This window comes from Aquimarina celericrescens, assembly GCF_042682765.1.
GTDB lineage: Bacteria > Bacteroidota > Bacteroidia > Flavobacteriales > Flavobacteriaceae > Aquimarina > Aquimarina celericrescens.
This window is the reverse complement of the sequence record NZ_JBHUHY010000013.1, coordinates 1-57,671: the sequence shown is the minus strand read 5'-3', so window position 1 is coordinate 57,671 and position 57,671 is coordinate 1. Positions and strand designations below refer to the sequence as shown.

The 57,671-nt window shown below is 34.2% G+C and carries 61 protein-coding genes, 1 tRNA gene and 1 pseudogene (1 of these 63 running past the window's edge); 21 read left to right on the top strand and 42 right to left on the bottom strand.

Features of this window, described 5'->3' with window-relative positions; translation table 11 throughout:
- Together ACFSJT_RS11860 and ACFSJT_RS11855 are read right to left on the bottom strand one after the other, a co-directional pair.
- Positions 1-618, bottom strand: the beginning of a protein-coding gene (locus tag ACFSJT_RS11860; RefSeq protein WP_378320484.1) for a heavy metal translocating P-type ATPase. 1,782 nt of this gene lie to the left of the window's left edge; the window shows 618 of its 2,400 coding nt (coding positions 1-618); its start codon is at positions 616-618; its stop codon lies beyond the left edge, outside the window.
- A 100-nt stretch (positions 619-718) separates the two neighbouring features.
- Complete coding sequence (locus ACFSJT_RS11855; protein ID WP_378320483.1) at positions 719-946, bottom strand: hypothetical protein; 228 nt, start codon at positions 944-946, stop codon at positions 719-721.
- 139 nt (positions 947-1,085) lie between these two features.
- Here ACFSJT_RS11855 and ACFSJT_RS11850 point away from each other — a divergent pair, with 139 nt between their 5' ends.
- The 15 genes from ACFSJT_RS11850 to ACFSJT_RS11780 all read left to right on the top strand — a co-directional run bounded on the left by ACFSJT_RS11850 (position 1,086) and on the right by ACFSJT_RS11780 (position 12,520).
- The gene (locus tag ACFSJT_RS11850; protein WP_378320482.1) at positions 1,086-1,934 is read left to right on the top strand and encodes a universal stress protein; all 849 of its coding nucleotides are present in this window, start codon (positions 1,086-1,088) and stop codon (positions 1,932-1,934) included.
- Positions 1,935-1,947: 13 nt separating this feature from the next.
- Entirely contained in the window at positions 1,948-2,799 is an 852-nt protein-coding gene (locus tag ACFSJT_RS11845; protein ID WP_378320481.1) for a universal stress protein, read from the top strand.
- Positions 2,800-2,815: 16 nt separating this feature from the next.
- Positions 2,816-3,664 (top strand): universal stress protein, encoded by an 849-nt coding sequence (locus ACFSJT_RS11840; protein ID WP_378320480.1) that lies wholly within the window; start codon positions 2,816-2,818, stop codon positions 3,662-3,664.
- A gap of 66 nt (positions 3,665-3,730) precedes the next feature.
- Complete coding sequence (locus tag ACFSJT_RS11835) at positions 3,731-4,222, top strand: universal stress protein (protein WP_378320479.1); 492 nt, start codon at positions 3,731-3,733, stop codon at positions 4,220-4,222.
- A gap of 19 nt (positions 4,223-4,241) precedes the next feature.
- Complete coding sequence (locus ACFSJT_RS11830) at positions 4,242-5,090, top strand: universal stress protein (RefSeq protein WP_378320478.1); 849 nt, start codon at positions 4,242-4,244, stop codon at positions 5,088-5,090.
- Positions 5,091-5,156: 66 nt separating this feature from the next.
- Complete coding sequence (locus tag ACFSJT_RS11825; protein WP_378320477.1) at positions 5,157-6,008, top strand: universal stress protein; 852 nt, start codon at positions 5,157-5,159, stop codon at positions 6,006-6,008.
- An 11-nt stretch (positions 6,009-6,019) separates the two neighbouring features.
- Entirely contained in the window at positions 6,020-6,442 is a 423-nt protein-coding gene (locus tag ACFSJT_RS11820) for a hypothetical protein (RefSeq protein WP_378320475.1), read from the top strand.
- Between the two features lie 98 nt (positions 6,443-6,540).
- Complete coding sequence (locus ACFSJT_RS11815; protein WP_378320474.1) at positions 6,541-7,383, top strand: ATP cone domain-containing protein; 843 nt, start codon at positions 6,541-6,543, stop codon at positions 7,381-7,383.
- Between the two features lie 11 nt (positions 7,384-7,394).
- Complete coding sequence (locus ACFSJT_RS11810; protein ID WP_378320473.1) at positions 7,395-8,765, top strand: MBL fold metallo-hydrolase RNA specificity domain-containing protein; 1,371 nt, start codon at positions 7,395-7,397, stop codon at positions 8,763-8,765.
- 111 nt (positions 8,766-8,876) lie between these two features.
- Positions 8,877-9,299: a hypothetical protein gene (locus ACFSJT_RS11805; RefSeq protein ID WP_378320472.1), complete on the top strand. Its 423-nt coding sequence runs from the start codon at positions 8,877-8,879 to the stop codon at positions 9,297-9,299.
- 96 nt (positions 9,300-9,395) lie between these two features.
- Entirely contained in the window at positions 9,396-9,839 is a 444-nt protein-coding gene (locus ACFSJT_RS11800; RefSeq protein ID WP_378320471.1) for an Hsp20/alpha crystallin family protein, read from the top strand.
- Positions 9,840-9,904: 65 nt separating this feature from the next.
- The gene (locus ACFSJT_RS11795) at positions 9,905-10,348 is read left to right on the top strand and encodes a hypothetical protein (RefSeq protein ID WP_378320470.1); all 444 of its coding nucleotides are present in this window, start codon (positions 9,905-9,907) and stop codon (positions 10,346-10,348) included.
- Positions 10,349-10,354: 6 nt separating this feature from the next.
- Positions 10,355-10,858 (top strand): hypothetical protein, encoded by a 504-nt coding sequence (locus ACFSJT_RS11790; protein WP_378320469.1) that lies wholly within the window; start codon positions 10,355-10,357, stop codon positions 10,856-10,858.
- Positions 10,859-10,869: 11 nt separating this feature from the next.
- A complete protein-coding gene (locus ACFSJT_RS11785; protein WP_378320468.1) occupies positions 10,870-11,535 on the top strand; it encodes a hypothetical protein in 666 nt (221 codons plus the stop codon).
- Positions 11,516-12,520: a 2-hydroxyacid dehydrogenase gene (locus ACFSJT_RS11780; protein ID WP_378320467.1), complete on the top strand. Its 1,005-nt coding sequence runs from the start codon at positions 11,516-11,518 to the stop codon at positions 12,518-12,520. Before ACFSJT_RS11785 ends, ACFSJT_RS11780 begins: the two co-directional genes overlap by 20 nt.
- Here the strand turns inward: ACFSJT_RS11780 and ACFSJT_RS11775 are convergent.
- From ACFSJT_RS11775 to ACFSJT_RS11690, 18 genes and pseudogenes are all read right to left on the bottom strand, one after another.
- Complete coding sequence (locus ACFSJT_RS11775; protein ID WP_378320466.1) at positions 12,509-12,922, bottom strand: DUF6691 family protein; 414 nt, start codon at positions 12,920-12,922, stop codon at positions 12,509-12,511. The genes ACFSJT_RS11780 and ACFSJT_RS11775 overlap by 12 nt on opposite strands.
- A 4-nt stretch (positions 12,923-12,926) precedes the next feature.
- Entirely contained in the window at positions 12,927-13,484 is a 558-nt protein-coding gene (locus tag ACFSJT_RS11770; RefSeq protein ID WP_378320465.1) for a YeeE/YedE family protein, read from the bottom strand.
- Between the two features lie 72 nt (positions 13,485-13,556).
- The gene (locus ACFSJT_RS11765) at positions 13,557-14,174 is read right to left on the bottom strand and encodes a class I SAM-dependent methyltransferase (RefSeq protein WP_378320464.1); all 618 of its coding nucleotides are present in this window, start codon (positions 14,172-14,174) and stop codon (positions 13,557-13,559) included.
- 13 nt (positions 14,175-14,187) lie between these two features.
- Positions 14,188-15,600 carry an MBL fold metallo-hydrolase gene (locus tag ACFSJT_RS11760; protein WP_378320463.1) on the bottom strand — a complete coding sequence of 471 codons (1,413 nt, stop codon included), beginning with the start codon at positions 15,598-15,600 and terminating at the stop codon, positions 14,188-14,190.
- 118 nt (positions 15,601-15,718) lie between these two features.
- Positions 15,719-16,517, bottom strand: a pseudogene (locus ACFSJT_RS11755) (sulfite exporter TauE/SafE family protein).
- Between the two features lie 64 nt (positions 16,518-16,581).
- Positions 16,582-17,214, bottom strand: a complete 633-nt coding sequence (locus tag ACFSJT_RS11750) for a Crp/Fnr family transcriptional regulator (protein WP_378320462.1) — start codon at positions 17,212-17,214, stop codon at positions 16,582-16,584.
- Positions 17,214-17,990 carry a patatin-like phospholipase family protein gene (locus ACFSJT_RS11745; protein ID WP_378320461.1) on the bottom strand — a complete coding sequence of 259 codons (777 nt, stop codon included), beginning with the start codon at positions 17,988-17,990 and terminating at the stop codon, positions 17,214-17,216. The genes ACFSJT_RS11750 and ACFSJT_RS11745 overlap by 1 nt, the downstream gene beginning before the upstream one ends.
- Before the next feature lie 9 nt (positions 17,991-17,999).
- Positions 18,000-19,421, bottom strand: a complete 1,422-nt coding sequence (gene cls, locus ACFSJT_RS11740) for a cardiolipin synthase (RefSeq protein WP_378320460.1) — start codon at positions 19,419-19,421, stop codon at positions 18,000-18,002.
- Positions 19,422-19,445: 24 nt separating this feature from the next.
- The gene (locus ACFSJT_RS11735) at positions 19,446-20,282 is read right to left on the bottom strand and encodes a universal stress protein (protein WP_378320459.1); all 837 of its coding nucleotides are present in this window, start codon (positions 20,280-20,282) and stop codon (positions 19,446-19,448) included.
- Between the two features lie 86 nt (positions 20,283-20,368).
- A complete protein-coding gene (moaA, locus tag ACFSJT_RS11730; protein ID WP_378320458.1) occupies positions 20,369-21,373 on the bottom strand; it encodes a GTP 3',8-cyclase MoaA in 1,005 nt (334 codons plus the stop codon).
- Positions 21,374-21,384: 11 nt separating this feature from the next.
- Positions 21,385-22,296, bottom strand: coding sequence for a bifunctional molybdenum cofactor biosynthesis protein MoaC/MoaB (gene moaCB / locus ACFSJT_RS11725; RefSeq protein WP_378320457.1), 912 nt, complete (start codon positions 22,294-22,296; stop codon positions 21,385-21,387).
- Positions 22,297-22,357: 61 nt separating this feature from the next.
- The gene (locus ACFSJT_RS11720) at positions 22,358-22,801 is read right to left on the bottom strand and encodes a molybdenum cofactor biosynthesis protein MoaE (RefSeq protein ID WP_378320456.1); all 444 of its coding nucleotides are present in this window, start codon (positions 22,799-22,801) and stop codon (positions 22,358-22,360) included.
- 9 nt (positions 22,802-22,810) lie between these two features.
- Positions 22,811-23,905, bottom strand: coding sequence for a molybdopterin-synthase adenylyltransferase MoeB (moeB, locus tag ACFSJT_RS11715; RefSeq protein WP_378320455.1), 1,095 nt, complete (start codon positions 23,903-23,905; stop codon positions 22,811-22,813).
- An 11-nt stretch (positions 23,906-23,916) separates the two neighbouring features.
- Complete coding sequence (locus ACFSJT_RS11710; protein WP_378320454.1) at positions 23,917-24,153, bottom strand: MoaD/ThiS family protein; 237 nt, start codon at positions 24,151-24,153, stop codon at positions 23,917-23,919.
- The gene (locus ACFSJT_RS11705) at positions 24,137-24,721 is read right to left on the bottom strand and encodes a molybdenum cofactor guanylyltransferase (protein ID WP_378320453.1); all 585 of its coding nucleotides are present in this window, start codon (positions 24,719-24,721) and stop codon (positions 24,137-24,139) included. The genes ACFSJT_RS11710 and ACFSJT_RS11705 overlap by 17 nt, the downstream gene beginning before the upstream one ends.
- Positions 24,718-25,053, bottom strand: coding sequence for a winged helix-turn-helix domain-containing protein (locus ACFSJT_RS11700; protein ID WP_378320452.1), 336 nt, complete (start codon positions 25,051-25,053; stop codon positions 24,718-24,720). The genes ACFSJT_RS11705 and ACFSJT_RS11700 overlap by 4 nt, the downstream gene beginning before the upstream one ends.
- A gap of 131 nt (positions 25,054-25,184) precedes the next feature.
- The gene (locus ACFSJT_RS11695; protein ID WP_378320451.1) at positions 25,185-26,360 is read right to left on the bottom strand and encodes a molybdopterin molybdotransferase MoeA; all 1,176 of its coding nucleotides are present in this window, start codon (positions 26,358-26,360) and stop codon (positions 25,185-25,187) included.
- Positions 26,361-26,477: 117 nt separating this feature from the next.
- A tRNA-Leu gene (locus tag ACFSJT_RS11690) sits at positions 26,478-26,559 on the bottom strand.
- A gap of 153 nt (positions 26,560-26,712) precedes the next feature.
- Here ACFSJT_RS11690 and ACFSJT_RS11685 point away from each other — a divergent pair.
- The 5 genes from ACFSJT_RS11685 to ACFSJT_RS11665 all read left to right on the top strand — a co-directional run bounded on the left by ACFSJT_RS11685 (position 26,713) and on the right by ACFSJT_RS11665 (position 33,531).
- A complete protein-coding gene (locus ACFSJT_RS11685; protein ID WP_378320450.1) occupies positions 26,713-28,101 on the top strand; it encodes a dipeptidase in 1,389 nt (462 codons plus the stop codon).
- A 395-nt stretch (positions 28,102-28,496) separates the two neighbouring features.
- Positions 28,497-29,909: a hypothetical protein gene (locus ACFSJT_RS11680; RefSeq protein ID WP_378320449.1), complete on the top strand. Its 1,413-nt coding sequence runs from the start codon at positions 28,497-28,499 to the stop codon at positions 29,907-29,909.
- 128 nt (positions 29,910-30,037) lie between these two features.
- Complete coding sequence (locus ACFSJT_RS11675; protein ID WP_378320448.1) at positions 30,038-30,409, top strand: BlaI/MecI/CopY family transcriptional regulator; 372 nt, start codon at positions 30,038-30,040, stop codon at positions 30,407-30,409.
- A gap of 29 nt (positions 30,410-30,438) precedes the next feature.
- Positions 30,439-32,319 carry a M56 family metallopeptidase gene (locus ACFSJT_RS11670; protein WP_378320447.1) on the top strand — a complete coding sequence of 627 codons (1,881 nt, stop codon included), beginning with the start codon at positions 30,439-30,441 and terminating at the stop codon, positions 32,317-32,319.
- Between the two features lie 111 nt (positions 32,320-32,430).
- The gene (locus tag ACFSJT_RS11665; protein ID WP_378320705.1) at positions 32,431-33,531 is read left to right on the top strand and encodes a DUF4407 domain-containing protein; all 1,101 of its coding nucleotides are present in this window, start codon (positions 32,431-32,433) and stop codon (positions 33,529-33,531) included.
- Between the two features lie 46 nt (positions 33,532-33,577).
- Here ACFSJT_RS11665 and ACFSJT_RS11660 read toward each other — a convergent pair whose 3' ends face one another.
- The 16 genes from ACFSJT_RS11660 to ACFSJT_RS11585 all read right to left on the bottom strand — a co-directional run bounded on the left by ACFSJT_RS11660 (position 33,578) and on the right by ACFSJT_RS11585 (position 49,499).
- Entirely contained in the window at positions 33,578-34,822 is a 1,245-nt protein-coding gene (locus ACFSJT_RS11660) for an NAD(P)/FAD-dependent oxidoreductase (protein WP_378320446.1), read from the bottom strand.
- A gap of 423 nt (positions 34,823-35,245) precedes the next feature.
- A complete protein-coding gene (locus tag ACFSJT_RS11655) occupies positions 35,246-36,256 on the bottom strand; it encodes a 4-hydroxyproline epimerase (protein ID WP_378320445.1) in 1,011 nt (336 codons plus the stop codon).
- A 169-nt stretch (positions 36,257-36,425) separates the two neighbouring features.
- A complete protein-coding gene (locus ACFSJT_RS11650; RefSeq protein WP_378320444.1) occupies positions 36,426-36,914 on the bottom strand; it encodes a DinB family protein in 489 nt (162 codons plus the stop codon).
- Between the two features lie 299 nt (positions 36,915-37,213).
- Entirely contained in the window at positions 37,214-37,666 is a 453-nt protein-coding gene (locus tag ACFSJT_RS11645; protein WP_378320443.1) for a DoxX family membrane protein, read from the bottom strand.
- On the bottom strand, positions 37,657-38,559 hold the full coding sequence (locus ACFSJT_RS11640; RefSeq protein ID WP_378320442.1) for a phosphatase PAP2 family protein: 903 nt from the start codon (positions 38,557-38,559) through the stop codon (positions 37,657-37,659). The genes ACFSJT_RS11645 and ACFSJT_RS11640 overlap by 10 nt, the downstream gene beginning before the upstream one ends.
- Before the next feature lie 58 nt (positions 38,560-38,617).
- Positions 38,618-39,196: a sigma-70 family RNA polymerase sigma factor gene (locus ACFSJT_RS11635; RefSeq protein ID WP_378320441.1), complete on the bottom strand. Its 579-nt coding sequence runs from the start codon at positions 39,194-39,196 to the stop codon at positions 38,618-38,620.
- Between the two features lie 155 nt (positions 39,197-39,351).
- The gene (locus ACFSJT_RS11630) at positions 39,352-39,819 is read right to left on the bottom strand and encodes a hypothetical protein (RefSeq protein WP_378320440.1); all 468 of its coding nucleotides are present in this window, start codon (positions 39,817-39,819) and stop codon (positions 39,352-39,354) included.
- Between the two features lie 155 nt (positions 39,820-39,974).
- Positions 39,975-41,363 carry a serine hydrolase gene (locus ACFSJT_RS11625; RefSeq protein ID WP_378320439.1) on the bottom strand — a complete coding sequence of 463 codons (1,389 nt, stop codon included), beginning with the start codon at positions 41,361-41,363 and terminating at the stop codon, positions 39,975-39,977.
- 655 nt (positions 41,364-42,018) lie between these two features.
- Entirely contained in the window at positions 42,019-42,414 is a 396-nt protein-coding gene (locus ACFSJT_RS11620) for a VOC family protein (RefSeq protein WP_378320438.1), read from the bottom strand.
- Positions 42,415-42,425: 11 nt separating this feature from the next.
- Positions 42,426-42,848, bottom strand: coding sequence for a helix-turn-helix domain-containing protein (locus ACFSJT_RS11615; protein ID WP_378320437.1), 423 nt, complete (start codon positions 42,846-42,848; stop codon positions 42,426-42,428).
- Positions 42,849-43,183: 335 nt separating this feature from the next.
- On the bottom strand, positions 43,184-46,378 hold the full coding sequence (locus ACFSJT_RS11610) for an AsmA family protein (protein ID WP_378320436.1): 3,195 nt from the start codon (positions 46,376-46,378) through the stop codon (positions 43,184-43,186).
- 334 nt (positions 46,379-46,712) lie between these two features.
- A complete protein-coding gene (locus tag ACFSJT_RS11605; RefSeq protein WP_378320435.1) occupies positions 46,713-47,540 on the bottom strand; it encodes a tetratricopeptide repeat protein in 828 nt (275 codons plus the stop codon).
- A gap of 161 nt (positions 47,541-47,701) precedes the next feature.
- Positions 47,702-48,160, bottom strand: coding sequence for a hypothetical protein (locus ACFSJT_RS11600; protein ID WP_378320434.1), 459 nt, complete (start codon positions 48,158-48,160; stop codon positions 47,702-47,704).
- Positions 48,161-48,376: 216 nt separating this feature from the next.
- Positions 48,377-48,853, bottom strand: a complete 477-nt coding sequence (locus ACFSJT_RS11595; protein ID WP_378320433.1) for a GNAT family N-acetyltransferase — start codon at positions 48,851-48,853, stop codon at positions 48,377-48,379.
- A 102-nt stretch (positions 48,854-48,955) separates the two neighbouring features.
- Positions 48,956-49,255, bottom strand: a complete 300-nt coding sequence (locus tag ACFSJT_RS11590; RefSeq protein ID WP_378320432.1) for a type II toxin-antitoxin system RelE/ParE family toxin — start codon at positions 49,253-49,255, stop codon at positions 48,956-48,958.
- Positions 49,248-49,499: a type II toxin-antitoxin system ParD family antitoxin gene (locus ACFSJT_RS11585; protein WP_378320431.1), complete on the bottom strand. Its 252-nt coding sequence runs from the start codon at positions 49,497-49,499 to the stop codon at positions 49,248-49,250. Before ACFSJT_RS11585 ends, ACFSJT_RS11590 begins: the two co-directional genes overlap by 8 nt.
- A gap of 228 nt (positions 49,500-49,727) precedes the next feature.
- Between ACFSJT_RS11585 and ACFSJT_RS11580 the strand changes: the two genes are divergently transcribed.
- Positions 49,728-51,308: an IS1182 family transposase gene (locus ACFSJT_RS11580; protein WP_378320430.1), complete on the top strand. Its 1,581-nt coding sequence runs from the start codon at positions 49,728-49,730 to the stop codon at positions 51,306-51,308.
- Between the two features lie 43 nt (positions 51,309-51,351).
- Here ACFSJT_RS11580 and ACFSJT_RS11575 read toward each other — a convergent pair whose 3' ends face one another.
- The 6 genes from ACFSJT_RS11575 to ACFSJT_RS11550 form a co-directional block, all read right to left on the bottom strand.
- Complete coding sequence (locus tag ACFSJT_RS11575; RefSeq protein ID WP_378320429.1) at positions 51,352-51,987, bottom strand: hypothetical protein; 636 nt, start codon at positions 51,985-51,987, stop codon at positions 51,352-51,354.
- A gap of 304 nt (positions 51,988-52,291) precedes the next feature.
- Positions 52,292-52,912 carry a hypothetical protein gene (locus ACFSJT_RS11570; RefSeq protein WP_378320428.1) on the bottom strand — a complete coding sequence of 207 codons (621 nt, stop codon included), beginning with the start codon at positions 52,910-52,912 and terminating at the stop codon, positions 52,292-52,294.
- A gap of 874 nt (positions 52,913-53,786) precedes the next feature.
- Positions 53,787-54,338 (bottom strand): DinB family protein, encoded by a 552-nt coding sequence (locus ACFSJT_RS11565; protein WP_378320427.1) that lies wholly within the window; start codon positions 54,336-54,338, stop codon positions 53,787-53,789.
- A gap of 1,040 nt (positions 54,339-55,378) precedes the next feature.
- The gene (locus tag ACFSJT_RS11560) at positions 55,379-55,900 is read right to left on the bottom strand and encodes a hypothetical protein (protein ID WP_378320426.1); all 522 of its coding nucleotides are present in this window, start codon (positions 55,898-55,900) and stop codon (positions 55,379-55,381) included.
- Positions 55,901-55,982: 82 nt separating this feature from the next.
- The gene (locus ACFSJT_RS11555) at positions 55,983-56,906 is read right to left on the bottom strand and encodes a hypothetical protein (protein WP_378320425.1); all 924 of its coding nucleotides are present in this window, start codon (positions 56,904-56,906) and stop codon (positions 55,983-55,985) included.
- 122 nt (positions 56,907-57,028) lie between these two features.
- On the bottom strand, positions 57,029-57,671 hold a 643-nt coding region (locus ACFSJT_RS11550), incomplete at its 5' end, for an integrase core domain-containing protein (protein WP_378320424.1).

Here is a 57,671-nt window from a genome sequence, read left to right as displayed (position 1 = left end):
CCATCTAAAAACATGCTTATATTGTTCTAACCAATATTCTTTTACCTCAAAATATTCGGGAAAGGATAAAAACATGACGTTACCAAAAGCAAAACCTGCAATACCCAGTTTGTAGATCAGACTTCGATTAATTTGTGTCGCCTTTGCACTGTAATCATCAAGACTGATATATGGCTCATATCCAATTGCACTTAAAAGTGTAACAGCTTCTTTAAGAGAAAGCAGTTCTTTATTAAAAGTTATCCTCACAGTTTTCTTAGGGAAATTTACTTGTGAGGCCGAAATCGCAGACTGAAGCTTATGAAGATTCTCTAAAATCCAAATGCATGAACTGCAATGTATATGAGGAATATAAAGAGTAATAATTTGAGTGTTCCCGTCATCGAATTCTACTAATCTTTCAATAATATTAGGAGTATCGAGATAATCGTATTTTCCTTCAATCGTTTCAGGAATGGCTCCAGGAGCAGATTGTAAGTCATAATAACAGGATAAATCATTACTCGAAAAAATATCATATACCGTTTTACAACCATTGCAACAAAATGCTTTTTGATCAAAGTTTATAATTGTTTTGCCGCAGTCATTTCCGCAGTGAAAACAAGTTGACTCTATCATAGACTCATTGTTTTGCTACAAAATTGAAAAAGTAAACCCTAATGGGATATGATAATTATCATATAATTGATTTGATTAAAGAAAAGATATTGATGAGGAGCTATTCATCATCATTTTTAACAGAATGGTCCTGATAAAAGTCTTTAAATGTTTTATGGGTTATATACTTATCCCGAAGTACTTTATACACCATGATAATGACCATAATTTGACCAAAACAGGTGAGATAAAAGACCCAGCCAAAATTAACATTCATTACAACCATGATTGTAATTAACAGTAATATTACCGAGGTTAAAAAAACCATAGGCATAGCAGAAATTTTCATTTTTTTTATTTTAAGGTAGTGATTTTTTGTTTTAAATACTCTTAACAATTCGCCAAAATCAAATAGTAGGTGACAAAAATCATAGTTTCTGCTATGGTCATTATATAGTTTTGATTAGAACCTTTTCAAGCACTTTTTAATGAGAAAGATATTGATACCGACAGATTTTTCAGAAAACGCAATGAATGCGATTCGCTATGCTGTAGAGCTTTTTAAGTATGAGCGCAGCGACTTTTTTATTATACATGCCTATGCAGATGAAATATACGATCATAATACATTGGTATCTAGAGAGATTTTTGATGAATTAAAAAATACTGTACAAAAGAACTCTAATAAGGAATTAGGCAAAATACTTAATGAAATTAATACTATATCTCCTAATCCAAGACATACATATCAAACGTTATCTCTATTTGGAACTCTTATAGACGAAGCCAACGATTTAGTGGATAAAGAAAATATTGATATTTTGATTATGGGTACGAGGGGTAAAACAGATGACAGAAATCTTACTTTCGGAAGCAATACCTTACAGGTGCTTAAGTATGTAAAATGCCCTGTTTTGGCTATCCCAAATGGTTATTCTTATCATCAACCAAAAAATATTCTTTTTCCAACAGATTATCTGTTACCTTTTAAACGTAGAGAATTAAAGTTATTAAGCACACTTACCAAAAGTTTTAGGTCGACTATTAATTTTTTACACATCACAAAATTCAAAACACTTTCAATTAGACAAGAAGATAATAAAGCATTTTTAGAAGAATCATTATCCGATGCTGAACTCAAATTTCATAGAATAGAAGCAAAGGACCTTACCAAGGCGATCAACGAATTTATAGAGATCAACAAAATAGATTTTTTGGTAATGGTGAACTCAAGGCACTCTTATCTTGAGAGTATATTATATCAATCCACTATCGATAAAATTGGGTTGCATATTAAGATTCCATTTTTAACGATGCAGAATTTACAACGATACTAAAAAAAATAATACAATGAAACGAATTTTATTACCCACAGATTTTTCAGACAATGCATACAACGCAATTAGATATGCTATGCATTTTTTTAAGAATGATAAAGTCACTTTTTATTTGCTGAACACTTTTACCCCGGTTTCCTATCATGCAGGGTATCTTATAGAGAATCCAACAATGTATGGAATGGAAGATGTGGCAATGATAAATTCAAAAAGAGATATAGAACGAACAGAAGAAAAGATCAAAAAAGAATTCAATAATCCAAAACACGAATTTGTAAGATTATCCTCTTTTAATACCCTGGTTGGTGAAATCAAAGATGTTATTGAAAGATATGATATCGACTTAATCGTTATGGGGACAAAAGGAGCTACCGGGGCCAAAGAAGTTTTTATAGGCACGCATACAATGTATACTATAAAAAAAGTGAAGTGCCCTGTTATTGCAATTCCTTCTGGTTTTGAGTATGAAGAGCCAAAAGATATTTTATTTCCTACCGATTATAACTTTAGTAAAAGCAATCAATACCTGCCGCTTGTAAAAGAAATATGTGATGTCCATGTGTGTAGGTTAAATATTTTAAATGCCTATTATGGAGTACCCTTAAATGAAGATCAAAAGGAAATAAAAGGTTTTTTGGATGAATATTTTAAAGGAAATGCCCATGTTTTTCATATCGAAGAAGGCGTTGATGTATTAGAGGCCGTAGAAGAATTTCAGAAAAAATATAAAATCAATTTATTGATAATGATCCATAATAAGCATTCGTTTTTTGAAAATCTTTTGTTCAAACCTGTCATCAATCAAATTGCATATCATACTAATATTCCTTTTTTAGTGATTCCTTCAGAAAAACGAATCCAGTAATTAAAAACATAGAAAAATGAAGCGAATATTGATCCCAACCGATTTTTCAGCCAATGCATGGAACACCATATTGTATGCTATGGAATTATTTAAAAATATACCTTGTGAGTTTCATGTTTTAAATACTTATGAAGTAAAACCTGTGCAACTTATTAGCACGGTAAGCTCAAAACGAGTAGGACACTATTATGATGCGGTTAGGATAAAATCAGAAGAAGGTTTAGAAATGATATTAGATGATATTCGTAATTCTAAACCAAGTGCTGAGCATATATTCAAGACTATTTCACAATCGGGTTCATTGGTCAAAATAGTACAGGAAATCACTGCAGATAGTCATTTTGATATGCTTATAATCGGAACTAAAGGGGCTACGGGAGCAAAAGAAATTTTCTTAGGGAGCAATACTCATAGAATAATCAAGAGTGTTCATAATTGTCCAATTCTTGTAGTGCCAGATGAAGCCTTTTTTGAAGATATTTCTAAAATCGCTTTTGCAACTAATTTTGAAAGAATATACTATAGATCAGAGGTAGTACCGATATTGAATCTTGCCAAACATCAAGATGCTACAATTAGAATGATACATGTCTACGACAAGCCAGAGTTAGAAAAAGTACAGCGCTATAATTCTAGTTCTCTTGAGCATTATTTTAAAGGTGTAACCTACGATTTTCATGTTATTCGCGATTTTTCTAATATAGAAAAAGCGATCCAGGCATTTATAGAAGAACTTGAGATTGACATACTGGCAATGATTAATTACGAACATAGTTTTATAGAACGATTAACTCGAGAAGCAGTCATAAAAAAACTGACATTTCACACAACCATTCCCTTTTTGGTGATTCCTTCTGATAACTGAGAATTGTCATAGAATTTCTCGTGTTTTGGGAATAGTTTTATGTTTTTAATTTATAAAACATATATCATGAAACGTATACTTGTTCCTACTGACTTTTCAGACAATGCATACAACGCACTTTATTATGCAACCCGCTTGTTTAAAAATGAGTCTTGCCTGTTTTATATTCTTCATACTTCTGAAGTAGAAGCGCCTATTTTAACCAGTATTATTGATAACTCTTACTCAGATCAACAAATAAGTCGAGAGCCCCATGAAAAATTAATGGAAACATTCCATTCTATTGTTAGGGATACAGAAGACTTTGATCATACTTTTGAGACAATTTCAGGAACTAATAAACTACTGGAAACTATTGAAGAAACAGTAAAAGATAAAGGTGTCGATTTAATAGTTATGGGAACGAAAGGGGCTACCGGAGCCAAAGGTTTTTTTATAGGAAGCAATACTTCTAATATTATTCAAAGGATAAAGTGTTGCCCTGTGTTGGCCGTTCCCGATGAGTTTAATTTTGAAGACTGTGCTGCGGTCTCGTTTTCTGACCAAAATTCAAGATAAAAAAATAAAATTCTAAGAGATGAAACGTATACTTGTTCCTACAGATTTTTCTAGTAATGCTTATAGTGCGCTCTTTTATGCAACTCGGTTGTTTCAAAATGAGTCTTGTGAATTTTTTATCCTAAACACGTTTGATGTTGACACTCCCGTTTTGACCAGCAGGATTGATACGAGTAAAGGAGATCTTTTGTACCAGCAATTAAGCAATGAGTCTCAGGAGAGACTTACAGAAACCTTACATTCCATAGTAAGAGATACAGAAGACTTTAACCATACTTTTGAGACCATATCGGTTTCCAAAAAACTAACAGAAACCATTAATAAAACGATAAAGAGCAAAGACATAGATCTTGTGATTATGGGCACCAAAGGGGTTAGTGGTATTAAGGATGTGTTTATGGGAAGTAACACTGTTAAAGTTATTAAAAAGATCAAAAATTGTGCAGTACTTGCTGTTCCTGATGAATTTGATTTTGAGGAACCTATCGAAATTGCTTTTGCTACAGATTTTAGACGGTTTTATAGCCAGGATGAATTAGAACCATTAATGAAAATGGCATCATTATTTAATTCTAATATTAGAATTATGCATATCCATGAGGAAGAGAAGTTAGATGAAGTACAGGAGCATAATTTTAAGAAACTTAAAGAACATCTAAAAGATTATAACTACAGTATGCACTGGGTATCAAGATTTGATCAAAAAGCTGAAGTGATCAAAGCATTTATAGATAAGATGAATATCAACATGCTGGTTATGCTACGTTATAGGCATAGTCTTATAGAAAGTGTTACGCGCGAACCTGTAGTTAAAAAAATAGGATTTGAAGCGGCCATACCCTTTTTAGTAATTCCAACAGCCAGCTGATAATTATCATAGTTTTCAGAAGGCCATACCCATAAATTTATAGCGTAAACCTTAAACACCTAAGTGATGAAAAAGAAAATCTTGCTACCTACAGATTTTTCAAAAAATGCATGGAACGCCATTGAATATGCCATAGAATTATATAAAAATGAAACTTGTGATTTTTACATACTTAATGCTTTTAATGCTACGGGGTATGCTCTAGAAAGTATGATGGTGCCAGAGCCTGGAGAGAAACTGTTTGAAGAAGCCAAAGAAAAATCAGAACAAGGATTATCCAAGATTCTTGAACGATTATCTTTTAAGGACGAATATCCTAATCATAAATTTTATATGGTTTCTCAATTTAATAGCCTCTTGGAAGCCATTAAGGATGTCGTAGACAAACAGGACATACAGTTGATCATAATGGGAACAAAAGGTTCAACAGATGCGATAGATGTAGTTTTTGGTAGCAACACAGTTCTGGTTATGGAAAAATCGAGAAGCTGCCCTGTGATGGCGATACCAGAAGATGCAGTTTATAAAGATTTGCAAGAAATTGTATTCCCTACAGATTACAAATTGAACTTTAAGCAACGAGAACTTCAAGATATTATAGAAGTGGCAAAAATAAGCGATGCATCAATTCGTATTTTACATGCATCAGATGGTGATGCCCTTGATGAAGATCAAGAAAATAACAAAAAGTTGCTTCAGGAGTATTTTGAAGGACTAAAATATTCATTTCATACGCTGTACAATCTGGATGCCTCTTCTGCAGTACGTTGTTTTGTAGAGAGTAGAGAAAGTGATATGATTGCTTTTTTTAATAGAAAGCATAGCTTTTTTGGTAGTATATTTTCAAGACCAATGATAAAAAGTTTAGGAAGGTATGCCAAAGTTCCCGTGTTAGCATTGCATGATTTAAGAAACTAAAATATTAGAATATGAAGAATATAGGAGTCTGGATGGACAAAGAAAAAGCTCATATTATTACAGTAAAAGACGATGGTGAGGATATAGTAACGATTCAATCAGGTATTGAAAATTTTCGTATACATGGCGGATCAGGAACACGATTTAAAGGGGGACCACAAGATGTGGTTCAGGATAGTAAATATTTGGAACGCGAAAAAAATCAGTTTAAAGCTTATTTTACAGAAATAATCCCCTTAATAAAAGACGCCGATAAAGTAGTCATTTTTGGACCTGCCGAAGCAGGTGAAAAATTTAATAGGGAGTTAAAAGAAAACCATAAAAGTATCTCTAATAAGATTGAGGGTGTTTTTAAGGCAGATAGTATGACCGATAATCAAACAAAAGCTTTTGTGAGAGATTATTTCAAAAAGCATAAACAGAATATAACATAATTTTGATTATTATATTCTATAATTTTTTCTAGTTAAGTTTTGAACAGACGACTCAGCCTGGTATGGGTTGAGTCGTCTTGTTGTTGAAACATACGTATATGAAAAACCAAGATTTTGATATTATTAAGTCTTCTGGTGAAAGAGTAAAATTTTCCCTTCATAAACTTCGTAATTCTTTAAAACGAAGTGGCGCAGATGATCCCGCAATCGAACATATTCTCGATACAGTTCGGGATGAATTATACCAAGGAATTTCTACAAAAGAGATCTACAATCGGGCTTTTGCGTTACTTAAAAAGAGAAAATCAGTTTTTGCCTCAAAATATAAACTTAAAAAAGCTATTTATGAGCTTGGACCAACAGGCTTTCCTTTTGAACGTTTTGTGGGAGCAGTATTGCAATATTCTGGTTACAATACAGTAGTAGGTCAAATTGTAAAAGGTAAATGTGTACCTCATGAGGTCGATGTCGTTGCCAGAAAGAATAGTGAATATTTGGTTGTCGAATGTAAATTTCATGGAGAAGAAGGACGCAAGTGCAATGTAAAAGTTCCACTTTACATCCATTCGAGATATCAGGACATTATAACTCTTAATCGAGATCAAAACAACGGTAGAATGATTCCTGATGAGGGTTGGGTAGTAACCAATACCCGTTTCACCAAAGATGCAATTCAATTTGGTGAATGTGCAGGATTGTATTTACTTAGTTGGGACCACCCAAAAGAAAATGGACTGAAAGATAGGATTGATCGCTTAGGGTTATATCCAATAACAGTTTCAACGCTATTAATAAATCGTGAAAAACAATTTCTATTAAGTCGGGATATTGTGTTGTGCAAACAGTTACTGGATGATGTTTTTTATTTGGATCACCTTGGGGTTTCAGAACAACGTAAACAGAAAATCCTAAATGAAATCAAAATGTTATGTAATATATAAAAATAGCGGTCATGCCTACAATTAAAATCTATTTTCTTGGTGCTGCAGGCACTGTAACCGGGTCAAAATTTTACATAGAGACACCTCAAAAAAACGTATTAATTGATTGTGGGATGTTTCAAGGATTAAAAGAGTTACGTGAGTTAAATTGGAAAAACCTTCCTATTAATGCAGAAGACATTGATGTCGTTTTACTTACCCATGGGCATCTGGATCATACAGGTTATCTCCCCAGACTGGTAAAACAAGGATTTACAGGAGAGATAATAGGGACCACACCTACTCTTGCTATTACAGAAATTATTTTAAGAGATAGTGCAAAAATACATGAAGAAGAAGCCGAAAGAGCAAATAAAGAAGGGTATTCAAGACATGATCCGGCATTACCGTTTTATACCGAAAAAGATGCTGAAAGAACTATTCAGCATTTTAAAAGCAAACAGAAAGATGTTTGGATTTCTCTTTCGCGAGACATTCAATATAGGTTTCAGTATAATGGTCATATTATTGGTGCTACTTATATAGAAGTAAATCTATATGGTAAAGTATTTGTATTCTCGGGTGATATAGGAAGAAACGATGATTTATTACTTCGAGCTCCTAATAGGCCAAGGTGGGCAGATTATCTTTTTGTAGAGAGTACCTATGGTAATAAACTACACCCAGAAGAAGATATAGAAGAGAAACTAATCGAACTTATTACTACAACGCTCTATGAAAAAGGTACATTGATTATTCCTTCGTTTGCTGTAGAAAGACTTCAAACCTTAATGTTTTTATTATGGAAACTGTATCAAAAAAACAGGATACCTAATATCCCGATATTTGTAGACAGTCCAATGGGTAACAACGTGCTATCAGTTTTTGAGCTTTTTCCCGATTGGCATAAATTACCCTTAAATGAATATCATGCAATATGTAATCATATCAATATTGTAACTTCATACCGAGAAACCTGGGAGGTAATTGATAACCCCAGACCAAAAATTGTGATTGCAGGAAGCGGCATGGTAACAGGAGGAAGGGTGCTCACCTATCTAAAACAGTTGGTGGATAATCCTGTAACTTCTGTAGTTTTAGTTGGTTATCAGGCAGAAGGAACCAGGGGCAGATTACTTCAGGAGGGCGCTCATGAGATTAAACTATTTGGTAAATATTATCCGGTAAGTGCCAAAATACATCAAATAGAAAGCTTGTCTGCTCATGCAGATCAAAAAGAATTATTAGATTGGATGAGCGAGATCAAAAATATTCCGGAAAAAGTATTTCTGATACATGGTGAAGCTACCGCGGCCGATACATTACGAGTTAAAATACAAGATACCTATCAATGGAGGGTTTATATTCCCAAATTGTATGAATCGATTGAGATCCTACTTTGATAAAAAGCAACAGTTTCTTAATTATTTCATAAAGATTTAATAACCTGATAATTATCATTTCCATTTCTATTGCATTTCAGTACATTATTCTCAAGCTTTAAAACCTAAAAAATGAAGACTACTATAAAACCTACGTCTGAAAAACAGTTGAAAGAAATTCACCTAGACGCTCTAGAATGGAAATCAAGCCTGTACTTTATTGAAGGAGAAATTCAATTTATTAATCAATTACTTAATTCATATGTGTTCGAACCTACTACACCTAATCTTTTTGAACGATTACAGGAGTACAAAGAACAACTCAAAAAAGTTGAAGAACAAATAGAAAGCCTACATAAAAGTATCAGAAAACATGAAAGCCAACTGGGCGGGATGCTTGAATGTGATACAATTTCCTGCGATCACGATTATTATCAGGAGCATGAATCATTAAAAATTACCTATAGCAAGTTCTATAAAAACTTCAGAGAATTAAAATCTAAAGTCTTTGGATATGCGGGTGGAATCCTGAAGAAGAAAAAGGAGAAAAGTTAAAAATATACAAACTGATAATTATCATTTTTATAAAGTGTTGCCCAGACTAACTTTAAGACACTTAAAATCAATTAATAACATCAAAAACGTAAAAACATGTCACTAATTAAATTTAACAAGAGCAGATTTCCTTGGTTCAACGACAGGATTGCTACATGGTTGGACACAGATGATTTTTTTGCAGATGATTTTTTTGTAAGGGATAGAAATCTTCCTGCAATGAATGTCAAAGAACATAAGGATGACTTTGAAATTGAACTCGCCGTACCTGGCTTTTCAAAAAAGGATATTGAAGTAACAATGGAAAATGATATGCTTCATATTCGAGCAAAAAGCAGCAAGGAAGAAGTAGAAGAAGATGAAGAATATACGCGTAGAGAATTTAACTATAACTCGTTTGATAGAATGTTACAGTTACCTACTAGTGTAGATCAAAATGAAAAGGTTAAAGCTAAATATAAAGACGGGATTCTTACACTTAATCTTATTAAAAAAGAAGAGGCTAAAGAACCACCAAAAAGAATAATTGATATTGCTTAACCTTAACAAAGGCAGAAAAAAATGGGGGTTTTATTTTCTGCCTTTTTTATTAAAATATTAAAATTATGAAATCAAAAAAACCAAATGTAAAATATGTAGAATGGCGAAGCCCTGAAGAATTACATGAGGCATCGTTACATTGGATATCCGAGCTTAAATTTATCAAAGATGAGCAACATTTTTTAGATGAACTTATAGAAGATAATACATTACAACTTATATCGGGGGAAACTTTTGAGAAAAGTAAGCAAGTAGTGAATGATTTATCTAAAAAAAGAAAAGTTTTAGAACCTTTGCTTAAGAAAATTATCAACCACTACAATGAGCTCACGATATTGGTCGATGGAGTTGATCAGCCGGCAGAAGAAAAAGAATACAAAGAACATCATCGAGAGTTACTCGTTGAGGTAAGCGAATATCTTAATGAATATAAAGAAGTTAAAAGAAAAATTTTTGAGTTGATCAAAACAATTATGAAGCAAAGCAAACAAAAACGATTATTAAATTAGAATATTTTGGTAAAACGTGTTCTAAAGATAGTTGTCATTTCTATAGTAATACTATTTGCAGGATTTTGGGTGTGGTATGAGTACAGGTATTCTATGGATACGGTAATACCTTTTGAGGTAAACAGCCCTAAGTTACAAACCAAAGTTCTGATTGCATCACAAGGGAGTAGATTTAAAGATTCATTAGTTCAAGGGATCCTAAGGCATTACCAAAAAGATACTATCTATTTCAAGGTTATTGATGTATACACGATGTTTACGGTAAACATTGATAAGTGGGATGCCTTGGTTATCATTAATTCCTGGGAGTATGGAAGCCCTCCTCGAAATGTTAAAAAATTCATTAAAAATCATCCAGATCAATTAGATAAACTCATTATCCTTTCTACTGTTGGGAGTAGTAATATTGCATTAAAAGATGTCGATGTAATATCTGGAGAATCTATTATAGAAAAAACACCCAAGTACACCAGTATTGTAGTAGAAAGATTAGATAAAATAATAAAATAAACTAAGAAAACATGAACAGATCATTTATATACTTGCTGCTTGTCGTAGGGCTATTTTTTAGTTGTACTTCTAGTGAGTTAGTCGAAAACTGGAAGAACCCTGATATCGACACCTTTGAAGCTCAAAAGGTTTTGGTCATAGGAATAACACCAGATGATGCTAATCGAAAAATATTCGAAAGAAAACTGGCTTCAGAGTTGAAAAAAAACGGGGTTAATTCAGTAAGAAGTATGGATTTCTTTGAGAAAAATTTTACCACATCCCCAAAAACCGAAGATGAATTAATGGCTTTAGAAGAAAATCTAATAAAAGAAGGATTTGATGCTATTTTGCTTTCTAAAGTATTGGGAGTAGAAGACAAAGTTACTGTAGTTAAAGCCTATAGAAACCTGGATAAGACTTTCAAAAGTTTTCGAGATGATTATTATGAGAATCAGGAAATATATCACGATGAAGAGTATTATGAAGAATATCAAATTTTTCACGCAGAGTCATCTCTTTATTGCATTTGCCCTGATAAAGAAAGAGAGTTAATCTGGAAAGGATCGATAGATATTACAGAACCCGAAAACACCAAAAAAGCCATAAGCGATTATGTAAAAGTATTAATTTGGGCACTTAAAGGACAACAATTATTAATTTTAGAAGAACTACCCGATGAAGGTCTTGATATATAGTGCCAAGGATTTTGAAATTCCTTTTTTAGAAAAGGCAAACAACGAAGTACATCGAATAAAGTATATTCCTGAACGGCTTACAAGCAAAACAGCACGACTTGCTTTAGGTTTTGATGTGGTTTCAATTTTTTCTGCAGATGATGCTTCTTCCTCGGTATTGGAAAGACTAAAAGATTTTGGAGTAAACTATATCGCACTTCGTTCAACAGGTTATGACAACATTAATCTACCCAAGGCAAAAAAACTAGGATTCAAGGTGGCAAATTCAGCAGGATATTCACCACATGCCATTGCCGAACATGCTGTAGGGTTATTACTCGCCCTTAACCGAAAACTGGTACAATCAAGTATACAGGTAAAAGAGTATAATTTTTCTCTTAGCAACTTGGTTGGATTCGATATTAATAAAAAAACAACAGGCATTATTGGCACCGGAAGAATAGGAAGGGTTGTTGCTAAAATAATGCATGGATTTGGTTGTAACATATTGGCAAATGATATTAATGAAGATAATAATGTGAGGACAGAATATAATGCGATTTATACCAATTTGGAAAATATCTATGAGCAGTCTGATATCATATTTCTGTGTACGCCCTTAACCACCCAAACGCACCATATGATCAATATAAATGCAATTCAGAAGATGAAAAAGAATGCAATATTGATCAATATTGCAAGAGGAGCTATTGTGAAAACCGAAGATCTGATTAAGGCGTTAGAATTAAAAAGAATTGCTGGATATGGTACCGATGTATATGAACATGAAGAGGGTATTTTTTTCTATAATCATTCTAAAAATAAACCAGAAGACAAATGGTTACAAAAGTTAATAGATTTACCTAATGTATTTCTGACTCCTCATCAGGCTTTTGCTACACAAGAAGCATTAACAAATATTGCCGAAACCACATTTTACAATATTAACTGTTGGGAACAAGAGAAAGAAAGTAAAAATGAACTTACGTTAGAATTAGTGAGGTAGTTTATCCTTAAGTGCACCATAAAGAAAGGTTCCAAATATTGCCGAAACTATGACAATAAATATGGGAAGGTACCCTGCTCCCAAAAGCACAAACATTGGCCCTGGGCAAGCTCCCGCAAGAGCCCATCCTAATCCAAAAAGAATTCCACCAAATAAATATCTCTTAATACTTCTTGCCTTGGGGGGAATTACAACAGGTTCCCCATAAACAGATTTTATATTGTACTTTTTAATGAGCTGAACCAAAACGATCCCCAACGTAACTGCAGAACCAATGATTCCATACATATGAAAAGAACCAAACTTGAACATCTCATAAATCCTAAACCAGGAAGCAGCTTCAGATTTAAACAAAACAATCCCGAAAAAAATACCGATAACTAAATATATAATTGAACGCATATGTTTAAAAAATTAGAGGGAAAATAAAATGTATCATTACTAGACCTCCGATAAAAAAGCCTATCACGGCTATAAGCGATGGAATCTGTAGATCACTTAATCCTGATATTGCATGTCCAGAGGTACATCCACCGGCGTATCTAGCACCAAAACCAACCAATAAACCTCCTATAATTAGTAATACTAAAGCTTTTGGATCGGTTAAGGCGTCTTTAGAAAATAACATGTCTGGCATGTATGCCTTGCCAGCGTTCTCAAAACCTTTGGTATGAAGATCGGTAATTATATTAGGATTGATGGCTACCGAAGTATCGTTAGATAAAAAGTTGTTAGCCACAAAACCACCTATAAGAACTCCCAATACTACTATGAGGTTCCAGCGTTGTGCTTTCCAGTCAAATTTAAAAAAATCTACGGTTTTATCAGCGCCGCAAATTGTACATAGAGTTCTAAGATTTGATGACATACCAAATCTTTTGCCAATCATTAATAGGGTAACCATAACCAGCGTAATTAATGGACCCGAGATGTACCAAGGCCAGGGATCATATATCCAATTCATTTGTAGCATATTTTGAGGTAAAGAAATTAAAATTCAATGATGATATCAGTAACTTATGTTACATAACCTTAATTATTTTTTAAAACCACAAAAGATAAAGTTTTGTGTGGTATTAAAAGGTGTTTTGTGGTCGGTATACGTACATTTTACCTTTTTAAAATGGTCTTTAAATTGTTCATTTAACGACTCTTTAGAATATCGAGTAATTGGAATGCCACTACATTTTTCAGGACCACTTTCTGAAAAGGTACCTATAACCAAAGCGGCTCCGGGAGCAATACCCTCTCGAATAGCATTTTTATAATGATTAATTTCATTTTTATCAGTAAGAAAATGAAACGTAGCACGATCATGCCATAGGTCATACTTTTCGTCGGGTACGAAATGTGCAATGTTTGCATTAATCCATTTAACTTTCTCTGCCCGTCTTCCTAATCTTTTCTTGGCCTTGGCTATAGCAGCCTCTGAAATGTCAAGCACGGTAATGTCTTCATAACCAAGATCAAGCAAATGATCTACCAAAAGACTATCACCACCACCTACATCGATTATTTTTGCTGTTTTAGGAAGGTGAAAATATGTTATAAAATCTAAAGAAACTTTTGGGGTATCCTGATACCAGCTAACATTTTTAAGATCTTTGGTTTTATAGATCGTTTCCCAATGTTCTTTCTTATTAAGATCACTCATCAATTCCCTTTTCTTACTTCAAAGTAGTAGGACACACATAATCTGTGGTATGAATGCCTACTTCTTTTATGTCCTTAAAACCTCCTGCCACATCGATAAGGTTGTGGATACCACGACTCTTTAAAATAGAAGCTGCAATTACAGAGCGATATCCTCCTGCACAATGCATATAAAAAGTTTGGTCATCAGGAAATTCTGTTAAATAATCATTAATATAGTCTAAAGGAGTATTATGTGCTTTATCCATATGTTCGGCAACAAATTCACTCTCTTTACGAACATCAAAGACAGGGATTTCTTTCGTATCTACAATATCTTTAAATTCGGAAGCTGAAATCGAAGTGATGGTATCATAATCTTTACCCTCGGTTTTCCAAGCTTCGAATCCACCCTCTAAATATCCCAAAGTTTTGTCGAATCCCACGCGCGATAGTCGAGTAATTGCTTCTTCAACTCGATCTTTTGGTGCTACCAATAAAATAGGTTGTTCTACATCTGCAATTAAAGCTCCAACCCAAGGAGCAAAACTACCATCTATTCCAATAAAAATAGATCTGGGGATATGTCCTTTTACGTATTCATTTTGATGTCTTACATCAAGTACCACCGCTCCGGTTTCATTTGCAAGTTTTTCAAATTCTTCTGGAGATAACGGTCTTGTACCTTGTTCTATCACTTTGTCAATATCTTCGTATCCCTCCTTGTTCATTTTTACATTTAGGGGAAAATATAAAGGAGGTGGTAACAACCCTTCAGTAACTTCTTTCACAAATTCTTCTTTGGTCATATCTGCCCGAAGTGCATAATTCATTTTCTTCTGGTTACCTAAGGTATCTACAGTTTCTTTCATCATGTTTTTACCGCATGCAGAACCAGCTCCATGGGCAGGATAAACAATTACATCATCAGCCAGGGGCATGATTTTATTGCGTAAGCTGTCAAAAAGTGTCTCAGCCAATTCTTCTTGGGTCATATGTGCAGCTTTCTGGGCAAGATCTGGTCGACCTACATCTCCTAAAAACAGAGTATCCCCGCTAAAGATAGCATGATCTTTACCATCCTTATCTCTAAGTAGATAGGTAGTACTTTCTATAGTATGACCTGGAGTGTGCAATGCGATTATCGTGATATCGCCCAATTTAAATTCTTGACCATCTTTAGCAATAATAGCTTCAAAAGATGGATTAGCCTGAGGTCCGAATATGATATCAGCACCTGTTTCTTTAGCCAAAGTAACATGACCGCTCACAAAATCTGCATGAAAATGAGTTTCAAAAATGTATTTAATTTTGGCGTTATCTTCATCTGCTTTTTCGATGTATGGCTTAATCTCCCTTAAGGGGTCTATAATAGCAACTTCACCGTTGCTTTCGATATAATAAGCTCCTTGTGCCAGACATCCTGTATATATTTGTTCTATTTTCATCTGTTTTATTTTTTGAGTATCCTCTAGTTTAAGTAGAGACACCTTTTGTTTATTATTTATTTGTCAAAAATAATGCAATTATTACTTCAAATCAGTAACAATTGTCACAAAGCTAAGTTTAGGTTAGTTCTTTAACAATAATGTAGATGCCTATAACCAAAACAAACCAACCAAATCCTTTTTCTAGTTTTTTTCCTTCTATATAGTTTGACATGTACATTCCTATGAAAATTCCAATGATTGATATAGCGGTGAATATTAATAAAAAGTTCCATTCTATTTCTAAGTTTTCAACATCACCAATGAAACCGATCAGAGATTTTATTGCAATGATCAATAATGATGTTGCAACCGCTTTTTTCATAGGTAATTTTGCCAACAATACCAAAGCTGGAATAATTAAAAAACCACCACCTGCACCAACAATTCCTGTTAGAAAGCCTACAACTGCTCCTTCAATCAAAATTAAAGGATAGTTATACTGTATTTTGGTCTTTTGTTCTATATTTTTTTTGGTATTCTTTATCATTGATAGAGATGCCAATAACATAATTATTGCAAAAAATATCATGATTCCTACTTCCTTGGTCATCATAAACTTTCCGATAGTAAAAAGATGATCTGGAATTGCCGGGACTACATATTTTCTGGTGGTGTATACTGCGATGAAGGCCGGAACAGCAAATACAATTGCAGTACGAAAACTTACTAGTCCTTTTCGCAAGTTATTAATAGCACCTACTAATGCAGAAACTCCGACCACAAAAAGAGAATAAGCAGTTGCAGTAATTGGATTAATATGCATTAAGATAAACAAATACCGGAACGGTTAGTATAGAGCCGCCACCGCCAATTAATCCTAATACAATTCCTATAGCCAGCGCACCGGCATATCCCAATACTTCTGATATTTCCATCAATTATTTTTTGTCAAAAATAACTTCTAGTATCGGGCAAAGCTGTAACATTTGTTACAGAGTTTTAAATATGTATAACTTCAATATTATTTCTATTCAGTTTAACTTTGCCATCATTTTCTAGTTTTTTAAGCAGTCTAGAGATAACTACTCTTGAGGTATGAAGATCGTAGGCTATTTCCTGATGTGTATTGTTAATGATAGAGTCACTCTTAACTTTAGTTTTGTCTTTAAGGTATTTTAGCAATCGATCATCCATTTTAAGAAAAGCAATACTGTCTATCGTTTCAATTGCTTCAATTAATCGTTTATGATAACTGTCAAATACAAAATTCCTCCATGATTTATATTTTACGGTCCATTCTTCCATTTTTTCTACAGGAATCATAACGAGCTTTGCATCAGTTTCTGCCATAGCTTTGATTTCACTTTTATGATGTCCTAAGCAGCAGGATAGGGTCATTGCACAGGTATCTCCTTTTTCTAAAAAATAAAGTAATAATTCATCCCCATCATTATCTTCCCTTAAGATTTTGATTGCGCCGCTAATGATTAGAGGCATCGATTTTATATAGCTTCCTGGTTTTATTAAGTGAAAGCCTTCTGGAACTTCCTTAAAAGTTCCAACCTGGTTAATTTCTTTTAAAAGCTCTTCTTCAAAGAAGTGACCATAATTATCTTTTAATTCCTGAATCATTATTTCTGATTTTTAAGAAATATTTCTATTTGCTGCTTGGCTTCCTGATACCCAATATCATACACTTCATCCAAACTGTTATTACTAAATAAACCATGATTTATTAGTTTTTTTGGTTGTATAATAATATCACAACGTTTAAATTTTACTTCTGCATTGGGCATTGCCCTTAGATAATAAGCTCGTTGCATTACATTATATGAATGTTTAAAATCTGTAATTTTAGGCTTTTTAATTGGTGTTACATCAATACCAACAATCAAATCACATTTTTTTTCTAGGGGATCTATCGGGAAGTTGTCCAAAATTCCGCCGTCTGCATATAATTCTTGATCAATCATAACGGGTGTAAATACTCCCGGAAATGCGGCCGAAGCCAATAAGGGCTTAATGAGAGGTCCTTTGCTGAAAACTTTAGTAGTACCTTCGACAAGATTTGTAGCTGTCACAAATAATTTTTTTTGTAATGTTTCAAAAGAATTTTCAGGAAAAAAGACATTAAGATCGTCCTGAAATTTTTCTGAATCCAAAAAGCCTGCTTTTTTACGAGTAAACCGATTAAATTTAAGTAAAGAGGTCTTTTTAAAAAAGCTTTTGATCTCCTCTGTAGTATATCCACCTGCATAAAGAGCGCCTACCAAAGCCCCAGCACTTGTGCCAGAGATATATTTAGGTATTATTTGAGCTTCTTCCAAAGCTTGTATAGCACCAATGTGCGCAACACCTTTGAAGCCACCTCCAGATAAAACCAGTCCTATATTTTCTGAAATTTTCATTGTTTTACATTATAAAACCGGGCTGAAGATCTTTGCAACTCCTTCTTTTAATTTATCTTGCCAAGGCCTTTTTACAAAGGTATTATAGTTTAGTTGAATGCTTTTACTGCAATCACTTAAAAAATCATTTTTTAGTGCTAATGCAAAAGAATCATCATAAATTACCGCATTAACTTCGTAATTCTGTTCAAAACTTCTTATATCTAAGTTTGTCGTTCCTACCGATGAAACTGTATCATCTGCTACAATAGTTTTACTGTGTAAAAAACCTTCTGGGAACAGATAAATTTTGACACCTGCGTGTAATAATCTTTCAAAATAAGAACGTACACACCAGCGCACTATTTCACTATCAGAACTCTCAGATAGTAGCAGACGAACATCTACGCCACTTAATGCTGCCACCTGTAATGATTCTAAAATAGACTCTCCAGGAATAATATACGGATTAGTGATATAGACATAATCATGGGCTTCATTGATCATCGAAAAAAACAATTGTTGAGTTGCAGAGAAATCAGAATCGGGACCACTATGAACAATTTGTACTGTTGATTCTCCAATTTTTGGATAATGAGAGAAATAGGCCGTGTCAAAAATATCATCTTTGTTGGTTATAAAATACCAATCTAAAGCAAAGATGGTTTGTAGACTATGTACAACGGGACCTTTTAACTGCAAATGCATATCATGCCAGATCCCCAGATGAGGATCTCCTTTCACATATTTATCAGAGACATTGATACCGCCTGTAAATGCAATTTTGTTATCGACTACAATAATTTTACGATGATTACGATAGTTTATCGAGGTTAAAAATTTGCCAAATCGTATGGGTAAAAAACGATAGATTTCTACACCAATATTTTGTAGTTTTTTTATGTATCTTTTACTAAGAGATAAACTGCCGATACCATCGTAGATTATGCGAATTTTGACTCCGTGCTGGATCTTATCCTGAAAGAGCTCAAAAAGGTTTCTTGTTAATTCGCCTTCTTCAAAGATGTAATATTCAAAGTGAATAAAATCTTGAGCTTCATTTAAGGCTTCAAAAATAGCTTTAAAAGTGACATCTCCATTTTTCAGAAGCTGTACGTCATTTCCAGAACAGGGAGCGAAGTAGGAGTTCTTGGTAATTAAAGAAATGAGCTTTTGATGTTCACTGTATTCTTCTTTGGTTATAGGTACATGGTGTTGTAATGCCTTCTTTATATAAGAAGCTACTTTTGGAGTATGTCTTAATGTAAATAGTTTGTTTTTTCTTCGGTTTCTGCCGAGCATCAAATACAAAAATATTCCCCCAACAGGAATTGTAAAGATAGCAAGCATCCATGCTAATGTGTTGGTAGGTCTAATTCCATTTAATAATAGTCTGATGATAATAAAAATTCCAACAATGATATATAGGGTAAGGACAATAAAAAAAATCATCAAAAACAAATGGTTTAGATAGTATTAGCTATGCATAATTAGCAAAGGAACACGGGTCCCGTAGCTAATTTTAGAAGTTTCAGAGCCTTTAAAAAAACGTTCCATAAATGTTTCTCTTTTTATGAACATAGCAGTAAGATCAATATCCATGATTTGCACAAAGCTATTAATAGCTAAGGCTATTGGGACATTTACAATGGAATGAAAGGTATGATTGATATTTTTAAAAAACTCTTTCATATGCTTTTTATCATCAAAATCAGCTACTGTTACGGTATCATCTTCTTTAATTTTAAGAATTCTTAATGAAGATTTATACTTGATCAAAGTGTCCATTAAAGGTTCGATGCCATCAGTATTAAAATGATCCATTTCATCTATAGTATACAAAATAATTTTAGGTTGTTTAAATGTATATCCCTGTGGAATAGCAATTACGGGGCAATCAACTTTTCGAATCACATTAAGTGTATTACTTCCAAAAACTACCTCTGCTGCTCCTGTAGCACCATTGGTTCCCATCACAATAAGATCTATGTTTTTAGAGGTTACAGTTTGATTAATAGCGTCTGTAAAGATATCATAATCTGTTATGGTGTGAAACGTATAATTTTCGTCTGAATAGCTAGATTTTAGTTGGTCTACTAGGATATTCAGTTTCTTTTTAACATCGCTTAATACTGATTCATGGATCGAAGTGTTGGCGGGTGCAGCCATAAGGTCGTCTGTAGTGTAGCTGGAAGCTTTTTGAACATTAAGAACATAAAAAGTGCAAAGTTCTTTTTTAAAAAACTCCATAGCATAGTTAATGGCATTCTTCGAATTGTCAGAAAAATCTGTGGGAAGCAAAATGTTTTTCATTGTAGCTAAGTTTTATATTCTAAAATTAACTCGGTTATTATTGAACTACTATGATATTTGTCAGTAATAAGAGCTTGAGGTAAAAGTTATCCGCCAATTGTAATCATACTTCGATTATTATGTTCATCTATTTGCTTAAACTTATCAATAGTATCCATACCGCTACGAACTTTGAATTTAGCTTGTATTGCCTTTTCAATAATCGAAGATATAGATTTTCCTTGTCTAAGCGGAGTAAGCAAATCAGATTCTTTTGAAGAAAACAGACAGTTTTTTATATGTCCGTTGGCAGTAAGACGAATTCTATTACAACCATCACAAAATGGATTGGTAACAGAACTAATTATGGCAAAAGTACCTTGGTAACCTTTTATTTTATAACTTTTTGTAGTATCATTTGGGGCATCTTCTAGTTTTAGAATATCGTTTTTTTCAAAGTTTGAATCAACTTCTGCAAGTATTTCTTGTAAAGAAACCATCTTATCCATGTTCCATCGATTTCCGTCAAAAGGCATGAATTCTATAAACCGAACTTGTATTGGTTTATCTTTAGTAAGATTAATAAAATTTATTATTTCATCAGCATTAAAGCCTTTCATTAATACACAGTTCACTTTAACCTTAAAACCTTCTTGAACAAGCAGAAGAATGTTTTGGTATACTTTATCGAAATACGATCTTCGGGTAATGTCCTTATTTTTCTGGGCATCGAGAGAATCCAGGCTTACGTTAAGGGTCTTAATTCCACATTTTTTAAATTGATCAACAAATTTGTCTACGATAACTCCGTTAGTGGTCAAAGTAAGTTGTACGGGTAGTGAAGCGAGTTTTTCTAAGATCAATGAAGCATCTTTGCGTATCAAAGGTTCTCCACCAGTCAGCCGAATTTTGGTAACACCAAGATCCACAAATTTTTTGGCGATGGTATAAATTTCTTCATACGTCATGATGTGTTCTTTTGGAGATAGCTGAATTCCTTCAGCAGGCATGCAATACGTACAACGAAGGTTACACCTTTCTGTAAGAGAAATACGCAAGTAGTTGTGTTTTCTCCCAAATGTATCTGTAAGTATGTCTTTTTTCTTAGTCAAAATACTATAATTTAATCGTGTCGTGCACCTTTTAAAATTCTGAATACATGCAAAATCTCTGGGAAAATAGCATCCATAGACTCTTTTGCGCCATTTGTAGACCCCGGAAGCGCCAGTACTAGTGTATTGTTGATGGTTCCTACCACACTTCTCGAAAGCATGGCGTACGGCATACGGTCCTGGCCATATTTGCGAATAGCCTCTTCTACACCAGGAATAGTTCGGTCTAATAATGGTTTTAATGCCTCGGGTGTGACATCACGTTTTGATAAACCGGTACCTCCAGTATAAATAACAAGATCGGCACCTCGTTCATGGTATTGTTTTGCTTTTTCCTGAATAGTTTCTATTTCATCAGGGATAATGCTATAATCCAGAATTCCTACCTCACATGCTTCTAGTTTAGAAATAATAGCTTTACCAGCCTTATCCTCTTTTTTTCCTTCAGAAATGGTATCAGAACAAACAATGACAGCCGCTTGTAAATCTCTGCGGAATCTATCGGTATAGTCAGATTTCCCTCCTTTTTTATCAAGCAGTTTTATATGATGAATTTCTATTCCTTTATCAATAGGTTTGAGCATATCATACATATTGAGTGCTACTATACTTGCTCCATGCATGGCTTCAACTTCGACGCCTGTCTTATAAATTGTTTTTATGGTTACCAGAACTTGGATTTCAAGATCACCAATTACGTAATCAATACTAGTGTATTCAATGGGTAGAGGGTGACAGTCTGGAAGTAAATCGGGAGTTTTTTTAACGCCTAATAATCCGGCAGCTTTACTCATTGCAAATACATCACCTTTGGGTACCGTTCCTTTTTGTATAGCTTCGATAGTTTTTGGCGTACTAACTTTAACAATGGCTTGTGCTGTTGCTGTTCGTAACGTTGAGGTCTTATGTGTGATGTCTACCATTTTTTTAATTTCAAATTACACTTCGACAGGCTCATTGTGGCCTATAGCTCATGTTCTACTACTAAGTATTCTGTTTCCATTGATGAGTTTGATCTTCAAAAATTTCTTTTCCAAAAACCGGGACATCGGATTTTATGGCCTCTACAACAAATTCTAGTGCTTCAAATACTACTTTTCTTTTTGGAGAGGATACAAAGACGAAAAGACAAATCTCACCGGCTTGTACCTTTCCTAAGCTGTGATAAATATGCATGCAGGTAAGGTCAAATCTCTCGAAGGTCGCCTCTCGTATTTCGTGAAATTTTTGATTAGCCATCTCCTCATACGCAGTATAGTCAATTCCTGTAATCACTTTACCATCAATTTCATCGGCACGTACTTGTCCTAAAAAAATATTATGCGCACCAATACTTGTTTTTGTTTGATGTTTTGCAATAGAAGTACCTATAAATTCTGATGAAATCGCTCCTTCTACAAATACGTTCTTTGGTTTCTTTTTTTCCATAGTAAATTTCTAAACTTCTTTTAGTAGCTCATGTTCGTGAAGTGCAATAGCTCCACCTTTTATATGTGATACATTTTTAAATCCATTTTCCAGAAGTATTTCTACTGCCTTTTTACTTCGAGTACCTGATTGGCAAAAGATTATTGTTTGTTTTTCTTTATCATAATTTTCTAATTGTCGGGGTAATTCTCTTAAGGGAATACATGCTGGATCCAAACTTTTTATTTTGGGTTGTTCATCGGCTTCTCGAACATCGATAAATTGCACATTTTTTTTCTGAAATACATCATGAGGGAATATCTCTATTACTTTTTTAATTCCGCAAAAAAGATCGTAATCGACGGTTTCAAATTCTTTGGCCATATCCAATACTTTTGAAACTTGAGATTCGATACGGTTTACAGAGAAAGTTGAAAATTTAGTAGAGAGACTATCATACATCATTAATTTTCCATTTAAAACATCGCCAATCCCTAATATGATTTTTAAAACCTCATTAGCTTGCATGCTTCCTATAATTCCCGGTAGCACACCCAAAACTCCAATTTCTGCACAAGAAGGAACGCTCCCTGCGCTGGGAGCCTCAGGGAATAAGCATCGATACGTAGGACCATTTTTGTAATTAAAAACCGATACTTGACCTTCAAACTTAAAAATTGCTCCGTATACCAAAGGTTTGTTGGTAATTATGCATGCATCATTTACTAAGTAGCGTGTTGAAAAATTGTCAGTGCCATCAATAATAATATCATATTCCGTAAAGAGTGGTAATGCATTTTTTGTGGTGAGCTTTTCTGGATATGCCGTAATTGTTATTTCCGGATTTAAGTTTTCAAGACGGCTTTTGGCTGCAATAGCTTTGTTTTCTCCAATCGAATTTTGCCCGTATAGAATCTGGCGATGTAGGTTAGAAGTTTCTACATAATCAAAATCTATAATCCCAATAGTGCCTACGCCAGCTGCAGCAAGATATTGCAATACCGGGCAACCCAATCCACCTGCACCAATCACCAAAACCTTGGAAGAAGCAAGTTTCTCTTGCCCCTTCGTCCCAATTTCGGGCAGTAAAATTTGTCTGTGATATCTTGAATTGAAACTATTCATCATAGATATTTTTATCCTCCTGCAAAAGGGGGTAGTAAAGCAACTTCAGCTTCGTTATTTATGACATATTGATTATCTACTAATTGTCGATTGATAGCAACTTTAAAATCTTTATCATTTAATTTAGGATATTGATTTTTTAGCTTTTTCAATAACTCAGAAACAGAACAAGTATCTATTTGTAGCTGTTCTTCAGAAATTGTTGTGGCTTCAGCTAGCATTCCAAAGTATTTAATAGTTAATTGCATTAGTAATGGTATTTAAGTCTTCGATAGTATTAATATTTTTTACCAAAAACAACTCTTTTTCCTGTACAGCAATCGTTTTGGTATTGAACTTTGAAACTAATTTACGTAGACGTTTTTCGTTATTCGAAAGCAATTCAAAACACTTTTCTACGCAACGTTTTTTGTATAGTGCAATTAGCGGAATGGTTTTTCCTTCGGCTTCAAATTGAACGATATCATAATCTTCAGTTTCAAACTGAAATAACTTTCTTAATAACGAAGTAGTCACAAGAGGTGCATCACAACTTATTACCAGATTGTTTTTGGTTTTAGAATTCGTTAATCCTGCATGCAACCCAGCAATTGGACCACATTCTGGAATAATGTCTTCAATTCTTTTTACTCCAAAAGTATCGTATTCAGAATTACTACTTACAATAATAATTTCTTTTGCTATCGGTTGAAGCGCTTCAACAATATGTTCAACAAAAGGTTTACCCTTAAGCCATAATAATCCTTTTTCGCTTCCCATTCTTGAGCTTTTACCACCAGCTAATATAATTCCTGTTATGTTTTTTTCTAAACTCATAAAGAAATTTGCTTCAATTCATTATCAAGAAATTCCCAACATTTTTGATTGATATCATCAAAAACTTTAATAATTTTTTCTCCATAAGCAGTAATACTTGCTCCACCACCACCTTTACCGCCTGTAGAGGTAATTACTAAAGACTCATCACTAATTTTGTTCATACTGTCTAATAAGTTCCATGCCTTTTTATAAGACATATTCAAGCTTACAGCAGCTTTACTTAGTGAACCCGTTTTTGCAATGGCTTTAAGTAAACGAACTCTTCCCTCGCCCAGAAAAACGCCATGCTCAGATTCTATCCAGATTCTACTTTTTATTTTATAGTCCATGATGCTAAATAAAGCGTTTGGTTTTTAAAGATACAACGAAATTTTCGTGCAGGGTGTCGCTTTATTTAAATTTTAGCAAAGAAAGATTTTTGAACCTTAGTTTTTTGTGACAATCATCATTTTTTGAAGTTTTAAGGTAGATTAATAATCTGAATGGTGTCACCAGGATTAATTTCTGAAACTTCTTCGGGTAGATAAACCAGAGCATTGGCCAGTGCAAAAGAGCGAAGCATAGATGAAGCTTGCCCATCAAGGATAGTGACTGTATTATCTTTTTCTATAGCTTTTAAAAATTCTGCTCGTTCCCCTTTTTTTGAGTATCCGGAGCTTGAAATACTGGTACTACGTTTTAAACGATAGTCTTGGAGACCTGATGTTTTTTGTAATGCCGGAAGCACGTAAACATAAAAACAACTTAGTGAAGAAGCTGGGTTACCAGGTAGTGCAAAGATAGTTGTACGATCTTTTTGAGCAAAATAAAGGGGTTTACCAGGTTTTTGTTTGACTTTATAAAAGATTTCGTCGACTTGTAGATCACGGAGTGCTTTTCCTACAAAATCGTAGTCTCCAACCGAGATTCCGCCAGAAATCAAAACTACATCGCACTGTTTTATCGTTTTTTCTATAATAGAACGCGTTGCTTGGTATTCGTCTTCCACCTTATAAAATGAAATATCTGCAAAACCTGAGGTTTTTAATGCAGAAGATAACATTACAGAATTACTTTCATAAATCTGGCCGTATTTTAGTTTTTGACCGGGTGGTACTAATTCATTTCCAGTAGTGATAATTGCAATTGAAGGCTTTTTATAAACTTCGATATGTGTGATTCCCAGTGTCGCCAAATACCCAATACCTGCAGCATTGATTATTGTTCCTTTAGTAAGTGCTATTTCGCCTTCTTTGATTTGTTCTCCTGCAGGCCTAATATTGGCATTGGGCTTTACCGATTCCAGCAAAATTACTTTGTTATCATTAACCTCTATCTTTTCTTGCATAATTACGGCTTTGGCTTCAGAAGGCACAGGAGCTCCTGTAAAAATCCGAATGGCCTCACCTTTTTTTAATTCGGGATCTTTGTCATCTCCGGCTTGTACTTCACCTTTAAGAGAAAAAGCTTTTTCTTCGATAGAACCTAAAGCATATCCATCCATTGCGGACTGTCTAAATGGAGGCATATTGATAGGAGATAAAACATCGTTTGCTAAAACAAATCCTAAGGATTCTGAAACAGATATGGTCACAATTTTGTTGGTAGATGTGATATGACTATCTACTAGTTGAAGTGCTTTTTCTACGGGTACCATAGATGTGGTTTAATTGAAGATATAAAGATAAGGTGAATTTCGAATAGTTATTCAATCTCAAAGGAAATTTGAGTAATAAAAAAAGCCGAATCAGCTGATTCGGCTTTTCTTTTACTGTGCGGGCGGAGAGACTCGAACTCTCACACCTCGCGGCACTAGATCCTAAGTCTAGCGTGTCTACCAATTCCACCACGCCCGCATTATATATTTTTGTACCACTTAGGACTTAGTACAAAAATGCTTACTTTTATTAGTAAGCGGGTGCAAATATAAACAATACTTTTAAAATAAAAACAACCTTCCAAAAAAATATAAACTTTTAGTACTTTTAGGCGAAAATTAACTCAGATTTATGCAAAATATACAAACTTACATTCAAGAACATAAAGATCGATTCGTAAATGAACTTCTTGAGCTTCTTAAAATTCCTTCGGTTAGCGCAGATACCGCTTATGAAGGGGATGTTATAAAAACTGCAGAAGCAGTACGTAGAAGTCTTAAAGAGGCTGGATGCGACACCGTAGAGATTTGTGAAACGCCCGGATATCCTATTGTTTATGGAGAGAAAATTGTAGATAAAAACCTTCCTACAGTTTTAGTATATGGTCATTACGATGTGCAACCACCAGATCCTATTGATTTGTGGGATAGTCCGCCATTTGAACCGGTAATAAAAAACACTGAAATTCATCCTGATGGTGCGATTTTTGCTCGTGGAGCCTGTGATGATAAGGGGCAAATGTACATGCATGTCAAAGCATTAGAAATCATGACCAAAACTGGGCAACTACCTTGTAATGTAAAATTTATGATTGAAGGAGAAGAAGAGGTGGGTAGTAAAAGCCTAAGTTGGTTCGTAGAACGTAATCAGGAAAAACTAGCAAACGATGTAATCTTGATTAGTGATACGGGTATGATTGCCAAAGATGTTCCCTCTATTACCACTGGATTACGCGGACTTAGCTATGTAGAAGTTGAGGTGACTGGGCCAAACAGAGATCTACATAGTGGTTTATATGGCGGAGCCGTCGCTAACCCTATCAATGTTTTGACTAAAATGATTGCTTCGTTGCATGATGAAAATAATCACATTACCATTCCTGGATTTTATGATAAGGTGGAGAATCTTTCCAAAGAAGAAAGAGCAGAAATGGCTAAAGCACCATTTTCATTAGAAGCTTATAAAAAGTCGTTAGATATTAACGCTGTTTACGGTGAAGAAGGATATACGACCAATGAGCGTAACTCCATTAGACCAACTCTTGATGTAAATGGAATTTGGGGTGGTTATACAGGTGAAGGTGCTAAAACGGTTATAGCCAGTAAGGCGTATGCCAAGATATCTATGCGTTTGGTGCCTAATCAGGATTGGGAAGAAATCACCGAATTGTTCAAAAACCACTTTGAGAGTATTGCTCCAGAAGCGGTGACCGTGAAAGTAACGCCACATCATGGTGGACAAGGGTACGTAACCCCAATAGACAATGTTGGATATCAAGCAGCGAGCAAGGCCTACCAGAATACCTTTGGTAAAATCCCAATCCCACAGCGTAGCGGAGGAAGTATTCCAATCGTTTCTTTATTTGAGAAAGAATTAAAAAGTAAGACTATTCTCATGGGATTTGGTCTGGATAGTGACGCGATACATTCTCCTAACGAACATTTTGGAGTGTGGAATTATTTGAAAGGAATAGAAACTATTCCACTTTTTTATAAATATTTCACAGAGTTAAGCAAATAGGATCATCTAAAAATTAAGTTATTTTCTTGCCTTTACCTAAGCCCAATTTGGGTAAAGGCTGTCTCTCCCAATAATTGAAGATTTTCTACTATACCTTCTCCTGCAAATTTAAATTTTCTTTAGTTTAATAGTTGAAACACCTTAGTAAAGGAGGTGTTTAACTATATAAAAAACAGACATTTAATCCTGATGTCGAATGAAAGAACCTACATAAGAAAAATTAAAATAGATTTTTTGTTACCCCTTGTCGAAAAGAGAGAAAATAACAAGTCTTGTATATTTTATTGTTGTAATTTTAAGATAGTTACCCCAATCATTCCCCCGGGTATTGTACTGTGACAGAAATTCAGTCGGTACATATTTTCTAAAATTTTTAACTCTTAAAATAATTTACAATGAAAAAAGCAATTTTAGTTTTTGGTGTGTTCTTGAATGGAGTATTTATTTTTGCTCAAAGCACTACCGATGTGAGTCAATCGGGTATTAATAATATCGCAAATATTTCTCAAGAAGGAGATAGAAATACCTTAATAATTTCTCAGGATGGAGATGAAAATTATTCAGAAGTAGTTCAGGGGTCAGAAGGCGACCTTTTTGGTGATGGATATATTTTGCAAACCCAATTTGGAAATAATAGTGAAGCATATGTTTTTCAGCAAGGAGAATTTAATTCAGTATCTCAGGAACAATTCGGAGACTTCAATAGGTTAGAAGTAGTGCAAGATTTTGGTAATTCAAACGTAGCTGTTCAGTTCCAGGATGGATTTTATAACAGTGCAACTTCCAGGCAGGGAGAGGCAACTGCATCGTGGCAAACTCAGGTAGGTGTATCCAATACAGCTACTATCAGTCAAGAAATTTCGATGTCTGCTGTTGCCTACCAAACTCAAATAGGAGAAGGTAATGAAGCCAGTATTTCTCAATTTTCTTTTGAAGGAACTGCTAGGCAAAATCAATATGGAATTGAAAACAGAGCAGAGATTATATCAGGTTCAGATGGTAATGCAGAACAATATCAGGACGGAAAAAGAAATTATGCGTTGATGGAAGTTTCAGGAACAGATATGAATGCTATTCAAATTCAAATCGGGGAGGACAACAAAGTTGAAGTCAACAGTTCTGGTTTTCTTTCTAATATAGAACAAACTCAAATAGGAGAAGGTAATGTTGCTATGGTTGAAGAGAGTTTAGGTGAAAATGAGATTTTTCAGTCGCAAATAGGGTATAAAAATATGGCCACAATAAATAGTTCTTGTATGGATTGTGATGTAGAGCAAATTCAAGTTGGAGATAGAAATACAGCTGAAGCTATTCAAAATAATTCAGCCCAAGGCAATGTCATTAGTCAAATTCAGGAAGGAAGCGAAAATTCAGTAGTTGCTACTCAGGATGAGGTGGGTACGGTAAACAGAATCTCAAGCGAACAAAATGGAATTTCAAATCATATCGAACAATTTCAAAACGGTGGTAGAGAGAATCGAATGTCGGCAATCCAGATTGGAAATAGTAATGTAATTCTACAAACACAAAGTGGAATAACCAATAAGATGGAAGCTTCACAAGGAACCATTGATTTTAGTGAGAATAATAGAATATACCAGGATCAAGATGGTATACAAAATACAATAATTACCACACAAAACGGAGTAGGCAATATTACGGAAGCTTTTCAAGTAGGAAGTTTTAATACGATTGAAAACACACAAACAGGGATTAATAATAGCTTGATAATTTCACAGACTGGTGATGCTTTTTTTACAACCATTGTACAAACGGGTATTGGCAATAGCATAATTATTAGTGAATAAAATTTAATCTGTTTTAAACTAATAAAGCTTGTAAGATTCTAGAAATTTTACAAGCTTTATTTTCAAATTATTTGGAAATACAAATTTTTATTCTACATTTGTAGAGTTAATTCTAATTAAGTAGAGCAATGCAATTGTCAAAAGCCGAAGAACAACTTATGAAATATCTTTGGAAACTCGAGAAAGCCTTCATGAAAGACTTACTCGATGCTTTTCCAGAACCAAAACCTGCAACTACTACGGTTGCTACATTGCTCAAGAGAATGAAGGATAAAGGTTTTGTAGATTATACCCTATATGGGAAATCGAGAGAGTATTATCCTTTGGTAAAAAAGACAGATTATTTTTCAAAACATGTAAACGGTTTGATTAAGAACTTTTTTAATGACTCGGCTTCACAGTTTGCATCGTTTTTTACTTCTGAAACCAATATGTCGACCTCAGAATTAGAAGAACTTAAGAAGATAGTAGATCAACAAATTCAAAAGCAAAAAAAATGATAGCTTACCTAATCAAATCATCACTTTGTATGTTGCTGCTATGGGGTTTCTATGTATTGCTTCTTGAAAAGGAAAATATGCATTTTACAAAAAGATTTTATCTGATTTTTAGTCTAGTTTTTTCTCTTATAATTCCACTTATAACCTTTACATACACTACAGGTATCCATCAAGAATCAGAAATAATCAAGGAGCCAACAGTCACTACGATGATCTTGTCTGATACCGTTCCCGTTGCTGAATCATCTATTGATTATGTTTCAATACTATTATGGAGTGTCTATGGTATTGGAGTTTTAATTTTTGGATTTCGATTCATTAAAAACCTTAAAAACCTAACTTATAAAATCAGAACTAGCGAACGCCTAAAAGAGCCTTCGCACATAAATGTTTTGGTTACCGATATGATTGTACCACATACATTTTTGAAATATATATTTGTTTCCAAGACAGAATATCAAGAAAAAAATATCCCCGAAGAAGTATTGCTCCATGAAAAAACACATGTGCTTCAAAAACATACATTAGATATATTATTTATTGAAATTCTACAGGTGATTTTTTGGTTTAATCCATTATTATTCTGGATTAAAAAATCCATAAAACTAAATCATGAATTCCTGGCAGATCAGACCGTTTTAAAACGTCAATTTTCTTTACAAACGTATATGAACTTGCTTGTTAACTATCCAAACAACTCTAATCAAGTTGAGTTATCAAGCCCTATAAATTATTCATTAACCAAAAAACGAATCGTTATGATGTCACAAAAATTTTCAAAAACCCGAGCAGTGGCTAGATTGTTGCTGCTCTTACCCATGTTGCTGGGTTGTATGCTTTTATTTAATAATGAAATAGTAGCTCAACAAAGAACGGTTAACTATCAAAAGACTGTTCAGGATACCCATCCTGATAAGAAAATCAGGATAAGGGTAAAAGGAGATAAAATAGAGGTAAATGGGTCCTCTACAAGTCTGTCAGATTTTGCAAAAACCATTGATGATCTTACAAAGCAATGGAAAGATGATGAACTTGCAGAGTTTAATTTTAGTGTACAAATGCAGAATGTAGATGAAGGACTATTAGAAAAGCTCAACAACGCATACCGAAATACAAGATTGTACAAAGCAAATCCTGATGGTCATGATTTAATTCCGCCACCACCACCGCTTCCACCTTCTCCAAAAGTGCATAAGGGAGAGGTAAGTGATATACCTCCACCTCCGGCACCACCTAGGGTGAAAAAAGGTGAAAAAAGTAATATACCACCGCCTCCATCACCGCCAAAAGGTTTTGGAACATCTTCTTCACCAGAAACACAAAATGTAGAGGCTCAAGTTGCAAGAGCAATGAGAGAAGCAGAAGAAGTAAGGTATGAAGCAGAGAAAGTAAGAGAAGAGGCTGAAGCTATTAGAGAGTATGAAATCGTAAGCGCCATAGAAGTCGCACAACAGGCTAGGGAGGCTGCTGAAATAGCAAGAGTAAACGCAAAGACCAATGCACAGTATGCCAGAGAACAGGCAGAACAAGGCAGAGCTATGGCAATGGAGCAGGCCCACAGAGCGCGGGAGCAAGCTCATAGAGTAAAAGAAGAAGCCATGAAACAAGCAGAAATAGCAAGATTTGAAGCAGAGAAAGCTCGAGAAATGGCAATGCGCGAAGCTCGAATGGCAAGAGAGCAGGGAATGCAAGAAATGCAGAGAGTGAGAAAAGAGGCTAGAGCTGGAGCCGAAGAAGCAAGGAAACAAGCTGAACAAACTCGTAAAGTAGCTCTCAAAGAAGTTGGAAAAGCTCGTGATGAAGCACGTAAAGCAGCCGAAGAGGCAAGAAAGGAAGCTCGTAAGAAAATGGAAAAGGAAAGAAAAAGGAGAGAAAAAGAAAGAAAAAAGGCCGAGAAAGAAAGAAATTAGTGTTGCGCTTGTTTTTATGATGAACTAAAACTCCTAATAAGGAGTTTTTTTGCACAACATTTTATTGTAAATCAACGTTATAGGTCTATTGCCAATAAAAACCCTTAGATGATGTTAAAACGCTTTTTTATTTTATGCTCAGGAGCAGATGCTGATATCCTGGCTGATTGTTCTAATGGAGAACAGAACAAATATGTGGGTATTGGGGCCACGGTATTTTTTACGGCTATAATGGCTTTCATTGCAGCTAGCTATGCCTTGTATACAGTGTTTGATAATTATTTTAGTGCAATTTTTTTCGGATTGATTTGGGGATTCCTAATCTTCAACCTGGATCGATTTATCGTTTCAACGATCAGAAAAAAAGATAATTTCATAGATGAACTCCTACAAGCATCACCTAGAATTGTCCTTGCGATAATTATTGCCGTAGTGATTTCAAAACCCTTAGAATTAAAGATTTTTGAAAAAGAAATAGACCGTGTATTACTAGAACAAAAAAACGATTTCACCCTAGCAAATAAAGAACAAATAGCTACTCAATATACTCCTGTTGTTGCCTCAATAGATGCTGAGATTGCCTCCTTAAAAGAAGAGATTGTGACCAAAGAAACTGAGGTAAATGATTTATACGAAACCTATATTGCAGAAGCAGAAGGTCGTAAGGGTACAGAGCTCATAGGGAAAGGACCAGTTTATAAAGAAAAGCGTGAAAAGCACGATACCGCATTGGCAGAACTCGTTGATTTAAAAAAGGCAAATGTAGATAAAGTGGCCACCTTAGAAGCTCAAAAAGTGCAATTGGCAACAGAATATGAAGATCAGGTTTTGAACTCGCAGCCCATAATTGATAATTTTGATGGCCTCATGGCGCGTATAACTGCTTTGAGTGAATTGCCATGGTTACCCTCCTTTTTTATATTTTTATTGTTTTTGGCAATAGAGACCTCTCCGATTTTTGCAAAACTAATTTCTCCAAAGGGGGAATACGATTATAAACTAGCAGATATAGAGGACGAAGTAAAAACCTGGGTGGCACAAAAAGAAGGTCAACGCGCTGTGTTATTAGAAACAGATCATACCATCAATGATCGAGTATATGGCGACCTCACTGAAGAAGAAGAATTGTATGCCTACAAAAAGAAAATAGCTCGTGAGATGATGAAGAAGCAACAGGATGCCTTCTATAAACGGCAAACGGGAATCTTATAGAAATAGATCCTTAAGGTTTTCAAAACCTTTGTGGTTTAATATTTATTTAGAACTTCCGGTCGGGATGATATACGTCTAGATCCAAAGAAGGCTTTTTATCAGAAATTATTTCTGAGACCAGTTTTCCTGTTGAAGGTCCCATGCTCCAGCCCATCATGGCATGCCCTGTCGCGATGGTTAGATTTTTACAGTAAGTAGATTTTCCAATATAAGGTAACCCGTCTGGAGAAACCGGTCTTAGCCCACAGGTGGCAGTATTTTTTTCTTCAGCTGTTAGTTTGATATTAGGATAATAACGTTGTGTTGCATTGGCAATGGCCTCAACTCTTACTTTATTAATATCATGGTTGATCCCCGCAATTTCCATGGTGCCTGCAAATCTGGTAAATCCTTGCATGGGTGTTATCGCAACTTTGGCTTCGGCTAAAATAGCCGGCATGGTAATCCCAAAATCTCTTTCAGAATTGATTCGATATCCTTTTCCCGGTTCTAATAATAATTTAATCCCTAATTTTTTACTCAATATACTAGACCATGACCCGGCAGCCAAGACAAATTCATCTGCAATATAGGTGTGGGTTGCATTACTAATCGAACTGATTTTTTCGTTTTTTACCGTGAGGTCATTTATCTTTTCATTTCTGTGAATAACTACTCCAGAAGCTTCCAAATAAGATTTCATTTCTTCCATAAACATATGCGGAGTAGTATGCGCATCACATTCGTATAAAACAGCACCCTTGGCGTTGAGCTGTATGTTAGGTTGCATTTTTTTCAGTTCTGTCAATGAAGTTTCTCTCACAGCTAATCCTTCTTTTTTGGCAATTTCTGCTACATGAATCTCTTCTTCCAGCATTTTTTGCGTTTGGCAAATCATTAGCAATCCTTTTTTTTCTAGTTGAAAATCAAAATTCTCTGTTTCTTTAATTTCTGAATATAAATCCTGCCCTAACAATGCAATATCTTTTATAGCCGGAATACCCTGATTCACATTTTGAGACGAACATGATTTGTTAAATGCCCACGCCCATTGCAAGAAATCTGAATTGAGACGAGGTTTTATGAAAAGAGGACTTGAAGGATTAAACATCCATTTAAGGCCTTTCTTCATAACGCCAGGTGCGGCTAACGGAATAATATGACTTGGGGATAGATAACCTGCGTTAACGTAAGAAGCGCCAAAATCCATATTAGATTGATCGATAATCGTTACCTGATGCCCTTCTTTATGCAAATAGTATGCAGAGCAAAGTCCTATAATTCCACCACCGATTACTATTACTTTTTTCATTGAATGAATTATTGAGACAATGAATTACTCATTTTATTACTATTTAATTAACTGAAGTATTCTTTCTAGCTTTAGATAACACTTCAAGAATTTCTTCTGCCTCAGCTAGCAAAAGAGCAATTGTTTCTTTTGATGCTAAACCTGAATCTTTTAAAATTTCTAACCAAAATACTGTTTATTCAACCGTTATTAATATTTTGGAACAGAACTCTTAAAGCTAGCTATACACGAAGCTCTATAATGAGTAGCTGTGGACATTACACCTTTAATGATTACATTCGTTGCTCAGAATCTTTTAATTCTTTGTATATTAAAATAACATCTACTAATAGCTTTTTAGAACGTTTTTTGAACTTTTCAATAAACTATTGTTTTTCTAAGTGGGTTTTTTAATTTCTGCTAATTTATTAGATCATTTCAACTTTAAATCACCTGAAATCCATGCGCATACGGATCATCTTCTTCATCTATGATGATAGTATTGTATCCATATACTTTTGCCCATCCCTGAATGCTTGGTATAATTGCTTTTTTTTCTACTAGCTCAGTTTCCTCTTCAATTATCCCTATAAATGTACTACCAATAAAGCTTTCATGAACGAATTTTTCTCCTTTTTTCAACATTCCTTTTGCATGCAATTGGGCCATCCTGGCTGATGTTCCGGTTCCGCATGGAGAACGATCAATGGCTTTTTCACCATAAAATACAGCATTTCTACCAGAGGAGTTTGGATCTATAGGGTCTCCAGTCCATAAAACGTGACTCACATCACGTATAGTTTCATTTTCTGGATGAATAAAAAGATTAGGATATTTTTTATTAATGCGTTCTCGCACCACTTTAGAAAACTGAATTAATTTACTAGCTGTAAAATCTTGTACACCGTTAAAATTCTTCTGAGGGTCAATAATAGCATAAAAATTTCCACCATAAGCCACGTCAAAAATAATCTCTCCAAGTATGGGTGCGTCAATTGTCAATCCTTCTTCTGCAAGATAGGATTTTACATTTTTGAGTTTTACCCAGTCCACCTTTTTACCGGTTTGTTGATATTCGATTTCGACCAACCCTGCAGGGGTTTCCATTCTTATTTTTCCGGGTGTTTTGGGCTTAATTAATCCTTCTTCAAGCGCAATGGTAATAGTACCTATTGTTCCGTGACCGCACATAGGCAGACATCCTGAAGTTTCAATAAAAAGAATAGCAAAATCATTATGAGGATGATGTGGCTCAAACAAAAAACTACCACTCATCATATCATGTCCTCGAGGTTCGAACATTAATCCGGTTCTGATCCAATCAAATTCTTTAATAAAATGTTGCCGTTTTTGACTTATAGAATCACCCTCCAAAGGCGGATGTCCTGTGGTAACGACTCTCACAGGATTTCCACAAGTGTGCGCATCGATACATTTAAAGATGGTTCTAGACATTTAGTAAAATATTCTATACAACATGAACCTAAGATAATAAAAAGGACATAGAATATGGATCTTTAAACACCCATTTTAAATACGTGTTTTTTAATTTGTAGAATTAAGGAAACACATATTCTAATACTTATATGCTTGTAAAATTTATATATTTCTTTGTTAACAGCTACTATTTCATTTTCAGATATTTTATGATAATCCCTATCTGGCCAAGATGATATACATCGTGTTGTATCATTCCACTAAGCAACCAGTTGTAAGTATAGTAGCCTTTAAAGTCTGTATCGAAGTATAGTTTAGAAAGGAAGTCGTCATTTTTGATCCTTAACAGCGCTATTAAATCAGATAGCGTTTTGTCGTAAGAGGATTTGATTTTGTCCCAACCGATAACTTTAAGTTTATCGTTAGGCAGCCAGTTTTCTTCACAATCATCACTTTTACTTCCCTTACCAGTTTTAACTTTCAAAATTGCTTCGCTACGCCAGAGTGTCAAATGACTGATTATCTCTGCAACACTATGTAAATCTTCAATTGGTCTTTTGAAGTATTCATTTTCGTCCACTTGATTCAACTTGCTCACGAAAGTGCTCCCAATCCAAGGCTTTCCTTGTTGGACATCTTCTAATTGTTGAATGATATTTTGAATAATGCTGTTCATTCGATGTGCCTTTAACGTGCATGATGTTGCACAACGGTATCGGCTATGATTAGTGCGGCGCAGAAATCCGTAGGACTTCCAGCTACGCACAAAGCATAAGATTATTTGACTTCATAAATATACACAGAACTTTGCAGATAAATCGCAAGTCCGTATTAATTATAGACTTTGTTGGCAACGGGCTTTTTAATCTCAAATATTCCAAGTAGTATCTTTGATTTGCTTTTTAAAAATACATCAATCTATTCATGAAATCCAATTATATTTTTATCATATGTTTTCCATCAATTTATGTTCAATTAAGTAATGCAAATTTTCTCATTCGAATAACAAAACCTTTGGTTGATTAGTAACAATGCACTAAACAGTACAAGATTTTTGATAATATATTGCCCCAATAATGTAGGGATGAAAATTCCTGAGAATACTTCAGACGGAAAAAGAAGTATTGGAAAAAATGTCATAATCAGATGCCCCAAAGCGAGTGTTACAATCATTTTTTGAAAAATATTTCCGATTAAAAATAGCCCAAAAATAGTCTCAATAATTGCTAGTATTAAATAGTTTATTTCACTAGGGATAAGCCCTAAAGTTACTTTGTCCATTGTCCGTTGCGCCACTATTTCGGCAGGACTTGTATTAGGGAAGAATTTAAGAACTCCGAACCAAATAAAGACAATGCCTATAGAAATCCTGACAAACACTATTGGCCAAGGGCGCAATAGTGTTTTACCTTTGTTAATTAGTTCCATTCTTCTTTTGCTTTTAAGAAATCATTTTGAAATTTTTCTGTATGCCACATTAACATCAACATTCGATGAGCAAGTTGTCTTGCCGCTTCTTCATCACTTGGGTAATGCACACCCATAACTTCCCTTGAGAGCCCAATTTCATAGGCCAGTTTCACAAAATCATCCCGTTTATCAGGTATCAACTCGCCAAAAGTATACGCCTGTATATATGCCCATAAGGTATGCCCACTTGCAAAGGATGGTGAACTTATGGTTTTCAGAGGTTGTAGTTCTAACTCCAATTGATACGGCCTTGCCCTAACCAAATGATACTTTACTGCAAATTCCATTAATCGCATATCATTCATGATACCTTGCAAAAGCTTTGATGTTTCTGGAAAATTTTCAAAAGAGTAAGTTTGGCCCATTATCTCTTTACTTTCGAAAAAGAGGTTTTCAAGATTCTTCTTGTAACTTGGATGTGTTGAGACATAGTTGGCATCTGGCCAATATCCAATTTTTGCTAAAGCCAATACTCTTTCCGTCTGTTCCTTTGTTCGTTTTTTCTGTAATTCCAAAAGAAAGTCGAGTTCCGCTCTTGTCTGTTCGGAACTATTAGCAGGAAAATCTACAGCCTTTACTAAAAAATCTACTTGGTTTGTAGTAAGGTAAACGGGCTTTGTTAAAGCGAATAATATTGTGTTATTCCTATATTTTTTTGGTGGGTAAGCAATAGTATCCATCCAAGCAGTAGCTTGCCTCTGTTCACCTGAAAGTTTTTGGAGCTTGGCATAATGGTTTACGCTGGGTTCTATTTCATGGATAGTTGAAATAGCCAAGTTTTGGGCAAGTATGGAATTAAGTCCAATAGTGAAGGAAATGATTCCAAAGATTATTTTTTTTCTGTTTGTCATGATTATAAAATTTAAGATTTATAACCAAGACTGTAAACAGTGTAAAAAGACGCAAAAATTATTGATTATTTTTTGAAATGGTTGCCTGAAGGGGTTTACAGGAATCTTTAAGTTTAATGTCGTTAAGACCTTTTGCACCCTCTATATTCAATTGGAAGCAGGTGAAAATTTCATTTTTTAAGAGTTCTCGAGCCCTTTGTATTCTGCTTTTGGTTGCGGTCAGGGACAAGTTTAATTTATCTGCTACATCTTGTTGTTTTAGTTTTTCTATGTCTGACATACGCAGCGGCACACCATATTTTTCAGGTAAAAAGTCGATTAGAGCTGATACAAATGGTTCGATTTCGAGATAGACATTATCTTCTGTTTTTTCTTGGATTTCTTTTTCCAAATCAACATATTTTATATCTTTTTTTAGATAATCTATGGTGGTATTATGAGCAATTTGGAAAAGCCAAGACCTCACGTTCTTTATTTGAACATCTGAACAGCAAGAATCGATTACTTTCATCAAAACGAGTTGGTTAATTTCGTCCGCAAGTTCTAAATTCTTTGTCTTTTTTAAAATGTAGCCTTTCAGTGCATCCTTGAACTGTAACCAGATACTTGATGCCTGCCTATATTTTTTAATTTTCATTAAGTTTGAGTTTTTCTTTTTAGCTTGTTGCCGACGTTTTGTATATGATTAGTTGCGAGAAAGTACGCGAGTACTTTCCGCCGTTGCTAAAGATAATTAATGCAAGTGAATTTCCGATGGGGAAATTCCGCTGCAATGAATTATACACATCTTTGTTATACACTGGCTTTTTTCCAGTTTTTAAATATTACTATCGAACTTGGAATAATAGATAGTAAAGCACTTGTTGCTAAAATCATTTCGTAGCTTATTTCATTGTATCCTAATCTTCTAAATCCGCTGTCACAAGCAGTACATTCAATTATTTTCAGGTTTGCGGTCAATGCGCTAATTCCAATTAATAGTATTCCGAATATTAGAATCGTCATTACTCCGTTCGCTACTATTTTCTGGATTCTCTTTTTCTTATTGGCAATACTAAATATCAGAAACGCTAATCCAAAACTTATGAAATATATAGGATTCCCGAAAAGATAAAAATCCTTTCCTCCGAATTGAATTCCATTATTTGTTGTCCATTGAAATAAATTCTGGATTAGTTTACGGAAAAATGAATCAGCAAAAACCGCGACTCCAAATCCGATAACAAAAAATGCAATTCCTATTAATACTCTTTTTATCAATTTAGCTTTTTTGCTTGTGTACAACGTGATTGTATATGGTTTTTTGCGTGTTTCAAGCAAATAATTTAGTAAATAATTACCGATAAAGAAAGTCCGCGAGGACTTTCGCAAGTAAGCAAAAAGCTAGCAATAAATTATATACGGCTTGTAGCTAGTTATTTTTTTGATATCTTATTAATCATCTCTTCGGCATTTGTATTTTGGGGGTTCAACTCCAATGACTTTTTATAGTTTAACAGAGCCAATTCATATTGTTTATTTGTATAGTAAACCTCTGCTAAACTGTCATATAATTTTGCATTGTCAGGAAATTCAGAAACAGCTAATTTGAATATTTTTATACTGTTAATTATCTTCTTTTCAGCCAATAAATCATACCCAAGTCCATTTAATTCCTTTGGATTTGCAAAATCATAAATGTTTAAATTATCTTTTTTTAAGTCATAGTAATACTGAATTCCTAAATCAATATTTTCGAGGCATTTATTACGAATCTGTCTATAGATAGATTTTTTTGGTAAGTTAAATGACTTTCCATTCATTATTTTATGCATAGATTGAATTATTTCAAAGCCTTTACTTTTATTGTTAGACATTAAAATAATATTAAGGTCATTTTTTAATTCACTCATAAAAGCTGCTTCATATTGCCAAGATTGACCACCATGAAGATGTAACGCAAATTTATCTTGATATACACCTAGACTAGATTCTTTGTTTTTAAAATACTGATTTCTTAATAGTAGTTCTAAAGAGGCTCTAGAAATTAATTTGTTGTTGTGTAGAGCTGTAATCCATTTATTTAAATCATTGATGGATATCCACAACCTATCTTTACTTGAAGAAATTTCATCACAAGAAATTTTGTCTACATCAAAACATCTCGTTTTATTTGGATAATCTAAATTAGGGTCAAATGCTACATTATTCATTTTTAAAGGGTTAATAATGTTTTCTGTCACAAATTCTTGATATGTTTTTTTTGAAACATTTTCAATAATCCTTCTCTGAAGAAAAATACTATTATTATTGTAGTTATATTTTGTGCCAGGTTCAAATAGTAAATTAGGTAGTGATTGTAAGTCTTTCAAAATGTCTTTCTCATTTTTCACATTGTCATAATCAATTTGTGGAATCCCACTTACGTAGTTTAAAAGATGCTTGATAGTGACTTTTTCAGACCAAGAAGGCAAACCTAATCCAAATTGAGAGAGTTTATCGTCGAATTTTAATTCTCCTTTTTCTATCAACATCACTATAGAAACAGCATTAAATTCTTTTGAAATTGAACCTATATTAAAAATAGAATTTTTAGTGAGCTCGGTTTGTCCAGTATCGTCTGTATATCCGAATGATTTTTGATACACAAGAGAATCATTTCTTGTAACTAATACATTACCATTAAAAATTCCTCTTTCATAACTAATCTGCATAAGCGAATCAATAGTTTCATGGTACTTGATAAAGGGTTGCGTTTCTTGCTCTTGTGCGTTGATAAATCCTAAAAAGAATAAAGAAAGGATGAGGATAATGTATTTATTCATGTTTATATATAGTTTTATATATAAAAGATAAGATAGTTTTGAAATTGTTACAGTTTTATTAATGTATGGTTTGTAGCGGACAAGCACACAGCTAATGTTCCGCCAGGGCTCAAAGTTAGTAAACCTGCGTGAAATTCCCTGCCTCGCCGTCAGGCAGGCGTTAGGAATTTCCGCCGCTATGAATTATACATCTTGTTATGCACTGGCTTTTTTTATTCCGCCGTTACTTTGCAAAGTTGCCCAAGCAAAGCGATGATTACTTGCGTAACTATTTGCGTTATGTTTTTTCAATTCCCGCGATCGCTTTGCGACTTTGGGTTTAACGATTACCATCACAAAATAGCGATGACCTTTATTCCGTCAGATGCTGGTAGGAGAGAACCTTGGTATCAGAACTTACCTTTACAAAAACACTCAGGTCTTTGATTATTATCCCGTCCGTTTATCCGTCCTGCTTTTCAGAGCTAGAGTATGTGCCCTAACGTTTGATGTATGAATCGGGGCTTGCAAAAATGGCATGACCACTGATCCAGCAGCGCTTGTTTTTTATTTCTTTTACAAACCTATTAAAAATCAGAGCCATTGCAAACATAAATTGACCTTTGAGTGAGCGAAAATTGCCCTGATTTCATACATCTTGTTGGCGGTAGTGTTTTTATAATTCCTCCACTAGCTGAATATTATTTCCACAGGTATCATTAAAAACTGCAACTTTTACAGTCCCCATTTTAGTTGGTTTTACGCTAAAATCAACTCCAAGTTTTGATAATCTTTCATATTCGGCGTCAACATTGTCAACATCAAATTGCGTGTAAGGAAATCCTGCTTCCATTAATGCATCTTGAAATACCTTACATGGTTCGAAATGGTTGGGAGCTGGTTCCAATAATAATTCTGGTCCATCCTGCCATTCTGCTGAAACTAGGGTTAGCCATCGATTACCACCTTCTAATGGTAGGTCCTTCTTTTTTATAAAGCCTAATTTCTCTGTATAAAATTTTAAAGCTTTTTCTTGGTCTCGAACTGGAATGCTAATTAGTGTTACTTTCATCTTTGTTTTATTTATTCATACTCCAAAGTTCTGAACTTCGAATCAATTTTGCTTCTTGAAAGTTGCTCTTTTTGAAATTCCGTAGGTGATTTTCCTATTTTTGTTTTAAATAAAGTGCTGAACGAACCTAAACTTTCAAATCCAACAGCAAAACAGGTTTCAGTTACCGATATTCCATTTATCAGATGCTCTTTAGATTTCTCAATTCGTTTGTCAATTAAGTATTGTCTTGGAGTTAGTCCATAATATTTTTTGAACAAGCGTAACAAGTGATACTTGGAAACAAACTGAATATGGGACAATAAGTCCAAATTTAAATTGACATCATAATTGTTTTCGATATAGCTTCGAATTCCAATTACGGTGTTAATTTGTCCTTCGTTTGAATAAACAATGCGACGAATTCTATTAAGTTCTTTTTCGTAAAATGTCATTATTGCGTTTTCTTACATTACTGCCAACAATTGTATATATGTAAAAGTACAGATATTTCTATTATACCTACATTTTCGTTTGTACTCGTTTAAAAATAGTTGTAGGTTTTTACAATTGCTTTATCAAGCAGTTCTGTGATCAAAATTATAACAAACATATGGGCTTCGATTACGGGAAACCGCGGTGAGTGGTATTGGTTTTCTTGTTATGGGGTGTTGCTAATTTGAGTGTATTGTAAAAGTGGGGTTGGCACGGATTACAAATCCGAGCGATCGGGTGAAGTAGAGGTGAACTGTCAAATATGGCAAATAAATCATTGATCAATTTCTTAACCCTACTTTTCTTTTTTCTTACCTAATGAAACCTTATAGTCATCTATGCTCCCTTTGATCTTTAGATTGAGATACTTTATTTTTTCGTTAGGATCTACTTCTACAATCTCATCTTCTTGCACCTCATTAATAGCAGCATCCTTCTTGTTTCCAAATAATTTTTGCGTAGCAGCTTTTCTTACAGTTTTCCAAGGAATACGTAAATAATAATCGATATTTTGATTATTATCATGTGTGCCAGACAATTCTATATGGCCCAAAGTAGATTCGATCGTCATAGTCGGAATATTAATCTTCCCTTTCTTTATATCCAAGCTATTTTGTAAAGTGTCAAACCTAATGTTTTGCAGGTTTTTATCTCCCATATAATCTGAAAGTGCTAGCATTGGATCGTAATTTTTTAATCTTCCATTTAATACTTTTACGTCCATTTCTATGGTAGATTGGTCTAGATCTGGTACCATATCTGGGTATACTCTAATCTTACCTTTAATTCTAGAGGTGAGTTTCCCTTGTAAATTTTCTGAAACGAGATGGTCTTGCCCAAAATTTTCGAATTTAAACAGCAATTTATCTAAATCAACATTGTTCATAACCAAATCCGGCTGCATATAGATATGTTTTGGATCGCTACCATTAAAATACCCACTTAATCGAATATTTCCTCCTGCAGCATCCATATGTAGCGTATCTATATAAATGTAATGATTGGGTGTTGTTCTTAAATCTGCTTTGATATTTTGAAGATCTATTCTATGGTAAATAAAGTGAGCGATATCTGCTTTAAACTGCATATCTGTAAATGGCAACTCATATAAATTGAAGGCCTCTGCGTGTTCTTTTACGTCTGCAGTTTTTGAAGTAACGATTGCTGTTGGTTCTGGCGGACTTAAATCGAAATTAAAAAGTGCATCAAAGTCGATATAATTTGCCTTTACTGCCAGATAATTATCTCTTTTCTTTATTTGAGGGTCTTCTCCTAAATAATAATTTAAATCGAAATTAAAATTGGTGGTTCCTATTTCCCCATGAAAGTCTTTGATAACAATGTGCTGGTCTTCATAATGTATGTTTCCTCTAAAATCATGAAAGCGAAGCGGATGCAATTTCATTTTTGTATCTAACTTGTCTAAAGCAAGATCGATGGAATGTAAAGCAGAATCTTTATAATGCATACTAGAGGCAAAATGCAATGCCAAATCATCAAAAGTTTCATGTCGGTACTCTTTTGGAACATAATTTTCTCCCTGATACGAAAAAACATCTTCTAGCCGTAGTTTTTTAGAGGTAAGATTGATATCTAAATCTACATCTCCATTAAGTTGAGGTTGCATCCAAAAAGCATAATCATGTATTAACCCGTCAACATAAAAATCACTATCATCTATATAACCCGTAAAATCTACTATTTTTAAGTCTTTGTCATCGATTAACACATCGGCATGAAAATCATGTAGTTTATGCGGATAATGCTTTAAGTCCGCATACAGGCTATCGATAAAAAATTCACCTTTCGGTAAATACTCAGATTCTGTAAAATCTTTCGCAGAAGCTTTAAAAGAAAGCCCTAATCGTAGATTCTTTATTTGTTCATCGAAACCGGTTTGGATAGTGTCTTGTTTTGAAAACCCTGTTAATTGGGCAATATCCAAGGTTTTGGAGGCAATATCTAAATGGGCTTCTACTGGGATGTTCGTATGATGTACAATTGAAGGTAAGTCCGAAAGAAAACCACGTATCGATAGATCAGAATTTCCCATCAATAGTTCAAACTGGTTCAGGGTCGCTTCCTTGCCTTTCATTACTAAATGTACATTCAAATCTTGCAGGGGAGCGGGAAGTTCTTTGGCGACTAAACTCAAGTTTTTTACAATCAATTCTGCATAGTACGCTTGATTGAGTTTTTGTAATGCCTTTTCGGGGTTGTCAATATCAATAATATCGTGAAAATTCATTTTCAGTGAAACTTGTCCAGAGGCATCTTGTACCTGCTCCAGTTCAAGAAAGTCTGCAATAAAATCGAGATTGAAATTCGAATTTATTTGCATATCCACTTCTGGGGATTCAAAATTCTTCACAAAAATAGAACCTTTAAATTCTCCTTTTTCCAAAGATGCGGTCATATCGGTTAGCGAAAATTCCATGGTACTTGCGTCTCTATTTTCTCCATTAGTAAAATGACCGTTGAACCCCATGTTATCGATCTTTTTCTCTCTTTCAGTATTTTCTAAAAAGGCTTTCCCGGCCCCAAATTTGGCATTGATAAAAGGTCTGTTTCCTTTGTTAGCGGGTCCTTGGATACTAGCATTAAAATAGATTTCACCTGCATTTTTGTATTTCTCTAATACAGGTATTACATCTGCAGGAGCAAATGCGATAAGCATATCAAAATTGGGTTTTGTTCCTTTTATAGAAAGGTCTAGGTCTACATCATTCTTGGTGTCTATAGAGCCTTCTAACTCAAAATCGCCATTTTCCATGACAATACCCGAGGGTGATATGTCTAGAATACCCGTGTATTCATTAAATACCAGGTCTGTGTGAATTTCAAAATGTTTTTTATGGATAAAGGTGGTGTCTCCATCTTTGATCACATTTAATTCAAGATCTGTATCTATGTGCCCGGCGATGATACTATCTTTTTGGCTAAAACCACCTTTGCCCGAATAGATAAATTTTTCGACATCTGTATTCGTAGCTTCATCCAAGGTGTGGATATCTAGATTTTTAAGTTTAATTTTTTTTAGATGAATATTAGTAGAAGGTGTTTCTGTTTCAGAAGTGCTTGCTAAGGAGTTTTGGATATTTGTTGTATTGTTTTCATGAATGACAATATTAAAAACCCCTTCTTTAACCAATATAGACTGAATATCATAATTTCCTTTCACAATATCCCATAGGTTAAAGCCTATGTATATGTCTTTTACATCCATGATGATGGGCGCATTATCTTCTTTGGTTTCAAAAATTTGTACATCATCAACTTTTATAGAGATGTACGGAAAGTTGCCAAAAAGCGATAATTCACTTTTACCAATACTAATAAGGCCTTTGTGTTCTTTGTTTAGTGTTGCAATCTCCTCTTTAATAATTTCAGATTGGTTGCTCTGAATATAGAGCATTAGGCCTCCTACTAATAAAATCGGAACTAAGATTAGTACTAACAAAATTCGTTTCCAGAATTTTTTAATCTTCAAAGTAGATGTCTTTAGGGTTAGAAAAGGTGTTTGACCTTAAAAGTAACGAATTCGTATGAAAAATCTTATTTTGGAATACGATTTAGTTTTTGGGTCAACAGCATTTATCGATAAGATAGTTTAAAGTTTTTAATAAATTAGAATGGGTAAGGCCACTTCTCCTTAAAACATTGAGCTGCTGTGTTGATTTAGAAAAATAAATATCTGTGGCTTTAATTTGTAAAACTTAATTTGTAACGGTCTGTGTATGGCTCGTTGCGGAAAATCATACTGAATTTCCGAGCAGGAAATTCAGCCGCAATTAATTATCCATGTCTTTGTTGGCTACAGTTTTTTAATATTTATGATAATATTTTCTCATTATTATCTCATAGTTCCTTTCAGCACCAAGCCCTTTAGCTTTCAGAAAGTCATTATGAGCTAATTCCTTTCGTCCTTTTTTTAAATAAATAAATCCTCTGGTCAAATATGTACCTGCAAAGTCCGATTTTAATTCCTCTGTTTTATTTAGAAATGGTAAAGCCTTTTTAAAAAGAGCGAATTTGAAATAAGACAATCCAGTATTATATTGAACTTTCCAATGATTTGGATAGAACTTTGAAACTTTTCTATAAATCAATAAAGCTTTTAGATGGTTTTTGTTTCTTAAGTAGCTGTATGCCAAATTTGCTTTAATCGCATTTTCTTGGTCTGTATGTTTTAATGCAATTTTAAAATCTTTAATAGCTTCTTTGTGTTTTTCCAGAGATGCATTCGCAAATCCTCTATTTATGTGGATTTCTGTAAATGTTCCATCGTCAAGTTTTACAAATTCATTACATAAATCAAGAGCTTTATTATATTTATCCGTGTAAAATTGATTCATAGCAGAAATGAAAAGATTGATTTTTAATTCAAAATCCTCTAACGATTCTTTGCCTATTCCGTCAACAATGTTTTGGGATTTATAAAACTGTTTTGCAGATGAATAAATCATTACTTTAAACAAATGCACGAATTGAATTTCCGAATTCCAGTCAATAAATTCATTACACTTTTCAATGGCAGAATCAAAATCTCTAAACTCCCATAATTCAAATGCCTTTTGAATTACCTGATTCATAAAATCAGAAAAATTCTCTTTCAATGAAGCGTGTTCTAACGCATCAAAAGCTAATTTCATTATGTTAACATTTGCGAGCATTTTTCAAATGTTCGTTAAGATACATAGTTTACACTAAATTAGTTTCTAACCTTGTCGATTGTTGTTAATTATTATTGACTTTCAATTTAGAACTGAAACCCGCATTACGTATAGCTTTTGTTGTAAGCTGGCGCAGTCTGTTAAACGTACTCATGTGGATAGGTGTTTGATAAGTATTTCTTTTTGTTTGGATTGTCAGTCATCATATTTTCAATCCAATTGTTTCTTTCAAACCAAATAATAGCCATTTCCCAAACACAAAATTGAATTCCCTGATTAGAATAATCTTTAAAAACTAAATTCGCACAATTATCAGAAATAAATACGTGATTTTGAAGTATATTTTCATCAACCCACCAATTTAAAACAGCAAAAATCTTTTTATCAGTCTCGTGAATAATTAGACATCCTAGTTTTTCCTTTGTAAACTCGTTTAATTCCGCTTTTTTTAACCATTTTTTTAAGTTCTGGTGAGAATTAAGCACGGCATTTTTTGAACTGAATTTATCATTCGTTGAAATTGTATAAACTTTTAACATCCAGTTATTACTTTCAGAAATTCCAATAAATTCTGTTCTTCTACGTTTATAGGGTTTCATATTTTATTTATAGTCATAATCTAAAGTTGCTGTATTTTTAAGCTGGCTTACAACTGTCTTGTAGATGGCTCGTAGCGTGCAAATTAGCGATAATTTTTCGGGTAAGCACGAGCCGAATTTTTTAATTTTCTTATTATCTTTTCTTTTCAATAAGCCAAATTAAAAAATTTGGCGGACTTTCAAATATGCCCTGACTTCGATTAAGTAACTAATTAGCTATGTTTTATACACCGTGTTGTAAGCTGGCTTCTTATTTGTTTTGCAAAGAAGTAACACTTTTTTTCCGTATTTATTTTCAGAATTACACCATTGTAGTTTATCACCTACTTCTTTTGGTATTTTTATGTTTTCACAATTTTCAAATCCAAATTTTGAATAAAACTTCAATAAGTTTTCAAAAGGTAAACACCACATAATAGATTCATCAAATGGATTTTTATCGCATAAATTTCGAACTATATTTTCAGCTACTTTCAAACCTCTATAATTCGGAAAGACATAAATTCCGCCGAGTTCTATATTATTGTCATCAATTTTCACTAATCTGCCAAGTCCAGCATTTTTATTCTCTACTTTAGCAATAACAATATATTCGTTTTCATAATTAGATTTAACAAAATATACTTCACTATATTTTGCATTTACCCAATTCAATTCATTTTTTTCAGCCTGTTTAACTGTTACTTTGCTCATTTTACTTTCTCGTTTTTTCAGCTTGCTTACAACGTTGCGTGTATCGTGCGTTTGCATCCCGAAGGGTGCATATGCATTATACAAATTGTTGGGTGTAGTTTTTTATTCGGTTATTCTATTTTTCAAGTCCATTTGTCCATGCAGAATTCTCGTGATCTCGATCGGTTGGCCAATTCGTTTACGATAAAAAATAATATGTCGGTTAGTTTTTAGTCCAAATAGATCATTTTTTATTCCGTCATAGTTTTTTCCTAATTCCGGATTATTTGCAATGTCCTGAAAACTGTCCAAAAGTAAATTATAGTATCTATCAGCTTGTTGTTCCGACCATTTCTCAATTGTGTATTCCCAAATTCCAGTCAAATCCTCAACCGCCTTATTAGTCAGTTCATATTTAGCCATTCTTTTTACGTCTAGCTTTTAATTCCTGAAGATGTTTGTCTGGGTCAAAATCGTGTGCAATTCCACTGTCAATTCCTTCTTGAATTGCATTTCTTAGGGCAATAACTTTACTTTCTTCATTTTCTAGTAATCGAAGTCCAGCTCTAATTACTTCACTTACGTTTTTATATCTACCAGCTGAAACTTGACTATTTACAAACTGGTCAAAATAATTTCCCAATGATATAGAGGTGTTTTTACTCATAATTCCAGATATTTATATAAAAGTACCAAAAATTGGTAATATTTGCAAATTACACCCAACGTCTCGGCTATGAGTAGTTGCGTGGGTTAACGTTTAACTTAGCAAGTACATACCAGACTGAAAATCCGTAGGGATTTTCAGAAGTAGGCGAGAACCAGCAATTACTTCTAGCCATTGTGTCTGTTGCACAAGTTTTGCTAAAGGTAGTAAAATGCGTTATCTTTAGTTATGCAAGGCAAAAAGACATACCAAGAGAAGCTTTTTAATAATTTTCATTTGAGTGACCGAGTTCCTGCGACAAATTTTTACCGGCGGTTGAAAGACGTATTGCATTTGGACTTTCTTTATAAGGATACCAAGCAGTATTATGGAGATAGTGGTCAAAAGAGCATTGACCCTTTGGTTTTCTTCAAATTGTGTTTAGTAGGTTATTTAGAAAACATTATTAGTGATCGCAAGCTTATTGCGCACGCTAGTATGCGACTTGATATTCTATATTTTCTAGGCTATGATATCGATGAGGAGCTACCCTGGCACAGTACCATCAGCGGAACCAGACAGTTATTTCCAGAGGAAGTGTTTGAAAAGGTCTTTACTCACGTCTTTAAGATATGTGTTGATCAGGGTATGGTAAACGGCAGTACACAGGCGATCGATAGTGCACCAGTAAAAGCCAATGCCAGTATGGACAGTCTGGAACTAAAAGTACCCCAACAAGATTTAGAAGCTTACCTGTCAGATGTTAGGTATATTAGCAATAGAGACAAAGAGACTTATCGCAAAGCTAAAGAAAACAAAGCCAGCAAAGAGCAGCGAAAGATAACCGCTAGCGATAAAGAGCTCAAAGAGATTAGAAGTCGTAATAAAAACTGGAGTGAGAATCAGAATCAGCGACCGGGCGCAGGCAACAAGGGAAGTCGCTACACGAGCAACAAGACACATTATTCCCCAACAGACCCAGATGCAAGAATAAGTGTAAAGCCAGGTAAGGCTAGAAAGCTCAACTATCACAGTCAGCTCAGTGTAGATACGGCAAATCACGTCATTACGGATATAAAAGCATACCACGCCGATGGTAAGGATAATCAAGACTTACCCGATATCGTAGATAGACTATCAAAACGCTTATGGCGGTCAGGATTTAGGTTAGAAAATGTACTTGCCGATACGGGCTACTCTAGTGGAGAGAACTACGCCTATCTGGAACAAAAAGGGATTACAGGTTATATTCCACCGCACGGCACCTACAAAGGTGGCCCAGATGGGTTTATCTACGTAGAAAAGCAGGATCATTACATCTGTCCCTATGATAAGATAGTCCCGTTTAAAAAAGTGTTCAACGACTATCGTACGGGAACTAAAAAGAAAGACTATCGTATATCGAGTAAAATCTGCAGCCAGTGTCCACTGGCCAGTAGTTGTCTGGGCAAAAGTGCCAAGGAGAAGAAGTTCAGCGTGACCTACTATAGAGCAGAGTACGAGCGTAACAAACAACGACTGAAGACAGAAAAAGGCAGGCGTATGAAAGTTAGGCGTCAGGCGACTGTAGAGCCTGTATTTGGGACACTCACCCAGTTTATGGGGCTACGTAAGATCAATACCATCGGTATAAAGCAAGCCAACAAAGTCATGCATCTCTCTGCGATGGCTTATAATCTGAAGAAATACTTAAAATTCGTGGAAAAACGAGTGAAAAGTGGGGCAGGAACCGCTTGTTCACTTTTACACGTTAAAAACACCTTTTATCACCTCGTAAAACTGTATATAAGCAATTGTGATTTTATTCCTTGTGAGATTACAACAAAATAAAAACGCTCCTAAAAGAGCGCATTTAAAGTCGGATTGTTAGAAATTAACAGGTTGTGCAACGGTTACCATTGTTGTATGGCGTTTTTAATTTTTCAATCGTTTTGTCTAAATCTTGTTTCAAATAGATTTCTGTCATCAAGACATCGTTGGTAAGCAATTCGAAAATTCCCATTATATCTAAAACTTTCGTATCTGAATCTATTCCAATAAGCTTAGTAGTTAGACCTCTACCTAATTCAGTGTTTGTGTCTAATTTTTTGTAAGCATTCGATATTAATTTTATTTTCTCAATGTCTAATTCTTGGAAAATTCCGCCAATTTTTGCACTTTCAAATGCTATATCCTCAATTCTAGGAATTCCAAGGCCATTCCAATTTGGAATAGAGTTATGTTTAAACACATCATTTGAAAAATAGGGTAAATACGCATTTTCTTTGGAAATATTTTTTCTAATACTATCAAAACCCACTTTAATACTTTGATGATAATTTATTGACTTTTCTAGTGCTAAAGAGTTAGACTGTAGTTCATCTGTTATTAAATTCAAAGATTCACTAACATTTTCCCTCATCTTTTTTTCTGATTTGTATTCACTTACTTCGATTCCTAAAAAAACACCAAAAGCAACAATCAATAGTTCTAATGAATATTTCAAAAATGATTTTTTTGCTATTTTCATTTCAATGTGTTTTANTTGTGTTTTTCCAAGGCATGATAATTTGATTTTGATCTCAAATTACACCTCAAAAAGTGTAAACTATGTTTCTTTAACTTTGTAAAGGATGTTTGTTTAACGTACCCATATTGCTTATAACGTTTAATATATGTGTCGTAGCAGCGCAAAATGTTACCTTGTTTTTCGATTTTTCTGCGCATTGGTTGCTAACTTTTCCATTCTGCAAGCATTGCGCCTTACCAAAAATACAACAACCATTCGATTCATCACTTAGCTGCTATGATCACATATATGTTGTTGTGCATAGTTATTTTTTCCAAATTCCAAATTCGTCCCTGATAATATTTATTATCTCGCACATATAAATCAATTCATCATTGTCAGGATAATGTTTTAAATAACTTTCTGGATTATCGTATTCAAAATGATTGATTTCTTCTTGTCGTTTAACACTAACAATGAATCCAGTTCCATCAGTAATCATAACTTTTCTTTTAGATGCTAAATATTCTTCAAAAACTTTGCCTCTGATTGTATCTATTACTTTTTTAACATCTCCGCGCTTAACCATTTTCCATTGAATTTTTCTCATATCTGGCAAATACAAAATATGGCTTCGAATGAAGTTTTGAAAAACAAAATCCATATCATTTTCCGATTTTAGCGTGTGTTTTTCCGTCCGTAATTCAGCTGCTCCATCAACTTTTGCGTAATGCTCATAAAATTCCGCCGTCCATTTATCGGATTTATCCTTAAACATTCTAAAAAGAGAAGGATAATTAGTTATTCCACCACCTTGATAAATTCTAATTTCAGTTTCGTTAGTTAGAGAATCAGGTAAATTAAGGTCAGAATTGATTTCGGAAAGATTTTGAGAATATAAATTAAGGCTTAATAGTGGTATCAAAAAGAATATTATGTTTTTCATCGATTGAATTAGTTTACTCGAAACTAAGTTTATTAAGTCCATTATGTAAATCAGAATGAGTAAACCATTCTTTTGAGTTAGTCAACTGTTATTTTTTTTACAATTATGCACAACGCTAAATGTATGAATCGGGGCCTGGTAAAACTACCTGAATCACCGATCCAGCCGCGCTTGTTTTTGATTTCTTTTACAAACCTATTAAAAATCAGCGCCATTACAAATACAAAATAACCATTGGATATGCGAAAACTGCCCTGATTTCATACATCGTGTTATGGCACGTACCACTTTTATAAGCCTTAACTTAGTAAACAAGCCGCAGTAAAGTGATATCAGATTGCGAATTGCTCCGTATTATTTTTCTTAATCTCCAGCGATCTCTTTGCTGCCTTTGGATTTATCACTTACCAAACTAAAAAATCACAAACCCTTTTTCCGTCAAAATTATCGTGATAAGCCAAAAAAAGCGATTTTTCAGCACGTTACTACTCCGAAATACTCCTTTTGAGTGATTTTTTCATCGCTTTTTTACTTTCGATCAAATACAAACCACTGCAAAAACTCTCAGTTCATACGATCGAGGTTCGTCCGCAGACAGGTTCAGATTGCGTTTTGCTTTTCAGATAACAAGTATGTGCCCTAACGTCTCGGCTATGGTTAGTACGGGAATTAAAAGTAGTGAACTTTCGATTAAGCACTTAGCCAAAACTTTTTATTTTGTTTTATCGTTTTCTTTATAAAGCCAAATCAAAAAGATTTGGCGGACTCAATAAATATACCCAAACTTTGGGTTAAACACCAAAACCCGTATTAACTATAGCCATTGTTGCCATTTCGTTGTTTTTTCAGTTAGTAATTCAGTCCGCTCGTTGATTTATTGATACAAAACATATCTCGGTGGCTTTAATCCATTTAGTCGCATATAAACAAGCATTTGTCCTCTGTGATGGGTAATGTGGTCGGCAAGTAATAATAAAACTTGTCTTTTTGTTCTGTCCGAGCCAAAATAGTCCAACCTTTCATCAAGTCGGTTTATATCAAAATTTGAAATGAATTCGATGGTTTTATCAAAAGTCTCGTCTATTTTGTCAATCATTTCCTGTTTTGATTTGTTGTCCACTTTAAGTTCCGTGTCGGTATTCCAATCTCTGGCTTTACGTCCGCCCATTAGTGATTGACTATGCCAATCCATTGCCCATCCAATGTGCATTAAGTTTTCGGCAAAACTCATTGATTCCGGTGTTGCTTTGAAGTCATATTTGTCTTCTGGCGTAGTTTCCGCAACGAGGATTAGATATTTTCTGGAATTTTCCAATCGCTCCAAATATTCCTTGATAAAGTCATTTTCTTGGGCGAAAATTGGCTGTGCAAATGAAGACAACAACATTATCGAAGTCAGAATTAATATGTGTTTTAAGTTTCTCATTTGAATCAGTTTGTTATTTCGGTTGAGTTTGTTCACAATGAATGGCAACGGTTGATGTATAGTTTCGTAGCGGACAAACTCGCAAATAATCCTCCGCACTGCCCAAAGGTAGTAAAAGCGCGTGAAATTCCGTTAGGAATTTCCGCCGCTATGAACTTATACATGGTGTTATGCGCCGGCTTTTTTATCAGCCTAGACTTTGTAAACTTGTCTTAGCAAAGCGATATCTGCTTTCGTATCTCTTGCGAGTTGATTTTTCAGATTCCCGCGATCGCTTTGCGACTTTGGATTTATCGACTGCCAACACAAAATTACGATGATCTTTCTTTCGTCAGTTACGGATAGGAGTGCGTCTTTGGATCATTAAAAATCTTTGTAAAAACACTTAGGTCTTCGATCTGGCGTTTGTCAGTTTTGAGTGTTGTTTGCGTTTTGCTTTTCAGACCTCAGATGTTGGCGCATAACGTTTAATGTATGGTTTGTTGCGGGCGGGTACAAAACATACTCTCCACAACGGCTTAAAGATAGCAAATGCGCGTGAAATTCCGTTAGGAATTTCCGCCGCTATGAACTTATACATGGTGTTATGCGCCGGCTTTTTTATTCAGCCGATACTTTGCAAGGGTGCCTTAAACAAAGCGATGATTGCTTGCGAGCTACTTGCGAGCTGCTTTTTCAGATTACTACGATCGCTTTGTGACTTTGGGTTGGGAAACAACTTTCACAAAATAGCGATGACCTTTCTTTCGTCAGTTGGAATAGGAGTAAACCTTTGAATCATTAAAACTCTTTGTAAAAATACTCAGGCCTTTGATCTGGCGTTTGTCAGTTTTGAGTGTTGCTTGCGATTTGCTTTTCAGGCCTCAGATGCTGGCGCATAACGTTTAATATATGTGTCGTAGCAGGGCAAAATGTTACCTTGCTTTTTGGTTTTTCTGCGCATTGGTTGCTAACTTTTACTTTCTGCAAGCATTGCGCCTTACCAAAAATACAACAACCATTCGATTCATCATTTAGCTGCTATGATCACATATATTGTGTTATAGCACGTTTTTTGTTTTTAAAATGCGTTGTGCAGCGGTTTTTGCTTCGTTCACATAACCACTATTTTCATCCGCAATACTTTTCAATTCCGATTCAGGTTTTGATTGGAACTTTCTTTGATAAACCTCAATTAGTCTTTCCGTTTTCAGGTTTTTATCTGTCAAGTCTTGTTCCGTCAACTTTTTTTCAGGAAACATTTCGTTTAGTTGTTTTTTATTTAAAACAAGGAACGTAATTAATAAAGCCAAAAATATTGGATTGAAATTAATAGGGCCAATGTTGAATGCAATACTCCAATAATAAATATCGATTATACTTATAATTCCAAGTATCAATGTCAATCCGAATACATAAACAAAAAGTTTTTTATTCTTAAAGTGGAGTATTGTAGAAACTCCAATTAGTACTATTCCGATATAATGTTTGTAATTCAGTATATGATCTGTCCAAAGTGTAATTCCAATTGAGTAGAGTAGAAGAAGTATACAAATCAGTAATGGAATTATTTCTTTTTTCATCATATGTGCTGTAACGGTAAATATAACAAACGTTGTTGTCCCGAAGGGCAATTATGTTTTGTTATATAGTGTTATAAGCTTTTTACTTTTTAGATTCTAGTAATTGTTTCACCAAAGATTTTAATTCTTTAATTTCTTCAGTTTGTTTTTCCAATGTTTTAATTTTTTTCTCTTGAGAAATTGTATAAAGAGTCAGTTCTTCTATTTTTTGAAGTAATTGTATTTGAAACTCTCCTATATTTAACCCGTTTTTTTCCATTTCTCTAGCAGAAGCTATTTCTGGCAAATGTTTTTTCTCTTTAATGTGTTTTTCGATAAATTCAAGTGTTGGTAAATCATAATTATTCTCAAATACGAAATCAGCCGTTGGAGTTAGACTTATTTTTACTTCTTTAGATTCTATTTTTCCATAAATTGCTAGATTTCCATTATGAGTTAACTTCATCAATTTTTTTTCTCCTACTGAGTGAATTTCAAAACCATTACTAGCTCCTTCTCCAGATCCTCCAATTCTCAATCTAGCTATATTATTAAACCAAGACATTGTAAAATTTGCAGCTCTATTATTTGGATTAAACACTCTAGCAAATCCATCATTTACTTCAAAAAGTTTTTTTTCGCCAACTCCTTGAATTAGAAATCCATTTTCAACACCATCTCCACCACCTCCAATTCTTAATCGAGCAAAATTATTCCACCACGACAATGCAAAGTTTGCGTTTCCATTACTTGGATTAAATACTCTAGCAAATCCATCATTTACTTCAAAAAGTTTTTTTTCACCAACTCCTTGAATTAAAAATCCATTTTCCGCACCATTTCCAGATCCTCCAATTCGAATTCTTGCAGTATCATTATACCACGATAAAGCAGCACTGGCTCCTGTATTATTTGGGTTTTTAGTTATTACTGCTCCAGAAGTAGTATTATCTCCATTAGGATTCCATTGTGCATTTATTACCATAGTAAATCCCAATAAAATTATTGGTAAAAGTATTCTTCTCATTTCTAATTTTGTTTTGTTGACTTTATTTTATAGTTAGTGTCTTAATAGGATAAATTGTTATCCTAATATTTTGCGATATGTTCGTTAAGATACATAGTTTACACAAGTTAAAGATTAGGTGTTTACACTAAATTAGTTTCTAACCTTGTCGATTGTTGTTTATGTCTTAGGTTTCTTTGATCAAAGAAACCTAAAAATACATTTCTATAATAGACTTTCCAAATACCGTTACCTTGTTCTTGGATTCCTACATATTTTCCTTTTAAAGCAGCGGTTAAATATACCCAGTAATAAGACTTCCATCTAATGGCTCCACTCTTGGTTACTTTGAGTACTTTATAGTCACTATGATAATCAAAATGAGTTATTTTTTCAGGAAAAGGTCTACAGGAAAAATCGTGTACATCGGCAGGAGTTTTCATTTCTAATGCTTCGTGTGGTCTTATATGATTATATTCCTTTACAAAGTGATTTAAACCTCTTTGTTGTGCTTTTAGATCATAGGCTGACGGATTTGCACAAGCTGCCTTTAAATCCCGGTGCATACGTTCGTGTCTTCCATTTTGTTCTGGATGTGCAGGATCAGAAAATACAGGAGTGATTCCTAGTTCAATAAACCAATAAGAGAGTTGTGTAAATCTTTGAATAGCTCTTACCGATCCAAAGGGGCTTCCATTGTCAGTATGTATTTGTTTAGGCATGCCATAGGTTCTAAACACCTTTGTAAATTCTGTCTTTGCAGCTTTTAGGGTTTCTTTATAGTGT

Excerpts from the sequence above, each read along its gene's own strand:
- ACFSJT_RS11855 (WP_378320483.1), bottom strand. The coding sequence starts at position 946 with ATGAAAATTTCTGCTATGCCTATGGTTTTTTTAACCTCGGTAATATTA.
- ACFSJT_RS11850 (WP_378320482.1), top strand. The coding sequence starts at position 1,086 with ATGAGAAAGATATTGATACCGACAGATTTTTCAGAAAACGCAATGAAT.
- ACFSJT_RS11845 (WP_378320481.1), top strand. The coding sequence starts at position 1,948 with ATGAAACGAATTTTATTACCCACAGATTTTTCAGACAATGCATACAAC.
- ACFSJT_RS11840 (WP_378320480.1), top strand. The coding sequence starts at position 2,816 with ATGAAGCGAATATTGATCCCAACCGATTTTTCAGCCAATGCATGGAAC.
- ACFSJT_RS11835 (WP_378320479.1), top strand. The coding sequence starts at position 3,731 with ATGAAACGTATACTTGTTCCTACTGACTTTTCAGACAATGCATACAAC.
- ACFSJT_RS11830 (WP_378320478.1), top strand. The coding sequence starts at position 4,242 with ATGAAACGTATACTTGTTCCTACAGATTTTTCTAGTAATGCTTATAGT.
- ACFSJT_RS11825 (WP_378320477.1), top strand. The coding sequence starts at position 5,157 with ATGAAAAAGAAAATCTTGCTACCTACAGATTTTTCAAAAAATGCATGG.
- ACFSJT_RS11820 (WP_378320475.1), top strand. The coding sequence starts at position 6,020 with ATGAAGAATATAGGAGTCTGGATGGACAAAGAAAAAGCTCATATTATT.
- ACFSJT_RS11815 (WP_378320474.1), top strand. The coding sequence starts at position 6,541 with ATGAAAAACCAAGATTTTGATATTATTAAGTCTTCTGGTGAAAGAGTA.
- ACFSJT_RS11810 (WP_378320473.1), top strand. The coding sequence starts at position 7,395 with ATGCCTACAATTAAAATCTATTTTCTTGGTGCTGCAGGCACTGTAACC.
- ACFSJT_RS11805 (WP_378320472.1), top strand. The coding sequence starts at position 8,877 with ATGAAGACTACTATAAAACCTACGTCTGAAAAACAGTTGAAAGAAATT.
- ACFSJT_RS11800 (WP_378320471.1), top strand. The coding sequence starts at position 9,396 with ATGTCACTAATTAAATTTAACAAGAGCAGATTTCCTTGGTTCAACGAC.
- ACFSJT_RS11795 (WP_378320470.1), top strand. The coding sequence starts at position 9,905 with ATGAAATCAAAAAAACCAAATGTAAAATATGTAGAATGGCGAAGCCCT.
- ACFSJT_RS11785 (WP_378320468.1), top strand. The coding sequence starts at position 10,870 with ATGAACAGATCATTTATATACTTGCTGCTTGTCGTAGGGCTATTTTTT.
- ACFSJT_RS11780 (WP_378320467.1), top strand. The coding sequence starts at position 11,516 with ATGAAGGTCTTGATATATAGTGCCAAGGATTTTGAAATTCCTTTTTTA.
- ACFSJT_RS11775 (WP_378320466.1), bottom strand. The coding sequence starts at position 12,922 with ATGCGTTCAATTATATATTTAGTTATCGGTATTTTTTTCGGGATTGTT.
- ACFSJT_RS11770 (WP_378320465.1), bottom strand. The coding sequence starts at position 13,484 with ATGAATTGGATATATGATCCCTGGCCTTGGTACATCTCGGGTCCATTA.
- ACFSJT_RS11765 (WP_378320464.1), bottom strand. The coding sequence starts at position 14,174 with ATGAGTGATCTTAATAAGAAAGAACATTGGGAAACGATCTATAAAACC.
- ACFSJT_RS11760 (WP_378320463.1), bottom strand. The coding sequence starts at position 15,600 with ATGAAAATAGAACAAATATATACAGGATGTCTGGCACAAGGAGCTTAT.
- ACFSJT_RS11750 (WP_378320462.1), bottom strand. The coding sequence starts at position 17,214 with ATGATTCAGGAATTAAAAGATAATTATGGTCACTTCTTTGAAGAAGAG.
- ACFSJT_RS11745 (WP_378320461.1), bottom strand. The coding sequence starts at position 17,990 with ATGAAAATTTCAGAAAATATAGGACTGGTTTTATCTGGAGGTGGCTTC.
- cls (WP_378320460.1), bottom strand. The coding sequence starts at position 19,421 with ATGATTTTTTTTATTGTCCTTACCCTATATATCATTGTTGGAATTTTT.
- ACFSJT_RS11735 (WP_378320459.1), bottom strand. The coding sequence starts at position 20,282 with ATGAAAAACATTTTGCTTCCCACAGATTTTTCTGACAATTCGAAGAAT.
- moaCB (WP_378320457.1), bottom strand. The coding sequence starts at position 22,296 with ATGGTAGACATCACACATAAGACCTCAACGTTACGAACAGCAACAGCA.
- ACFSJT_RS11720 (WP_378320456.1), bottom strand. The coding sequence starts at position 22,801 with ATGGAAAAAAAGAAACCAAAGAACGTATTTGTAGAAGGAGCGATTTCA.
- moeB (WP_378320455.1), bottom strand. The coding sequence starts at position 23,905 with ATGAATAGTTTCAATTCAAGATATCACAGACAAATTTTACTGCCCGAA.
- ACFSJT_RS11710 (WP_378320454.1), bottom strand. The coding sequence starts at position 24,153 with ATGCAATTAACTATTAAATACTTTGGAATGCTAGCTGAAGCCACAACA.
- ACFSJT_RS11705 (WP_378320453.1), bottom strand. The coding sequence starts at position 24,721 with ATGAGTTTAGAAAAAAACATAACAGGAATTATATTAGCTGGTGGTAAA.
- ACFSJT_RS11700 (WP_378320452.1), bottom strand. The coding sequence starts at position 25,053 with ATGGACTATAAAATAAAAAGTAGAATCTGGATAGAATCTGAGCATGGC.
- ACFSJT_RS11695 (WP_378320451.1), bottom strand. The coding sequence starts at position 26,360 with ATGGTACCCGTAGAAAAAGCACTTCAACTAGTAGATAGTCATATCACA.
- ACFSJT_RS11685 (WP_378320450.1), top strand. The coding sequence starts at position 26,713 with ATGCAAAATATACAAACTTACATTCAAGAACATAAAGATCGATTCGTA.
- ACFSJT_RS11680 (WP_378320449.1), top strand. The coding sequence starts at position 28,497 with ATGAAAAAAGCAATTTTAGTTTTTGGTGTGTTCTTGAATGGAGTATTT.
- ACFSJT_RS11675 (WP_378320448.1), top strand. The coding sequence starts at position 30,038 with ATGCAATTGTCAAAAGCCGAAGAACAACTTATGAAATATCTTTGGAAA.
- ACFSJT_RS11670 (WP_378320447.1), top strand. The coding sequence starts at position 30,439 with ATGTTGCTGCTATGGGGTTTCTATGTATTGCTTCTTGAAAAGGAAAAT.
- ACFSJT_RS11665 (WP_378320705.1), top strand. The coding sequence starts at position 32,431 with ATGTTAAAACGCTTTTTTATTTTATGCTCAGGAGCAGATGCTGATATC.
- ACFSJT_RS11660 (WP_378320446.1), bottom strand. The coding sequence starts at position 34,822 with ATGAAAAAAGTAATAGTAATCGGTGGTGGAATTATAGGACTTTGCTCT.
- ACFSJT_RS11655 (WP_378320445.1), bottom strand. The coding sequence starts at position 36,256 with ATGTCTAGAACCATCTTTAAATGTATCGATGCGCACACTTGTGGAAAT.
- ACFSJT_RS11650 (WP_378320444.1), bottom strand. The coding sequence starts at position 36,914 with ATGAACAGCATTATTCAAAATATCATTCAACAATTAGAAGATGTCCAA.
- ACFSJT_RS11645 (WP_378320443.1), bottom strand. The coding sequence starts at position 37,666 with ATGGAACTAATTAACAAAGGTAAAACACTATTGCGCCCTTGGCCAATA.
- ACFSJT_RS11640 (WP_378320442.1), bottom strand. The coding sequence starts at position 38,559 with ATGACAAACAGAAAAAAAATAATCTTTGGAATCATTTCCTTCACTATT.
- ACFSJT_RS11635 (WP_378320441.1), bottom strand. The coding sequence starts at position 39,196 with ATGAAAATTAAAAAATATAGGCAGGCATCAAGTATCTGGTTACAGTTC.
- ACFSJT_RS11625 (WP_378320439.1), bottom strand. The coding sequence starts at position 41,363 with ATGAATAAATACATTATCCTCATCCTTTCTTTATTCTTTTTAGGATTT.
- ACFSJT_RS11620 (WP_378320438.1), bottom strand. The coding sequence starts at position 42,414 with ATGAAAGTAACACTAATTAGCATTCCAGTTCGAGACCAAGAAAAAGCT.
- ACFSJT_RS11615 (WP_378320437.1), bottom strand. The coding sequence starts at position 42,848 with ATGACATTTTACGAAAAAGAACTTAATAGAATTCGTCGCATTGTTTAT.
- ACFSJT_RS11605 (WP_378320435.1), bottom strand. The coding sequence starts at position 47,540 with ATGAAATTAGCTTTTGATGCGTTAGAACACGCTTCATTGAAAGAGAAT.
- ACFSJT_RS11600 (WP_378320434.1), bottom strand. The coding sequence starts at position 48,160 with ATGAAACCCTATAAACGTAGAAGAACAGAATTTATTGGAATTTCTGAA.
- ACFSJT_RS11595 (WP_378320433.1), bottom strand. The coding sequence starts at position 48,853 with ATGAGCAAAGTAACAGTTAAACAGGCTGAAAAAAATGAATTGAATTGG.
- ACFSJT_RS11590 (WP_378320432.1), bottom strand. The coding sequence starts at position 49,255 with ATGGCTAAATATGAACTGACTAATAAGGCGGTTGAGGATTTGACTGGA.
- ACFSJT_RS11585 (WP_378320431.1), bottom strand. The coding sequence starts at position 49,499 with ATGAGTAAAAACACCTCTATATCATTGGGAAATTATTTTGACCAGTTT.
- ACFSJT_RS11580 (WP_378320430.1), top strand. The coding sequence starts at position 49,728 with ATGCAAGGCAAAAAGACATACCAAGAGAAGCTTTTTAATAATTTTCAT.
- ACFSJT_RS11575 (WP_378320429.1), bottom strand. The coding sequence starts at position 51,987 with ATGAAAATAGCAAAAAAATCATTTTTGAAATATTCATTAGAACTATTG.
- ACFSJT_RS11570 (WP_378320428.1), bottom strand. The coding sequence starts at position 52,912 with ATGAAAAACATAATATTCTTTTTGATACCACTATTAAGCCTTAATTTA.
- ACFSJT_RS11565 (WP_378320427.1), bottom strand. The coding sequence starts at position 54,338 with ATGAGAAACTTAAAACACATATTAATTCTGACTTCGATAATGTTGTTG.
- ACFSJT_RS11560 (WP_378320426.1), bottom strand. The coding sequence starts at position 55,900 with ATGAAAAAAGAAATAATTCCATTACTGATTTGTATACTTCTTCTACTC.
- ACFSJT_RS11555 (WP_378320425.1), bottom strand. The coding sequence starts at position 56,906 with ATGAGAAGAATACTTTTACCAATAATTTTATTGGGATTTACTATGGTA.